We start from the raw sequence: 56,953 nt of genomic DNA, 5'->3' as shown, positions 1-56,953 counted from the left end.
GCGCCAGCCCACCGCGTACGCCCCGGTGTCGCTGACCACGGTCAGCAGCAGGAAGGTCAGGACCCGCCACGGGCCGTCGTCGGTGTCGAGCATCAGCGCCACGAAAGTGGCCAGGAATGGCACGTAGAAGGCGGCGAAGACGCCCGCGGTGACATCCCTGAGGTAGTTGTCGGGCGGCTCGGTCATCCGCCACACCAGCACCGCGAGCGCCGTAAGGGCGACGGCGACCACCGCGCCCTGGGCGCCGCGCACATAGCCGGCGACGACCATGGCGACCCCGCCGACGGCGAGCGGTACCAGGGGGACCCGGATGTCCTTGCGCTCGGTCAGCCGCGAGGTCAGCTCCCAGAGCCCGACCACCACCGCGACCGCCACCACGCCGACGAACACCGGCTTGTAGATGAAGAGCGAGGCCAAGATGATCACACCGAGGCCGATGCCCACCCCTATCGCGGCGCGCAGATTCCGGCCCGCGCTCTTCTTCCCCTGCCCGGCACCGGCGCCGGACGCGCCGTCGTCGGCGGAGGCCGGGTCGGGCGCGGGGTCGGAGGGCGTCGGACGGCGCCCTGCGGGCTGCCGGGGTCCGGGCTGCGGCTCCCGCTCGTCGCGGAAGAGGGGGCCGCTCAGCCGAGCGGCCCCCCGGTCACGGTCGGCGGCCTCGCCGAAGTCGCCGCCTGCTTGGGGCACGGTGGGCATGGGGCGAGTCTGCGCCGCCTCACCCACCTCGTGCGCGGGACCCGCCGAAGAAGTGGGCACCTCCCAGCCATAGCCGGGGGAGGTGCCCTGACCGCCCGGTCCCCGGAGTCCGGTGCTTGGTGGGGCCCCCCAGGAAGAGTCGTTCATCAGACCTCGAGCAGCTCGGCTTCCTTGTGCTTGAGCAGCTCATCCACCTGCGCGACATACTTCGCCGTGGTGTCGTCGAGCTCCTTCTCGGCGCGGCGCCCCTCGTCCTCGCCGACCTCGCCGTCCTTGATCAGCTTGTCGATGGACTCCTTGGCCTTGCGGCGGACGCTGCGGATCGAGATCTTCGCGTCCTCGCCCTTGCCCTTGGCGACCTTGATGAACTCCTTACGGCGCTGCTCGGTGAGCTCGGGGAACACCACACGGATGATGTTGCCGTCATTGCTCGGGTTGACGCCCAGGTCGGAGTCCCGGATCGCCTGCTCGATGTTGCGGAGCGCGGTCTTGTCGAACGGCGTGACCACTGCCATCCGCGGCTCCGGCACCGAGAACGACGCCAGCTGATTGATCGGCGTCAGCGCACCGTAGTAGTCCGCCACGATCTTGTTGAACATCGCCGGGTGCGCACGCCCGGTGCGGATCGCGGCGAAGTCCTCCTTGGCGACCACAACGGCTTTCTCCATCTTCTCCTCGGCCTCGAGGAGGATCTCTTCGATCACCACTTGCTCCTGGTGTTATCAGTAAGCAGAGCCTCGCCCCTGCGTGCGTCTTCCCCTGCACGGTGTCCGACCGGCAGGCCGTTGTCCATCCCCCGTTCGAGCCGTCAGGCCCGGGAGCCCTGGTCGCTCACCAGCGTGCCGATCTTCTCACCCTTCACCGCACGCGCGATATTTCCTTCGGCCAGGAGCTCGAAGACAAGGATGGGGAGCTTGTTGTCCCGGCAGAGGGTGATCGCGGTGGCATCCGCGACCTTGAGGTCCCGGGTGATCACCTCGCCGTACTCCAGGGCGTCGAACTTCACCGCGTCGGGGTTGCGGGCGGGGTCGGAGTCATAGACCCCGTCCACACCGTTCTTGCCCATGAGCAGGGCCTGCGCGTCGATCTCCAGCGCTCGCTGGGCCGCGGTGGTGTCCGTGGAGAAGTACGGCATACCCATACCCGCGCCGAAGATGACCACACGGCCCTTCTCCAGATGACGCACCGCACGCAGCGGAATATACGGCTCCGCGACCTGGCCCATGGTGATGGCGGTCTGGACGCGGGAGTCGATGCCCTCCTTTTCCAGGAAGTCCTGGAGGGCGAGACAGTTCATGACGGTTCCGAGCATGCCCATGTAGTCCGAGCGGGCCCGGTCCATGCCGCGCTGCTGCAGCTCCGCACCGCGGAAGAAGTTACCGCCGCCGATGACGATGGCGATTTCGGCACCGTCCCTGACCACGGCGGCGACCTCGCGGGCGATCGCGTGCACGACATCGGGGTCGACACCGAGTCCCCCGCCTCCGGCGAACGCCTCGCCGGACAGCTTCAGCAGGAAGCGGCCGTGTGGGGCCGCGCCGTGCGCCTTCTTGTCGTCGGCGGCCTGTTTGGCGTCCGCGCCGTGATTCATTGGAGATCTCCTCGTGCACATACGAAGAAGGCCACTGCCGGACGGGTCCTGTTACGACCTCTGCGGCAATGGCCTCCTCGTCATATCTGCGGCCGACCGGTCGACGGTTGGCTGCCTACGACCCTATCGGGGTCGCCGGTCATTCGCTGCTCGGCTCAGACTCCGACGCGGAAACGGGCGAAGCGCTTGAGCGAGACACCGGCCTCGTCCAGGACCTTCTGGACGGACTTCTTGTTGTCCTTGGCGAACGGCTGGTCCACCAGGACGTTCTCCTTGAAGAAGCCGGTGACGCGCCCCTCGATGATCTTCGGCAGGGCACCCTCGGGCTTGCCCTCCTCGCGGGCGGTGGCCTCGGCGAGCCGGCGCTCGTTCTCGACCGTCTCGGCCGGGACGTCGTCGCGGGTGAGGAACTTCGGGCCGAAGGCGGCGATGTGCTGCGCGACGTCCTTGGCCACCGCGGCGTCTTCCTTGTCCAGCTCGACCAGGACGCCGACCTGCGGCGGCAGGTCCGGGCTGGTGCGGTGCATGTACGTCGCGACGAAGGCGCCGGAGAACTGCGCGAAGCGGTCCAGGACGATCTTCTCGCCGAGGGTCGCGTTGGCCTCGTCGACGAACGCCTGAACGGTCTTGCCCGCCTCGATCTCGGAGGCCAGCAGGGTCTCCAGGTCGGCCGGGGAGGTCTTGGCGACGTGGGCGGCGATGGCGTCGGCGACGGCCACGAACTTGTCGCCCTTGGCAACGAAGTCGGTCTCGCACTTCAGCTCGAGCAGCACGCCGGAGGCCTTGTCGTCCGCGATGAGGGAGACGACAGCGCCGTTCTCGGCGTGGCGGCTCTCGCGCTTGGCCACGCCCTTCTGGCCCTTGACGCGCAGGATCTCGACGGCCTTGTCGACGTTCCCCTCGGCCTCGTCCAGCGCCTTCTTGCAGTCCATCATGCCGGCGCCGGTCAGCTCGCGGAGCTTCTTGACGTCGGCGGCGGTGAAGTTCGCCATGATCTGTGAATCTCTTCTCGAAAGTCGAAAGCTCTACGGGTGAACGGCGGGGGCGGCGCCACCACTGGCACCGTCCCCCGCCGTCATTACACCGTCTGAGTGACGTCTGAGTGGTCAGCCCTGCTCGGTGCCCGCGGCGGGGGCCTCGGCAGGCTTGACGTCCTCGGCGGGCTTAGCGTCCTCGGCGGGCTTGGCGGCCTCCTCGGCAGGCTTGGCGGCCTCCTCGGCGGGCTTGTCCGCGGCGGCCTCGGCCGGCTTGGCCTCGGCCTCGTCAGCCTTCTTCTCGCCCTCGAGAAGGTCGCGCTCCCACTCGGCGAGCGGCTCACCTGCGGCCTTGTCGGCCTTCTCGTCACCAGTGGCGACGCCGGAACGGGCGATAAGGCCCTCGGCGACGGCGTCGGCGATCACCCGGGTGAGCAGCGTGACGGAGCGGATCGCGTCGTCGTTGCCCGGGATCTTGTAGTCGACCTCGTCCGGGTCGCAGTTGGTGTCGAGGATCGCGACGACCGGGATCCGGAGCTTGCGCGCCTCACCGACGGCGATGTGCTCCTTCTTGGTGTCCACGATCCAGACGGCGCTCGGCACCTTCTGCATCTCGCGGATACCGCCGAGGGTCTTCTCCAGCTTGGCCTTCTCACGGGAGAGGACCAGGAGCTCCTTCTTGGTGAGGCCGGAGGCGGCCACATCCTCGAAGTCGATCTGCTCGAGCTCCTTGAGGCGCTGCAGGCGCTTGTAGACGGTCGAGAAGTTGGTGAGCATGCCGCCCAGCCAGCGCTGGTTGACGTACGGCATGCCGACGCGGGTCGCCTGCTCGGCGATGGCCTCCTGCGCCTGCTTCTTGGTGCCGACGAACATGATGGAGCCGCCGTGGGCGACGGTCTCCTTGACGAACTCGTAGGCGCGGTCGATGTACGACAGCGACTGGAGCAGGTCGATGATGTAGATGCCGTTGCGCTCGGTGAAGATGAAGCGCTTCATCTTCGGGTTCCAGCGGCGGGTCTGGTGCCCGAAGTGGACGCCGCTCTCCAGCAGCTCCCGCATCGTGACGACGGCCATGGCCGTACTCCTTGAGGTACTCGGTTCCACGGCGGCCGGGCGGCCACCGCTCCTGACGTCCCGGCGCGCCTGCCACGGACGGGGCCCTTGGGGGGTCGTCCGAGGACCGAGGGGCGCGGCCACCGAGCTGACCGATGCGCGATCGGAGCACCGGTGGCGGGGCGTGCGAAGTCGATCCGGTGACCCGGATCGCCATAAGAAGTGTACGGGACCGGTACGGTGCCGGGTGACGGCGTTATCCACAACCCGTGAGTAGTCCCCAGATTCCATCCATGATCCACCCGTTTCGGGCCGCCCGGCCATCGTGGGGGCATGCGAAGGCTTGTGGTGGGGTGGGCTCTTGCCCCGGTGATTCTCGTGCTCTCGGCGCCGCTTGTGCTGTCGGTGCCGACGGCCTCTCTGCTGGTGTTCCCTCTTCCCGCGGCACGGGCCACGGCGCCGGACACGCGTGCGGCACCTACTCCGCGTGCCTTGTCTACTCCGCGTGCCTTGTCTGCTCCGCGTGTGGCGTCTGCTCCGCGTGCGGCGCCGGATCCGGAGCCGGGGACGAGGGCGGGCGGGGGACGGTCCTGGCCGAACGGGCAGCGGTCGAGGCCGAACGGGCAGCGGTCGAGGCCGAACGGGCAGCGGTCGAGGCCGGACGGGCAGCGATCGTGGCCGGTCGACGGTGCGCCGGGTGCGGTGCGGCCTGCCGTCCTGAGGGGCTGGCGGCCGCCTCCGACGCCCTGGGCGGCGGGGCATCGCGGGGTCGACCTCGCTGCGCGCCCGGGCGAGCGGGTCCGGGCGGCGGGCCCGGGGCGGGTGAGCTTCGTGGGCCCGGTCGCGGGCCGTGGTGTGCTGGTGATCGAGGTGTCCGGGACCGGCTCCCCTCCGCTGCGCACCACCTATGAACCGGTGCGCGCGACGGTGGCCAAGGGGGAGCGGGTGACCGCCGGGCAGGTGGTCGGCATGGTGGCGCCGGGCCCCTTCCACTGCCGGTCGGGCTGTCTGCACTGGGGGCTGCGCCGCGCGGACCGCTATCTCGATCCGCTGTCACTGTTGCCGCTGTCGATGCTGCGGGGCGGGCCCTCCCGGCTGCTTCCCGTGTTCGGGGTGCGCGACGCGCCCACGGTCTCCGGGCTCACCTCCCCCGCCGGGGACACCCGGCTGCCGACGGCCGCGGCGCTGGTGGCGGCATCCCTCTGGGCCCGGATCCGGCTGGGCCGCCCGGGCCGGTCCGGGCCGCCCGGGCCGCGCCCCGCAGCGCCCGAGTCGCGACCCGGGCGCAGCCGCTGGGGCAGTGGAAGGGCCGGGCGGTCAGCCCCGGACGCCGCGCAAGGCCATGGTGACTGCTGCCTCGGTGATCCGCCCGGGATCCTCGGCCGCGCCGAGCTCGATGCGCCGTACCGCGGCGTCCACGACGCCCTGGAGCAGCACGGCCGAGAGCCGGGGCTGCTCATGCCCGAGGGCCGCAAGGGCCTCGACCACCATGGCGATCAGCCCGCCGTGGGCGGCCCGGATCTTCTCCCGCGCGCCCGCGTCCAGCTCACCGGCGGAGATCGCCACCACCGCGCGGTGCCGACGGTCGCCGACGAGCGCGAGCTGTCGGCGGACATACGACTCGATCTTGGCTTCGGGCCCGTCGGCCCGCTCCATGGCGGCCTCGACCTCGGCGGCCCAGACCGGGAAGTCCACGGCGCACAGCTCCTCGACCACGGCGGCGCGGGAGCGGAAGTACTCATAGACGGAGGATCGTGCGAGTCCCGTGCGCTCGGCGAGGGCGGGGAAGGTCAGCGCCTCCGTACCACCCTCGGACAGCAGGGTGCGGGCGGCCTCCAGCAGGGCCGCGCGCTGCATCGTCCGGTGCTCGGCCACTGAGGCCGCTCGAATCCTGGGCACCCGACCACTCTACGGAAGAGGGCGCCCGGAGGGCGATGCCGGAGGGACGATTCAGCGCCCGACGTCAGCGAGTTTCGCCCGCAGCTGGAGCACCGACTTGGTGTGGATCTGGCTGACCCGGCTCTCGGTGACGCCGAGCACCTGGCCGATCTCGGCGAGCGTAAGCCCCTCGTAGTAGTAGAGCGTGACCACGGTCTTCTCCCGCTCCGGGAGGGTGTTGATCGCCCGGGCGAGCAGCCGTCGCAGCTCCCGGTCCTCGGCCACCTCGACCGGGTTGTCCGCCGCGGTGTCCTCGAGGGTGTCCATGAGGCTGAGCCGGTCGCCGCCCTCGCCGCCCACGTGCAGCAGCTCCTCCAGGGCGACCACATTGGCGAGCGACAACTGGCTGAAGACGCCGTGCAGTTCCTCGAGGCTGATGCTCATCTCATGGGCCACCTCGGCCTCCGAGGGGGTGCGGCGCAGCTGGGCCTCCAGCGTCGCGTACGCCCGCTCCACGGCCCGGGCCTTCTGGCGCACCGACCGCGGAATCCAGTCCAGGGCCCGCAGCTCGTCGATCATCGCGCCGCGGATCCGGGTGATCGCGTAGGTCTCGAACTTGATGGCGCGCTCGGGGTCGAACTTCTCGATGGCGTCGATGAGTCCGAAGACCCCGGACGAGACGAAGTCCGCCTGCTCGACATTGGAGGGCAGTCCGACGCTGACCCGACCGGCCACATATTTCACCAGCGGCGAGTAGTGAAGGATCAGCTGCTCCCGCAGCCGGCCGTCGCCCGTGGTCTTGTACGACCTCCACAGCTCGTCGAGCGATGAGGGCGCGGCAGGGTGCACCGCGCCGCGGGCCGCGGGCGGCGCCGTGCTGTCAGACCCGGAGATGTGCTGGGGCATTCGTCGCCTTGAGCCGTTCTGCCATGACATGGGTGAGGACGTACGCTTCCGCCGGAAACCTTGTGAGCGTAGCGTGACTGAGGCGTCGCGGTATGCGAAGGACGTCGGCTCGGCGGTGTGCGGATACGGTCATCGCCTCAACCCTTTCACCCAATTGCCCTGATTCGGGGCATCGCCTCGCCGTGCGCCGTCGCTCCTGCGCAGGGGCGGGACCAACTCCCATCGATCGCCATGACGTTCGACAAAGCCCAGGGCGAGCAGTTCATGGAGCCGGCCCAGGGCCTCGTCGCAGCCGGTCCCGGAATCCCGGGCCACATCGCGCAGATGGTTGCCGCCCCGTGCCGACAACGCTTCCAGCACCCGTGCCGTCACGGGATCGAGGAGGTCACGCTCGACCAGCGGCCCCCGCCGCTCCGGGGCGAGGTCTCCGATACCACCGATGAGCTCGGCCACTTCGGCGGCGTCGGTGACCAGGACTGCCTCGCCGCGCAGCAGTTCATGCACCCCGGCCGAGAGCCCGCTGGTCACCGGCCCGGGCACCCCCATGGTGGACCGCCCGAGCTGTTGTGCCCGGCGCGCGGTGACCAGCGATCCGCTGCGGTACTGGGCCTCGACCACGACCGTGCCGCGGGTGAGGGCGGCGATGACCCGGTTGCGGAGCACGAATCTGGGGCGCGTCGGATGCGCTCCGGGCGGCAACTCGGCCAGAATCAGGCCCTGTTCCGCGATGCGCTCGATCAACTCGGCGTGCGCTCGCGGATAGGGGACGTCCACACCGGAGGCGAGCACCGCGACGGTGGCCCCGCCCGCGGCGAGTGCCCCTCGGTGAGCCGCGCCGTCCACGCCGTGGGCCGCCCCGGAGACCACCACCCAGCCCCGCTCGGCGAGCCCGGCGCCGAGGGACGCCGCGACATGCGCGCCGTAGTCGCTGCAGGCCCGCGCGCCCACCACGGCGACCGAGCGCAGCGCCCACATCCGCACGTCGGACCGGCCGCGCACCCATAACCCGACCGGGCGAGCGTCACCGAGATCGTCGAGCTGACCCGGCCAGTCCAGATCGCCGGGGCAGATGAACCGTCCTCCGCACCGGGCGATCAGCGCGAGGTCGGCGACCGGGTCCACCCCGGCCGCCCGCAGTGCGCATCCGGCCAGCCGCTCTCCGGTGGCCCCGGGCGGGGGCTTGTCCTTCCCCGTGAGCGCCCGCCACAGCGCCACCGGCCCCATACGGCGCAGCCAGCGCCCCACGGTCTCGTCTCCGGGTTCCACGAGCCGGGTGAGCGCCGCCCGGGCCAGCCGCTCCTCGTCCGGAAGGCCCCGCCGCTCGGGAAGCTCCTGCCCTTCGTCCGGGGCGGGCCGCCGCTCCGGGACCTCCTGCCCCTCGTCCAGGGTGGCCCGCTGCTCGCTTAACCCCTGTCCTTCGCGCCGGCCGCCTCGCCCCTCCTGAGGCTCCTGGCCCTCCTCCGGGGCACCCCTCTCGTCCAGGCCGCGCCCCTCCGGAAGCCCCGGCCCCTCCTCCCAGCGGCCCTGTCCCTGCCCGGGCTCGGGGAACAGCGCGGGAACGGCACCGCGGCCGCCCGCCCAACGACCGGGCATCAGCACTCCCCCGCCGGGACCGGCACCCCGCGGCTGAGCCCGGTGCGCAGCTGCAGCGCCTGGGCGATGTCCGGTGCCATGGGCCGGTCGTGCCCGGCCAGGTCGGCGACGGTCCAGGCGACCCTCAGCACCCGGTCGAGCCCCCGGGCGGTGAGCAGTCCGCGCTCCATGTCGCGCTCGGCCTCGCGCAGCGCACCGGGGAACGGCTGCCAGCGGGTGCGCAGCTCATGGCCCGGCACCTCGCTGTTCAGCCGCCAAGGGGTGCCATGGAGGCGGGCGGCGGACCGCTCCCGGGCCTCCCGGACCCGGGCCGCGACGGACGCGCTGCTCTCCGACTCGCCGCGCGCCCCGGTGAGCTCGGTCCGAGTCACCGCCTCGACCCGGATCCGCAGATCCACCCGGTCCAGCAGTGGTCCGGACAGCCGTGCCTGATAGCGGCGGACCGTGGAGGGTGAGCACTCGCAGACGTCTCCCATCAGACCGTGGCGCCCGCAGGGGCAGGGGTTGGCCGCGAGCATCAGCAGGAAGCGCGCGGGCATCCGCATCATCCCGGCGGACCGGGCCACCACCACATGCCCGGACTCCAGGGGCTGCCGCAAGGCGTCCAGCGCCTTACCGCTGAACTCGGGGGCCTCGTCCAGGAACAGCACGCCACGGTGGGCGAGCGAGACCGCGCCGGGTCTCGGCAGGCCATTGCCCCCGCCGACGAGCGCGGCCATGGTCGCCGAGTGATGCGGGGCGCAGTACGGCGGGGTCTCCACCAGGGGCTGCCCCGGCGGGAGGACCCCGGCGACCGAGTGGACCGCGGTGACCTCCAGGGCCTCCTGCTGGGTGAGCGGGGGCAGCAGCCCCGGCAGCCGCTCGGCCAGCATGGTCTTCCCGGCACCCGGAGGCCCGTTCAGAAAGAGGTGGTGACCGCCAGCCGCCGCGACCTCCAGGGCGGTGCGCGCGGCCCGCTGCCCGGCGACCTCGGCCAGATCGGGACGCCCCGCCCCGGCCCCGGGCACCGCGGTGACACCGGTGCCCATACCGGCGCCGGGCACGGTGAGCCCCGCCAGCATCGGATCGGGGCGGCCCAGCTCCTGGGGCTCCTCCTCCTCGGGCACCGGCTCGTCCGTCAGCACCGCGATCAGCTGGCGCAGGCTCCGGACGCCCAGCACCGAGACGCCGGGCACCAGGGCGGCCTCCGCCGCCGTCTGCTCGGGGACCACCACCTGGCGATAGCCCGCCTCGGAGGCGGCGAGCACGGCGGGCAGCACACCACGGACCGGCCGCACCCGGCCGTCAAGGCCCAGCTCGCCGATCATCATCAGATCGGCGATCTCCCGTGGGTCCACGCGCTCGGCCGCGCCGAGCACCGCACAGGCCACGGCCAGGTCGAAGCCGCTGCCGCCCTTGGGGACGGATGCCGGGCTGAGCCCGACCGTGAGCTTCCTCTGCGGCCATTCACCGCCGGAATTGACCACGGCCGCACGGACCCGGTCCCGGCTCTCCACCAGGCTCTTGTCCGGCAGCCCGACGAGGGTGAAGGCGGCCACTCCCGGCTCCAGGTCGGCCTGGACCTCCACCACCACGCCCTCGACCCCGACCAGCGCCACCGAGCAGGTACGGGCGAACCCCATCAGGCCACCCCTCGCACATGCTCGACCACGGGCGCACCCCGGCGGGGTAACACCACCCCCACCACATCGATCCGCACCCCGCCCGGCGGCGGCCCGCCGTGCCGCTCGAGCCAGCGCCGCGCCAGCCACCGCAGCCGCTCGGTCTTATCCGGTCCGACGGCCGCCATCGGATGCTCATAACCACCCTCGCGGCGCGTCTTGACCTCGCACACCACCAGCGCTCCGGCGTCGAGCGCGACGATGTCGATCTCGCCGTCCCGGCATCGCCAATTGCGCTCCAGGACGGTCATCCCGGCCTCCGCCAATGTGCGGACCGCCACATCCTCGCCGTAGCGGCCCAGCGCTCCTCGGGCGTTCATTCGGCACCACCTCCGGCACCGACTGTGACGCCCCCGCGCCCCGCTCAGGGATCTTGGAGGATTTCTGTGGACAGCCGTCCGGCTGTGGAAAACTCAGCCACCCGGAAGACTGAGTCAGCCGCCCGGAAACGCCCGGAAGCGCCCGGAAGTGAGCCGCCCCGAAGGTGGAGTCAGCCGCGCCGACGTCAGCCGCCCCGGTGGCCGAGTCAGCCGCTCGGAAGATCGAGGTCGCTCTTGTTCAGCTCCTCGATATTCACGTCCTTGAACGTGAGAACCCGTACCTGCTTCACGAAGCGGGCCGGGCGGTACATGTCCCAGACCCAGGCGTCGGCCATCGACACCTCGAAGAAAACCTCACCCTGGACCGAGTGCACCTGCATCTCGTAGTCGTTGGTGAGATAGAAGCGGCGCTCGGTCTCGATCACGTATTTGAACAGACCGACGACATCGCGGTACTCCCGGTAGAGCTTCAGCTCCATCTCGGTCTCGTACTTCTCGAGGTCCTCGGCGCTCATGGCATGTTCCCCTTCAGCCGTGCGTCCCCCCATTGTGCGTCAGACGCGCTCAGTCTCCAGGATCACCGGTGCACTCGGGGGTCCCTCGACGAGCAGCGTACGCAACAGCTCCGGCAGCTGCGTCGGGTACACCGTCTCGGTGACCGTGGCCAGCTCATCCACCGTCCACCAGCGCAGACCGGCCACGCTCCGCCGCTCCAGCTCCGTCAGCCCGTCGCCGGTGCGCGCCGTGGTCTGTTGGGTACGGCACAGGTAGTACCACTCCTCCTGGTCCCAGCGCCGCCCGGCGAACGGGAAGGAGCAGATCCGCCGCCACAGCAGCGGGCCGAGCCGCACATCGGTGATCCCGGTCTCCTCCGCGAGTTCGCGGAGCGCGGCCTCCTCGTGGGTCTCATCGCCCTCAAGGCCGCCTCCCGGGGTGAACCACCAGGTGGACGAGGGATCGTCCGGCTCCAGGCCGTGCAGCAGCAGAATCCGGTCCTGCGGGTCCAGCAGCACCACCCGGGCGACCTTGCGCAGCTCCCGCTCGTCCGTGCTGTCCTGCTCGGCTCCGCCCAGTTCCTCAGCCATTCGCGGCCACCTTCCCCTTCGTCGTCTGGTCCCGTCGTGCGCCGCCGCCCGCCCTGCGCCGGGCGATCGGCCCGTAGGCCGCGCCCGCCAGGATCAGCACCGCGCCCACGATGACCGCGATCATGATCGGCCCCAGCGGCCCCGGCTGCGAAATCCCGCCCGGCAGCTCCTTGAAGGCGGCGGGCCGGCCCACCGTCCCCCAGGAACCCAGCGGCCAGGCGGTGGCGTCCACCCGGGCGTCCACCGCGCCGCGCTCCACGGCGCCGCCCGCCTCGTCGGTGAGGTGCACCCGCGAGTCCAGGGAGTCGCTGCGATGGTCGCCCAGCAGGAACAGCCGGTTCTTGGGCACGGTGGTGGAGAAGGCTGACGCGGACGCCTGCTCCCCCGAGCGCAGATACGGTTCTTCGAGGTCCTTGCCGTTCACCCGCAGCCGACCCTGCTTGTCACAGCACTCGACCCGGTCGCCGCCGACCCCGATGACCCGCTTCACCATGGGCAGGTCGCCCCACACCTGATCGCGGAAGACCACCACATCGCCACGGCGCACATCGCCGCCGTCGACCCGCTCCGCCAGTACCCGGGCGCCCTTGCCGATCGTCGGATCCATGGAGTCGGTGGGGACCGTGTACGGCTTGTAGAGCACCGCGCCCCAGACGAAGCCGCCCAGGAACAGCACACAGCCGACGGCCACCGCCAGCCCGGACAGCACGCTGCCGGGCGTGCGCCGCGGCTTGCCGCCCCCCGCCCCTTGGGCTCCGCTCATTCCAGTGCTCCCGCCGTACGCAACAGACGTAGAAGATCAGGTTCCGTGCGCCCAGGGGCACACGGAACCGCACCTTACCCGGCGGTACGGGCCCCGTCAGCAGTCGGCGGTCAACCGCTGCGGACGGCTCGTGGCCTCCGTACGAACCTTGGCGATCAGCCGCCGGCGGCGCCACAGCACGATCGGCAGCGCGCCCGCGAACCCCAGGGCCGAGGGGGCCATCGCGGCGGCGGCGCCCAGACCCGGCTGGTCGAAGGTGCTCGGCACCGGCAGGGTGCTCCAGCGGCCGATGGGCCAGGCGATGACGATCGCGCGCCCGACGACATCGTCCACCGAGACCGTGCCGTCGTTCAGGTTCTGGTGGTAGCGGGAGTCAAGCGAGTCCTGACGGTGGTCGCCCATCACCCAGATCCGGCCCTCGGGCACCTTGATCGGGCCGAACGGCTTCTCGTCACAGGGAGTGTTCCCGGGGAAGATGTACGGCTCGTCCAGCGGCTTGCCGTTGACCATGACCTTGCCGCCACGCTTGCAGGAAACGGTGTCCCCGCCGACCGCGATGACCCGCTTGATCAGGTCCTTCTCCTCCGCCGACGGCATCAGCCCGATGAAGCTGAGAGCCTTCTGGATGCCCTCGGCGACCGGGCCCGAGCTACTGGTCTGCGACTCGCCGAGCCAGCCGCCCGGGTCGTGGAAGACGACCACCTCGCCGCGCTCCGGCTCGGAGCCGAACCACGGGGTGAGCTTGTCCACCAGCACCCGGTCGCCCCGCTGCAGGGTGTCCTGCATCGAGTCGGACGGGATCGAGAACGCCTGCACCAGGAAGGTCTTGATCAGCAACGCCAGAGCCAGCGCGATGACGACCAGGATCGGCAGCTCCTTCCAGAAGGAGCGCACCTTCTTGGGCTTGCCGAGCTTCCCGGGCCCGCCGGGCTCCCCGGGGCCCGGCTTCGACGCCTCGTCCCCGGGCCCGGACGGATCAGCCGCGCCGGGTCCGTCCTGGGCATCGGAGGGCTCCGGCCCGCCATCGGCTCCGTGTGGGTCCGACGCCCTGGGCGCGGCAGCCGCCCCGTTCGTGGGTGCACCGGCTTCGGGCGCGTCGTCCGCCCCGTCCGAGGGGTGCTCCGCGTCCGTGGGGCGCTCCGCCCCCGTCCCGGGCTGCCTCTCGGGCTCTTCGTGACCGGATCGTGCGCCGACCGCCAAATCCCCCACATCCACTCCTCACGCCTGACTGCCGCCTGCCCCACGAACGGCGCAGGACCACCACTCCCATAACGAGCGGGAGTTCCGCAGGGGTCGGGAGCTGGACCATTCCTTGCTGATCCATGGAGGACAGCCTATGTGCCGAGCCCTCGGCCTGGGTCGCCCCACTCGGCGCGTCCTTCACGGAGGCATAGGTGCCCGGCTCCTCGAGCCGCTGCATGTGCCCGAACGGCCACGCGATCACCACGGCGCGGCCGACCACCATGTTGTCCGGCACCGTGCCCTGGTACGGCTCGTCCAAATGGACCCGGGAGTCCGCCGAGTTGGACCGGTGATCGCCCATGACGAACATCCGCCCCTGAGGGACCGTCACCTTGAACTGCTTCTGCGACGGCGGGTTGCCCGGATGCAGATACGGTTCGTTCAGCGCAGTCCCGTTGACGGTGACCTTACCGTTCGTATCGCAGCACTCCACCGTGTCGCCGCCGACCGCGACCACCCGCTTGATCAGGTCCTGCTCGTCGGAGGACGGCAGCAGCCCGATGAAGGTCAGGAACTCCTTGCCCTGCTTGATGACCGGCGGGTCGTCCTTGGGCGGCTTCCGCTCGTCGTCCAGCCATCCGCCGGGGTCCTTGAACACCACCACATCGCCGCGCTCCGGCTTGGAGCCGAACCACGGGGTGAACTTGTCCACCAGCACCCGGTCGCCGATCCGGATGGTCTGCTCCATCGAGCCGGACGGGATGACGAACGCCTGCACCAGGAAGGTCTTCAGGACGAGCGCGATCACCAGCGCCACGCCCACCAGGATCGGTATCTCCTTGACGGCCGAACGGCGCCGCCTGCGCTTGATGCGGCGCTGGATCCTGCGCCGCTCCGCGCGCCCGCCCACCCGGCGCTCGCCCGGCGGACGGGGAGCGCCCCCATCGGCGCCGGGAGGCGGAGCGGGCTGGCGCCCCCTGGTACGAGGACGCCCGCGCTTACCCATGGGCACCACCGGGGGCGGCGGACGGTATCCGGCCGGGCGCCGCGGGCACGCTCGTGAAGGCGTCCGTCCGGGGTACGCCGGACCAGCGGCCGAACGGCCAGCCGATCCATTCGGCGCGGCCGATCACCTTGCCGACGGGGACCGTACCCCCGCCCGGGGCGCCCAGGTAGTCGCGCGAGTCCCGGGAGGCGTCGCGGTGGTCGCCCATCACCCACAGCCGCCCTTCGGGCACGACGATGTCGAAGCGCACCCGCGAGGGGCTGTCCCCGGGGTGCAGATAGCGCTCGTCCACCGGTTGACCGTTCACCTCGATCCTCCCCCGCTCGTCGCAGCAGGTGACCCGGTCACCACCAATGCCCACCACACGCTTGACGTAGTCGGATTCGGCAGGTTCGGCCAGCCCGACCGCCGCGGCCGCCTTGCGCAGCAGACCCGTCACCGGATTCCCGGACGGCTCCTCCTCGCCGAAGGAACCGGCTCCGTCGAACACGACAACGTCGCCGCGGCGCGGATCGTCCCCGAAACGGTAGGCGAGCTTGTTCACAAGCACCCGGTCCCCGGGGCGAAGGGTGCTCTCCATCGAACCGCTGGGGATCAGGAACGGCTGCAGCACAAAGCCGCTCACCAGCAGCACGATCGCGGCACACCCGGTCGCCAGCAGCGCCGCCCGCCGCCAGCGCCCGCCGCCGGTCAGCCAGCCCCAGACCAGCCCGTGCGGCGGTCTCCGCGCGGGCCGGGGCTCGCCGGTCCGCGCGGGGGCATACGAAGAGCGCGATCGCTCCTCGTGCTCCTTCTCGGAGCCCGGAGAGCGGTCGCGCTCCGCGAGCTGTCCTTCGGTGTTCATCGGGCCAGAGCCTATCCGGCCCGGCCGGACGATCCGGCGGTAGCTCAGTAGTCGCGCAAAATCGCCGCGATCCGTCCGCGAGCTCAGCTCTCGCGCTTCTCCTTGATCTTGGCGGCCTTGCCGCGGAGGTTGCGCAGGTAGTACAGCTTCGCCCGGCGCACATCGCCGCGGGTGACGACCTCGATCTTCTCGACGATCGGGGTGTGCACCGGGAAGGTGCGCTCCACGCCGACGCTGAAGCTCACCTTGCGGACGGTGAAGGTCTCGCGGACACCGGAGCCCTGGCGGCGGATGACGACGCCCTTGAACTGCTGGACACGGGAGCGGTTGCCCTCGATGACGCGGACGTGGACGTTGACCGTGTCGCCGGGGCGGAAGGTCGGGATGTCGCTGCGCAGCGACGCGGAGTCGACGGTGTCGAGCAGGTGAGACATGATCGTCTGCTTTCCTCGCCGATGCCACAGGTCATCAGCGGTATATCGGATGATGATTCGGAGTGCCGCCCTCATCGGGTGGGCGTCGGTCCCCCTGTGGCAGGGGCGCACACCCGGACGTACGGCAGCGGCCTATTCTTCCACGGCGCGGTCCTGCCGCCCAAATCGGGCCCCGTCAGCCGCCCCGCCAGACGTCCCGCCGGTTCCGGGCAGCTCCTCCCAGCCCAGCTCGGCCAGGAGCGCGCGGTCGTGCTTGTCGAGTGTCGCCGGGTCGCAGCGCTCGATCAGATCGGGGCGGTTCTCGCTGGTGCGGCGGAACGCCTCGTCACGGCGCCAGCGGGCGACCTTGCCGTGGTGGCCGCTGATCAGTACCTCAGGGATGGGGCGGCCGCGCCATTCGGGGGGCTTGGTGTAGACGGGCCCTTCCAGGAGGTCGGCCATCGTGCCGGGGGCGAAGGAGTCGTCGCGGTGCGACTCGGCGTTGCCCAGTACGCCCGGCAGCAGCCGGGCCACCGCCTCGGTGATCACCAGCACCGCGGCCTCGCCGCCGGCCAGGACGTAGTCGCCGATGGAGACCTCGTGGACCTCCAGCCGCTCGCCGTACTCCTCGATCACCCGGCGGTCGATGCCCTCGTAGCGGGCGGGCGCGAAGACCAGCCAGGGGCGCTCGGCGAGCTCGACGGCGAGGGCCTGGGTGAACGGACGGCCGCTCGGGGTCGGCACGATCAGCGTGGGTTTGACCAGCCCCTCCGCCTCGCCCGACGCCATGATCGAGTCAAGCGCCTCGCCCCAGGGCTCGGGCTTCATCACCATGCCGGGGCCGCCGCCGTACGGGGTGTCGTCGACCGTGTTGTGCCGGTCGTGCGTCCAGCCGCGCAGATCGTGGACGCGTACGTCGAGTTGGCCCCGGGCGCGGGCCTTGCCGACCAGCGAGACGTTCAGCGGCTCCAGGTACTCGGGGAAGATCGTGACAACGTCGAGCCTCATGACGAGTCATCCTCACGGCCGCCCGCGGTGTCGCCCTTACGGTCGTCACCACCGGCGCTGTCGCCCTTACGGCCGCCCTCGGCCTCGGCCTTACGGCTGCCCGCGATCTCCGCCTCGGCCTCGTCGAGCAGGCCCGGCGGCGGGTCGATCACGGCGCGCTGCGCCTCCAGATCGATCTCCGGCACAAACTCGGAGACGAACGGGATCATCACCTCACCCCCGTCGGGGCGCTTCACGACCAGCAGATCCTGGTACGGCAGATGGGAGATCTCAAAGATCCGCCCGATCTCCGTGCCGTCCACGGTGACCACATCGAGGTCCATCAGCTGATGGTCGTAGAACTCCTCGGGGTCCTCGGGTAGTTCCTCCGGGTCGACCTCCGCGATCAGCAGGGTGTTGCGCAGCGCCTCCGCCGCGTTGCGGTCGCGCACCCCCTCGAAGCGCAGCAGCAGCCGACCGCTGTGCACCCGGCCGGACTCGATGGTCAGCGGCCCGGCCGAGGCGGGCTCGGTGGCCAGCACGGCGCCCGGGCCGAGCCGCAGCTCCGGCTCGTCCGTCCGCACCTCGACGGTGACCTCGCCCTTGATGCCATGGGCACGGCCGATCCGCGCGACAACCAACTGCACGATGCGATGTCCCTTCACACACACGGGCCGGGGACGGCCCAAGGCCCTCCCCGGCCCGTGCCGGTGCTCTTCTTGATCGCCTCAGTGGACCTGATCGACGTCGACGAGGTCGACGCGGATCCCACGGCCGCCGATGGCGCCCACGACGGTGCGCAGGGCGCGTGCGGTGCGGCCGTTGCGGCCGATCACCTTGCCGAGGTCATCGGGGTGCACCCGGACCTCGAGCACCCGCCCGCGCCGCAGGTTGCGCGAGGCCACCTGCACCTCGTCGGGGTTGTCGACGATGCCCTTCACCAGGTGCTCGAGGGCCTCCTCGAGCATCCTCAGGCCTCGGTCGACGCGGTGGACTCAGCGGACTCGGCCGCCTCGTCCGACTTCTTGTCGGCCTTCTTCGCCTTCGGGGTGATCGCCTCACCCTTCGGCTCGTCACCGGCGTCCTTGGCGGCTGCCTCGAACAGCGCGCGCTTGTCGGCCTTCGGCTCGGCGACCTTCATCGGAGCCGGCGCGGGCAGACCCTTGAACTTCTGCCAGTCGCCGGTGACCTTCAGGATGGCCAGCACCGGCTCGGTCGGCTGCGCGCCGACCTTCAGCCAGTGCTGCGCGCGCTCCGAGTCCACCTCGATGCGCGACGGGTTCTGCACCGGGTGGTACAGACCGATCTCCTCGATCGCCCGGCCGTCACGGCGGGTGCGGGAGTCGGCGACGACGATGCGGTAGTGAGGCGAACGGATCTTGCCCAGACGCTTCAGCTTGATCTTGACTGCCACGGGAGTGGTGTCTCCTGGTCTTGACGTGGTTGAGCACTGCGACGTGCCGCGTGGGGTTGCGGTACTCGAGTGCCCGATGGACGCGTCAGCCGGAGGAGAGAGGGGTCCTGGTCGACTGCCGAGTACAGCGGACCATTGTGCCACACCGTAACCGGTCAGCCGACCGCGGCCACCGGCTCCGGAATGCGGAACGGCTTCCCGCATCCACCGCATACGATCGGCGCCTGGGCCAGCACCGATGGGACGACGCGGACATTGCGCCCGCAGTCGCACACCGCCTTCACCCTGACCCCGCCGCCGGACGAGCCGTGGCGGGCGGCGGGCCCGCGGAAGGTGCGGGAGGTCTCGGCGGTGGTCGCCATGGAGTGCGCCTTGAGCGCGCGCTGGAGGCGGTCGATCGTCGTGCGGTACCGCTTTCTCGCCTCGGGGCTGAGGGTGACCAGCGAGAAGCCGCTGCTGGGGTGCGGCTCCTCGGGGTGGTCAAGCCCCAGCTCCTCGGCGATCGCCAGGAACCGGCGGTTGTGGTAGCGGCCGGCGCGTGAGGTGTCACGGACTCCGCGGGCAGCGGCGATCCCATGCACTGCCTCATGCAGCAGCCGTTCGAAGGAGAGCTCGGCGCCACATGCGGACGACGATTCTCCGATCAGCGATTCGGGCGCGGCGAGATCCGGCAGCTCGGGGTGGTGCCGTTGAATATCGGCCCACGCCTGTGCCAGCTCTGCGGCGAGAACAGGTGGTGTCGTGCTCACGTCGTGCTAACGAGCGGGGCCGGTCCGGTGTTCCGATTCCGGGGCATCCCAAATAATTTGCACGTACCAGTCAGTTCACGGTGATGTACGACGACGAGGGGCGGGTGCGTAAATGTATGGATGAGCCACGCACCGCGCACCAAGCCGGTACGTACCGGTTCAGCGGCCCTGGCGACATCGGCTCTGGCGACGTCAGTAGGCTCTCGCGACGAACGCGACGTTACCTGGAGCGTCGTCGGCGTCCGGCACCGCCCCGTCCTCGGTGACCAGACACCGGACGGACACGGACCGCTCGGCGAGCGCCGCCTCGCCCTCCGGCCCCAGGTCAGCCCACCGGATGCGGGCCCACCCGCCCGCGGCCGCCGCCTCGGCGGCCTCCTCCAGAGTCGTCACATCCGTGGTGCGCGCCTTACGGCGCTCACGGGCCTGCCGCAGCAGCAGCGCCTGGTCCTCCTCCAGGACCTTCGGCAACAGCTCCGGCAGCAGCTCGGCGCGCACCGGCTCCTTGCCGCCGGGGATCCGCCTGGCCACCATCGCGGTGCCGCCCTCCAGATCACGCGGACCGATCTCGACCCGGACCGGGACACCCTTGAGCTCCCAGTCGACCGCCCGCCGGCCGAAGGGGGTGTCCGTACGGTCGTCGACGTGGACCCGCACGCCCGCCGCGGTGAGCAGATCACCGATCTCGCGGACCTTGGCGAGCACCGCGTCATCGCCCTTGATCCCGAGCACCACGACCTGGACCGGGGCCAGCCTCGGCGGGATCCGCAGGCCGTTGTCGTCGCCGTGCATCATCACCAGCGCGCCGACCATCCGTGTCGTACTGCCCCAGGAGGTCTGCCAGACCAGCTCCTGCTCGCCGTCCTTGGACAGATAGCTGGTGTGGAAGGCCCGGGCGAAGTTCTGGCCCAGCTCATGGCTGGTGCCCAGCTGGAGCGCCTTGCCGTCGCCCATCATCCCTTCGAGGGTGAGGGTGTTGAGGGCGCCGGCGAACCGCTCCCGGGCGGTCTTGCGGCCCAGGACCACGTCCATCGCCAGGACGTCCTCCATGAAACGGGCGTAGACCTCGCGGTGGATCCGGGCGGCGAAGGCCCTGGCGTCCTCGTACGACGCGTGCGCGGTGTGGCCCTCCTGCCACAGGAACTCCGTCGTCCGCAGGAACAGCCGCGGCCGCAGCTCCCAACGCACCACATTGGCCCACTGGTTGATCAGCAGCGGCAGATCGCGGTAGCTCTGCACCCACTTGGAGAAGTACTCGTTGACGATCGTCTCGGAGGTGGGCCGCACGACGACCGGCTCCTCGAGCTCCTTACCGCCGCCATGGGTGACGACCGCGAGCTCCGGCGCGAATCCCTCGACGTGATCGGCCTCCTTGGCCAGATACGACTGCGGGATGAAGAGCGGGAAGTACGCGTTCTGGACGCCGACCGCCTTGATGCGGGCGTCCATGTCCTGCTGCATCCGCTCCCACAGCCCGTACCCGTACGGTCGGATCACCATGGTGCCGCGCACCGGGCCGTTGTCGGCCAGTTCGGCCTTGTTGATTACGTCCTGGTACCAGCGGGGGAAGTCCTCCGCCCGGGGGGTGAGCACGGGAGCCTTAGCCATGGCGCCGATCGTACGGCCCGGGGGTACCGAACCGTGAATCGGACCAGGGCGAGGCGATCAGCGCCGGCCACCGCCCGCGTCACACCCATGGCCGCCCGCGCCACGCCCATGGCCACCCAGGAGCCGTCCAGGAGCCCGGCGGAGGTCAGGGGGCGGTCCGGGGAGCGAGGCGTAGCCACGGGTGCGCGGGGGCGCACACAGGGGGCACGCAAGCACGGCCGTGAAACCTCTGGACGCGGGGACGGATGCGGAGTTCCCTGGCATTTGGGGGTGGGACGTCATAACGCACAACGGGGGATGTGACACCGAATCTGACGACGGCACAGATCTTCGCTGATTGGGGCCCTTTCGATGACATCTACGCTCGTACGGCGGCACCGCCCGTGCCATGCCCCGTCGTGGACGGTGGACGCGCACGCCCGCACCCGCGACTGGGCGGAGATCCAGGAGCGGATGCTGGTCCCGCTGTACGAGGCCGTGTACGAACGGCTGGACGTCGGCGCCGGAACGCGCCTGCTGGGCCTGGGCTGCGGCTCCGGGCTCGCCCTCCTCATCGCGGCCGCGCGCGGCGCCGCGGTGTGCGGAGTGGACACGGACGAGCGGCGCCTGGAGCTCGCGCGCGAACGGCTGACCGCCGCGGGTGCGCCGAGCGACCCGGCACGGCCCCCGCGGCTGGGCCTCGGCGGCCCGGAGAGCCCGTGCGCGCGGGAGGCGGCGGCGGACGCGGCCTTCACGGTGGTGACCGCCTTCGAGCCGCTGTCCGCCCTGGGCGCGGGGAGCCCCGGTGCGACGGTGCCCGCCGCCGCGTCCGCGCTCACGGCCGCCGTGGCCCACACCGAGCGCGGCGGGGCCGTGGTGCTCGCCGGATGGGGTCCGCCGGAGCGCTGCGCCACCTCCGGGGTGCTGCGGGTGGGCGCCCGGCTCGCCGATCCCATGTGCTCCCCCGCGCGCTGGCGGCCGTGCGGCCGGGACGACCTGGAGGAGCTGGCCGCGCGGGCGGGCCTGCGACCCGACGGCTCGGGCCGGGTGGCCTGCCCGTTCGGGTACGCCGACATGGACAGCGCGGTGCGCGGGCTGCTGTCGACCGGACTGTTCGACGCGGCGGAGCAGGTCACGGATCCGATCCAGGTCCGTAAGGAGATCACCGAGGCGCTGCATCCGCATCAGCGGGTGGACGGCACGGTGTGGATGCCGAACGTCTTCCGCTATCTGATCTGCCGCGTCTGAACGGGGCCGTCGGGTAAGGCCCCTGACGGCGTGCGCAGGGGCCTTACGGTTCGTTCGTACGGGCACGGCGGCGGTTCGTCCGTACGGGACGGCTGGCTCGTACGGGACGGCTGGCTCGTACGGGACGGCTGGCTCGTACGGGGGGCGGCTCTGGACCCGGGAGGCTCAGCTCAGCCCATGAACTTCTTGAACTCGTCGGGGAGTTCGAAGTCCTGACCGCCCTGGTCACCGTTGGGCAGCCCGAACGCGCCGCCCTGCTCGCGGCGTGCCGCGGCGGCCTGCTCGTCGGCCTTGCGCTTCATGGGGTTGCCCGAGCGCTGCTTCCCCTTGGCCTTCTTCTGCTGCTTGCCCTTGCGCTTGGCGCTGCCGCCCACGCCCGGCATGCCCGGCATCCCGGGCATCCCCGGCATGCCGCCGCCCTGGGCCATCTTCGACATCATCTTGCGTGCGTCGAAGAACCGCTCCACCAGGTTCTTGACCGCGCTCACCTCGACGCCGGAACCGCGGGCGATACGGGCGCGGCGCGAACCGTTGATGATCATGGGGTCCTGGCGCTCGCCTGGGGTCATCGACTTGATGATGGCCGCAGTACGGTCCACATCCCGCTCGTCCAGGTTGTTGATCTGGTCCTTCATCTGGCCCATGCCCGGCAGCATGCCGAGCAGCTTGGAGATGGAGCCCATCTTGCGGACCTGCTCCATCTGCGCCAGGAAGTCGTCGAGCGTGAACTCCTTGGGGCCCTTCGCCAGCTTGGCCGCCATCTTCTCGGCCTCTTGCTGGCTGAAGGTCTGCTCGGCCTTCTCGATCAGGCTGAGCATGTCGCCCATGCCGAGGATGCGGGACGCCATGCGGTCCGGGTGGAACGCGTCGAAGTCGTCCAGCTTCTCGCCGTTGGAGGCGAACATGATCTGGCGGCCCGTGACATGCGCGATGGACAGCGCGGCACCGCCGCGCGCGTCGCCGTCCAGCTTGGAGAGCACCACACCGTCGAAGCCGACGCCGTCGCGGAACGCCTCCGCGGTGTTCACCGCGTCCTGGCCGATCATCGCGTCGACGACGAAGAGGACCTCGTCGGGGCGGACCGCGTCGCGGATGTCGGCGGCCTGCCGCATCAGCTCCTCGTCGATGCCGAGGCGGCCCGCGGTGTCGACGATCACGACGTCGTGCTGCTTGGTGCGGGCGAACTCGATCGAGTCCTGCGCCACCTTCACCGGGTCGCCGACACCGTTGCCCGGCTCGGGGGCGAAGACGGCGACACCGGCCCGCTCCGCGACCACCGAGAGCTGGTTGACGGCGTTGGGACGCTGGAGGTCACAGGCGACGAGCAGCGGGGTGTGGCCCTGGCCGTTCAACCAGCGGCCGAGCTTTCCGGCGAGCGTGGTCTTACCGGCGCCCTGCAGACCCGCGAGCATGATCACGGTCGGTGGCTGCTTGGCGAAGCGGAGGCGCCGGGCGTCGCCGCCGAGGATGCCGATGAGCTCCTCGTTGACGATCTTGATGACCTGCTGGGCGGGGTTGAGCGCCTGGGAGACCTCCGCGCCGAGGCTGCGCTCCTTGACCTGCTTGATGAACGCCCGGACGACGGGCAGCGCCACGTCGGCTTCGAGCAGGGCGATCCGGATCTCGCGTGCCGTGGCGTCGATGTCCGCCTCGCTGAGGCGTCCCTTGCCCCGGAGGTTCTTGAAAGTCGCTGCGAGGCGATCGGAGAGGGTATCGAACACGGTGGTCGCGAATCCTTCGGTCGGATGTCGGGTCGGTGGTCGGCCTCCAAGGGTATCCGCCCGTCGTGCGAACGGTCTGCCCCCGGGTTTGCGACGCGACTGTTGTTCCGGGGGCTCCGCCCCCGTGCCCCCGCCGAGGCTCCGACCCGGACCCCGCTCCTCAAAGGCCGGAGGGGGCCGGGATGCGACCCGCCCCTCAGGCCACGGGCGGGCTGGTCAGTGCTCGTTCGACTTCCTGGGCCACCTCGGCCGCGTGCATGGGTTTCAGGGGGGCGCCGGAGTCGTCTGTGACATAGAACGCGTCCACCGCGTTGGCGCCGAGGGTGGAGACATGGGCGCTGCGGACCGCGACGCCGGTGTTTTCCAGGGCGCGGCCGATGCGGTGCAGCAGGCCGGGGGCGTCCTGGGCGCGGACCTCGATCACGGTGGCGAGCTGGGAGCTGCCGGGGGCGACCGTGACCCGGGGTGGTGGGGCGTGCACCCCGCGGCGGCGCGGGTACTTGCGGTAGGCGGCCTCGCGCTCGGCGAGGCGGGCGACGATGTCGAGCGAGCCGTCCAGGGCGCGGAGCAGGTCGTTCCGGAGGCGGGCGGCCTGTGGCAGGGAGCCGTACTCGGCCGCCACCCGCCAGCTCAGGAGCAGTACCCCGCCCACGGTGTCCGCCGCGTCCAGGTCCGACGGCAGTTCGACGGCGCGCAGGTCCGCCGCGCGCACCGTAAGGCGGTGCAGGGCCAGGACACCGGCCGCGGTGGCGAGGACTCCGAGCTGGTCGGGGACGGCGATGAGGAGTTCCACGCCGATCGGCTCCTGACCGCTGGGCCCCTCCTCGGGTGGCCCTTCGGTGACTTCCGTAAGGAGGCCGGTTTCGCCGGGCGGCAGTGCCTCGGAGCGTGCGTGCAGGGCCAGCACCGGGCCGCCGGTGCGCCATGCCTCGACCGCGAGGCGTTCCTGCTCGGCCGTGGTCTGCTGCGGGGTGGACCAGTCGTCCGCGGGTTCACCCGCGAGCACCGCCGAGACCCGTTTGACCAGGTCGGCGACGAGCGAGCCGCGCCAGGCGCTCCAGGCCGCCGGGCCGGTGGCGAGGGCGTCGGCCTCGGTGAGGGCGTGCAGCAGCTCCAGGGTGGTGGCGCCACCGACGGCCTCGGCGACCGAGCGCACCGTGGCCGGGTCGTCCAGGTCGCGGCGGGTGGCGGTCTCGACAAGCAGCAGATGGTGGCGTACGAGGGTGGCGAGGACCGCGACGTCCGCGCGGTCGAAGCCGATACGGGCGGCGACATCGCGGGCGATGGTCTCCCCGGCCACCGAGTGGTCACCTGGCCAGCCCTTGCCGATGTCATGCAGCAGCGCGGCGACCAGCAGCAGATCGGGGCGGCCGACCCGGCGGCTGAGGGCGCTGGCCCGGACCGCGGTCTCGACCAGATGCCGGTCCACGGTCCAGCGGTGGACGGGGTTGCGCTGCGGACGGCAGCGCACCCGCTCCCAGTCCGGCAGCAGCCGGGTGATCAGCCCCTCGGCCTCCAGCGCCTCCCACACGCCGACGGTGGACTCGCCCGCGCCCAGCAGCGTGATCAGCTGCTCCCTGGCCTCGGGCGGCCACGGCACGGGCAGCGGCCGGGCGGCGGCGGTCAGCCGCCTTACGGCGTACGGCGACAGCGGGAGTCCGGCCTGGGCGGCGGCCGCGGCGGCCCGCAGGGGGAGCACGGGGTCGCGGTCGGGGCGTGCGGCGCGGGCCAGCACCACCTCGCCGTCCTGCTCCACCACGCCCTCGGCGAGCGGGCTGCGCTCCCCCGTGTCCGCGCCGCTTCCGGGGCCCCCGCGCCCGCCGCGCCCGCCGAGGAGGGCGCGCAGCCGGGGCCGGGCGGCCGAACGGGCGCGCAGCACCCGTTCGACCTCGCGCCAGGTGACATCGGACGCGTAGGAGATGATCCGGGCGGATTCGTAGATCTGGCGCAGCAGGGCGTCGGCGTCGAGCAGCCCCAGGGCGCCCGCGACCTGGTCCTGCTCCTGGAGGGCGAGGCGGTCGGTGGCGCGGCCGGTGGACAGATGGAGCGCGTCACGGGCGTCCAGCAGCCGCCGCCGCGCGTCGTCAAGCCCCTCGCGGGGGGCGTCGGCGAGCCAGGAGGCGGCGATGGCGCGCAGCGCGGTGGCGTCGCGGAGCCCGCCGCGGGCCTCCTTCAGATCGGGTTCGAGCAGGAACTGCAGCTCCCCGTGGCGTTCGGCGCGCTCCTGGCACAGCGCGTGGAGCTCGGGCAGCCGCCGCGGGGCCTGGGCGCGCCAGTCGGCGAGGACGGTGGTGCGCAGATCGGCGGTGAGATCGGCGTCGCCCGCGATGTGGCGGGCGTCGAGCAGGCCGAGCTGGACCTTCAGGTCCTCGGCGGCCGTTCCGCGGGCCTCGTCGGGGGTGCGTACGGAGTGGTCGAGGGCGAGGCCCATGTCCCACACCGGGTACCAGATGTGGTCGGCGAGCGCGGCGAGGGCCGAACGGTCGGCGGAGCCGTCGTGCAGCAACAGCACATCGAGGTCGCTGCGCGGGGAGAGTTCGCCGCGTCCGTAGCCGCCGACGGCCACCAGGGAGACGCCCCGGTCGATCCCGGCGGTCTCGGCGCCGCCGTTGAGCAGGGCGGCCAGCCACTGGTCGGTGAGACCGGCCAGCGCGGTGCGGCGCGGCGGCCCGGACCGCGACTCCTCCTGGAGGAGTCGCAGCCGCGCCGCCGCGTAGCCGCCGGGCCCCGAGTCGGTGCTGTGGTTCGTGGTCTCGAGGCTTTCCGTCAACTCGGCTCCCTGTCCGCATGCCACTGGTGGTCCGTAGGCGTCAGAGGGCGTCCGGGCCGCGCTCCCCGGTGCGGACGCGGACCGCGGTCTCGACGGGGACGCTCCAGACCTTGCCGTCCCCGATCTTTCCGGTGCGGGACGCCTTGACCACGACGTCGATGAGGTCATCGGCGTCCTCGTCCTCGACCAGCACCTCTATGCGCACCTTGGGCACCAGGTCGACGGTGTACTCCGCACCCCGGTAGATCTCGGTGTGGCCGCGCTGGCGGCCGTAGCCGCTGGCCTCGGTGACGGTCAGCCCCTGGACGCCGAACGCCTGCAGCGCTTCCTTGATCTCGTCGAGCCGGTGCGGCTTCACTACCGCGGTGATGAGCTTCACGCGTCCACCTTCTTGTTGTGCGGCTTCTGCGGCGCGGACGCGCCTGCCTGGTCCGCGCCGGGCACCGTACTACGGGGGGATCCGCCGACCGCGCTGAAGTCGTAGGCGGTCTCGGCGTGGAACGCCTGGTCGACGCCGCCCAGCTCGTCGTCCTCACTGGCCCGGAAGCCGATGGTGACGTCGATCAGCTTGGCCAGGACCCAGGAGACGGCGAAGGAGTAGATCAGCACCGTGAAGGCGCCGAGGGCCTGCTTGCCCAGCTGGCTCACGCCGCCGACGCCGTCGGTGGCGAGGACGCCGACCAGGAGGGTGCCGATGAGGCCGCCGACCAGGTGCACTCCGACCACGTCGAGCGAGTCGTCGTAGCCGAGCTTGTACTTGAAGCTGACGGCCCAGGAGCAGACGACCCCGGCCACCAGGCCGATCACGATGGCGCCCCAGGCGTTGACCGCCGCGCCGGAGGGGGTGATGGCGACCAGGCCCGCGACCGCGCCGGAGGCGGCGCCCAGGGTGGTGAACGCGCCGTGCCGGATGCGCTCGTAGGCGAGCCAGCCGAGCATCGCGACGCCGGTGGCGATCTGGGTGTTGAAGGCCATGTTGGCCGCGGTCTCGTCGGCGGCGAGGGCGGAGCCGGCGTTGAAGCCGAACCAGCCGAACCACAGCAGACCGGAGCCGAGCATCACCAGCGGCAGGTTGTGGGGGCGCATCGGATCCTTCTTGAAGCCGATGCGCTTGCCGACCACCAGGGCCACGGCGAGGCCCGCGGCGCCCGCGTTGATGTGCACCGCCGTGCCGCCCGCGAAGTCGATGACCTCCTGCTTGAACAGCCAGCCGTCGGCCTGCCAGACCCAGTGGGCGACCGGGAAGTAGACGACCGTGGCCCACAGGGTGATGAAGAGCGCCCAGGCGCCGAATTTGACGCGGTCGGCGACGGCTCCGCTGATCAGCGCGGGGGTGATCACCGCGAACATCAGCTGGAAGAGCGCGAAGGCCAGGACCGGGATCGCGTCCGGCTTCTCGCCCCACAGCGAGGCGGGCTCGATGCCCTTGAAGCCGATGTGGTCGAAATTGCCCAGCAACCCGCCGCCGATGTCATCACCGAAGGCGAGCGAGAAGCCGAACAGCACCCACAGCAGCGAGATGACGCCGAGCGAGATGAAGGACATCATCAGCATGTTCAGGGCGCTCTTCACCCGCACCATGCCGCCGTAGAAGAAGGCCAGGCCGGGGGTCATCAGCATCACGAGCGCGGCGCTGATCAAGACGAACGCTGTATTTGCGCCATTCAATGTGGACGTCTCCTCGAAGCGACGGCCCGTGCGGGCAGGACATCGGTGGGCCGGTATTCGCCTCGAGGTTGGCGCAGCGCCGTTTCAGCCAATGCCGCCCGATGTTTCGCCGCAGTGACGAAGGACGCGGGAGTGTTACGCGGCGGTGAACCGCGGTGGGCGGTCCGGGGCCCTCCGTTACGGTGCCGCGATCATCGCCGGGGCCGCTCAGACGGCCTGGCCGGGACCCGTCGTCTCGGGGTTGTCGGGCATCAGGGTGGCCAGCCGCTCACTGAGATCGGTGATCTCCGGTACGTCGCCGAACTGGCGCACCGCCGTGTCCACGGTCTTGCGCAGCCGGTTGTTGACCCGCTCCGAGCGCACCCGCTTGGCGAGCGGCAGCGCCTCATGGGCCACCGCGGCGGCCTGCTCGGGCTGGGCCTGGAGGAGGTGGACGGTGGCCATGCCGATCAGGTTGAGCGCATACGAACGCTGGGGACCGGACTCGTTCTCGGCCTCCTTGCCGAAGAGCCGCACGGCCCTGCGCATCACCGGGTCGGCCATCTTGGCGTAGGTGGGGCTGCGGCCGGCCACATAGGCGAGATCGCGGTACGAATGGGCGTTCTCCGCGTTGAGCTCGGCCTCGGAGAAGAAGCGGATCCAGTCCGGGTCGCCGTCGGCCCCGGCGCATTCGGCGAAGGTGTCCTCGGCCATCTTCACCGCTCGGTGGCACTTGCTGGGCTGGCCCATATTGGCGTAGGCGCGGGCCTCCATCGCATACAGCATGGCCTGGGTGCGCGGCGTGGCGTTCTCCCGGCTGCCGTACTGCGCGAGGTGGATCAGCTCCAGGGCGTCGTCCGGCCGCCCGACGTGGATCATCTGGCGGCTCATGCTGGAGAGGACGTACGAACCGAGGGGGCGGTCGCCGGACTCCTTGGCGGCGTGGAGGGCGAGCACGAAGTACTTCTGGGCGGTGGGCTGGAGCCCGATGTCGTAACTCATCCACCCGGCCAACTGGGCGAGCTCGCCCGCGACCTTGAACAGCCGCCGGGAGACCGCGTCCGGATGCGGCTCCTGGAGCAGGTCGGTGACCTCGTGCAGCTGGCCGACCACCGCCTTGCGGCGCAGCCCGCCCCCGCACTGGGCGTCCCAGGCGCGGAACATCATGATGGTGGACTCCAGCAGCTCCAGCTCGGGCTCGGAGAGCCGGGAGACCCGGCGCGCGCGCCCGCCGTCGGCCGCCCGGGCGCCGCCGGGCTGTCCGCCCGTCGAGGGCACCAGCCAGCGCTGCATGGGCTCGATGAGGGCGGGGCCCGCGGACAGCGAGAGCGAGGTGCCGAGGAAGCCGCGGCGGGCGAGCATCAGATCGCTGCGGGAGAACTCGCCGATCAGCGCGACGGTTTCGGGCCCGGCCCAGGGAAGGTCCACCCCGGACACGGACAGTGACCGGTGGGCGGCGCGCAGCCCTAGGTCCTCGATGCCGACCACACAGCCGAAGCGCTCGGAGAACAGCTCGGAGAGGATCTGCGGAATCGGCTCACGGGGCTGCTCGCCATCCAGCCAGCGGCGCACCCGCGAGGTGTCCGTGCTGATGTGGTGGGCGCCTAACTGCCGCGCTCTGCGGTTGACTTGGCGCGCCAGCTCCCCCTTCGACCAGCCGCTGCGCACGAACCACGACCCCAGTTGCGCATTGGGGCGCTTCCCAGCACCGCCACCGACGTCGCCCACCCGGAACGCCCCCATCCCACGAATCTTCCCGGACCGCCACCAGAATGCCTTCTGTCACGGTCAGTTGTCCCCGGGATACAGCGCATCAACCGTCCGGACGGGAACCGCCTCATGCCAGTGGCATGTACCGATCCGTACTCCGCCCGTCGTCAGCTCACATTCGAGTGAGCGCGCCTTTCCAGGGACTGTGCACTGAAAGTAATCCTACGATCACGCCTCCGGCGAGGCGCTTCCCGAAAACGCCACCATTCGCCACCCCTTCGAATGAACCCGGTTGCCGTTTCCCACGATTCACTTGACACCGAGGCGACGGGAAAAGGTGAAGGGGTGCATGTGGGGGCGCGCGGGTCGCGCCTCACCACTTCCGTCACATCGGAGCGCACACCGCCGCACCTCATCGGCGACGGAGCGTCATCACCGCGCTCCCGCTCGTAACCATCGAGAGCGGTACCCGTTGGAGGGGGCATGGGCTTCACGATCGGCGGCATCCGGGATATGCGGTCCGGCTCACGGCGCCGCGGCCGTACGTCCGAGTCCACGACGGTGGCGGAGTACACCGGTCTGTGGGGCTGGGACGTGGTGCCGGGCGCGCGGGCGGCTCGGGGCTCGGGGAGCGGCAGAAACGAATGTTCATGCGGTGACCGGGACTGCCCCTCCCCCGGGGCGCATCCGCTCGCCTTCGCCTCCGGCGTCCCGGCGGGCGCCACGCTGGACGCCGCCGCGGCCGCGTGGGAGCAGGTCCCGGGGGCGGCCGTACTGCTGCCCGCGGGCCGCTCGTTCGACGTCCTGGAGGTCTCGGAGTACGCGGGCGGACACGCGCTGGTCCGGCTGGAGCGGATGGGGCTGCCCCTCGGCCCGGTGGCCGCCACCCCGCACGGGCGCGCCCAGTTCTTCGTCGCCCCCGGCGCCGCCGCCGAACTCCCCGAGCTGCTGTACCGCATGGGCTGGGACGACGCCGACCTCGATCTGCGCTGCCTGGGCCCGGGCGACCACATCACCGCCCCGCCCTCGGACCTCGGCGGCCTCGGACCGGTCCGCTGGCTGCGCCCGCCGACCCTCGACACCGCGGGCCGCCCGCCGCACGCCCGGCTGGTCCTGGGGACTCTGGCCTATGTGAGCCATCGGGCCGGGAGCTGAGCCCGCGGCCGGAACGCCGTTACGCGAAACGCCGGACGGGCCGGGAGTTCGACCCCGGCCCGTCCGGCGCGATACGGGTGATCCCCCACCAACGGCCTCAGCCGTCGATCAGCGCGTCGACGAACGCCTCCGGCTCGAACGGCGCGAGATCGTCCGCTCCCTCCCCCAGACCCACCAGCTTGACCGGGACGTTCAGCTCACGCTGGACCGCCACCACGATGCCGCCCTTGGCGGTGCCGTCCAGCTTGGTCAGCACGATGCCGGTGATGTCCACCACCTCGGCGAACACCCGCGCCTGCACCAGGCCGTTCTGCCCGGTCGTGGCGTCCAGGACCAGCAGCACCTCGTCCACCGCGCCGTGCTTCTCCACGACCCGCTTGACCTTGCCCAGCTCGTCCATCAGACCGGTCTTGGTGTGCAGCCGCCCCGCGGTATCGATAAGGACGACATCCGCGCTCTCGGCGATGCCCTCCTTCACCGCGTCGAAGGCCACCGACGCCGGATCGCCGGCCTCCGGCCCCCGGACCGTACGGGCACCGACCCGCTGGCCCCAGGTCTGCAGCTGATCCGCGGCGGCCGCGCGGAAGGTGTCGGCCGCGCCGAGCACCACCGACTTGCCGTCGGCCACGAGCACCCGGGCCAGCTTGCCGGTCGTGGTCGTCTTACCGGTGCCATTCACGCCGACGACCATGACGACACCCGGCTTCTCCTCACCATTCGCGCCCACACCGCTCTCGGTGTGCACCGAACGGTCGGCCTCGGTGCCGATCAGGTGCAGCAACTCCTCGCGCAGCAGCCCGCGCAGCTCATCGGGCGTACGGGTGCCGAGCACCTTCACCCGCTCCCGCAGCCGCTCGACCAGCTCCTGCGTCGGCGCCACCCCGACGTCCGCGGTCAGCAGCGTGTCCTCGACCTCCTCCCAGGTCCCGTCGTCAAGGTGCTCCCGGGACAGCAGCGTCAGCAGCCCCTTGCCCAGAGTGGTCTGGGACCGGGACAGCCGGGCGCGCAGCCGGACCAGCCGGCCGGCCGAGGGCTCCGGGACCTCGATCGGCGGGACCTCGGGCGCGGCGGGAGCGGGCGCCTCCGCGGCCGGGGCCCCGGCACCCGGAAGATCCACCTCCTCGATGGTTCTGCGTGGCTCCTCACGCGGGGTTTCGGCCTCCTCACCGACGTGCGGTTCGGCGGGCGGCGCGGTGACGGTGGGGCTGCTCGGCGGGGGCTGGGGCAGCCGCTTCTTCTTGCGGCCGCTGATCACGAGCCCGCTGATCGCGGCGACCGCGACCACAGCGATGACTACGGCAAGGATGAGGTATTCCATAACGCCCCCAGTATCAGCCACGAGGGGGAGCGCGTCATTCGCCTCCCAAACCTGCCTGCCGGGCGCGCACGATCGCCTGGGCACGGTCGCGCACCTGGAGCTTGGCGAAGATCGACCCGACGTGATTGCGCACCGTCTTGTCCGTCACCACCAGCCGCTGGGCGATCTGGCGATAGCCGAGCCCGGCCGCGAGCAGATCCAGCACCTCAAGCTCCCGGGCGGTCAGCGTCGGGAACGCCTCCTTCGCGGACGCCGAACCCGACGCGCCGACCAGCGCCCCCAGCCGCTCGGCCATCCGCGGGCTGAAGACCGCGCCACCGCGCGCCACGGTGTGCAGCGCCCGCAGGATCTCGTCCCGGCCCGCGCCCTTGAGGAGATAGCCACGGGCCCCGGCGCGCAGGGCGGCCAGCAGACTGTCGTCGTCCTCCGACATCGTCATGACCAGCACCCGGATCTCGGGGTGATCGCACAGGATCCGCCGGGTCGCCTCCAGCCCGGACCGGCCCGGCAGCGCGAGATCCATCATCACCAGATCCGGACCGGTGCGCACGGCCTCGGCCACCGCGCCGTCCGCGCACGCCGCCTGGCCGACGACGGTGAACGCGACATCGAGATTGACGGCGGCGGCCAAGCCCTCCCGAAAGAGGGGATGATCGTCCACCAGCAGAACCCTCCACTGCACACTGCGTTCCTTCTTTTTTGAGGCTCGGTTCGCCTCCGGGGCGCAAAAGTCACTGTCGACGGTCCCAGGGGCCGGAAGCTCTACGGTGTCCGGGCGCTTGACCAGGCGGCCTGGGGAGGCGGGGCGCGGCCGGAGGAGCCCAGGGCCTGGGCCCGGCAGGCCTCGTGGGCCGGGGGCTTCCTGTGCTCCTCCGGGTTGCCGTGTTCGCCCGGTCCCGCGAGGGGCAGCACCGCGTGGACCACCGTGCCGGTCGCCGATCCGGTCACCGAGCAGGAGCCGCCGATCTCCTCGGCCCGTTCGGTGACCGAGGCGAGGCCGACACCGGGCACCGCGGTCTCGCGCAGGCCGCTGCCGTCGTCGGCGACCTTGACCTCGAGGGTGTCCGGGCCCGCGGTCAGCTCGACGCTCACCTGGCGCGCCCGGGCGTGCCGTACCGCGTTGGTCAGCGACTCCGCCGCGATCCGGTACGCGGCCGTCTCCACGCCGGGCGACAGCGGCGGCAGTGCGGCGGGGCGGCTGGCCACGCCGACCCGCAGGCCGTCGACGCCCAGCCGGTGCGCCAGGTCGCGGACCGCACCGGCCAGTCCGCGCTCGGCCAGCGCCGCGGGTGCCAGGCCCGCGGTGATCCTGCGCACCTCGACCAGGGCCTCGGCAAGCGTCTCGGCGGCCTCGCACAGCTGCGGGGTGGCGGGGTGGCCGGGCGGACAGGAGGTCTGCGCGATGTCCAGCCGCAGCCTTACGGCGGCCAGTTGGGGGCCGAGTCCGTCGTGGATCTCCCGGCGCAGCCGACGGCGCTCCTGTTCGCGGGCGAGCACCAGGCGCTCGCGGGCGGCCTGGGCCTCCTCGGCCAGGCGCAGTGCGGCGAGTGCGGGGGCGGCCTGGTCGGCGAGGAGGGAGAGCAGTCCGCTGTCGCGTTCGGCCGGGGTGCCGGAGCCGTCGCGTGAGACCTCCAACCGGCCGACCGTACGGCCGTGGTGGCGCAGCAGGAACGTCTGGACCGGGCCGGTCAGCGGCGCTCCCGCGGAAGCCAGGCGGCGGGGCCCGGCGCGGGTGTCGACGCTGACGGCGGCGCCCGAGACGCCCAGGTCCTCCACGGCGCTGCGGCAGATCTGCTGGGGCACCTCGCCGGGGTGCGGGGCCTGTTGCAGCCGTACGGCGAGGGCGCTCACGGCTTCGTGCGGACGGGCCCGGGGACCGTAGAAGACGCGCTCGACGCAGAGGGTGAGCTTGCGGGCGCTGGGCCGCAGCCCCCAGCCCAGTACCAGGGCGCATCCGGCGGTGATCGTGGTGGCTCCGCTGCGCACGGAGGGGAGTCCGGCCTGGACGGCGACGACCGCGCAGACCACCACGGCGGCCAGCGAGGTGAGCACGAAGGCGCGGGCGAGGCGGTGGCTGGTGGAGCGGTCAAGGCGCCATATGCCGGTGCGGGCGACGCCGAGGCAGATCGCGGCGGCCCATACGGCGCTGCCGACCGTACGGGCCACGATCGTGGGCACGCCCTCGCCCCACTGGGACAACAGGAGCGAGACGCAGGCGGGGTAGGCGGTGGCCAGCAGTGCCCAGTCGCGCCGCTCGGCGCCGCGAGAGACGGCGGCGCGGCAGCACAGGGCGGCGGTCACGGCCGCGGCGACGCTGTGCAGCACCCAGGGTTCGGCCTCGGCGTAGGCGTCGAGGTGGTCGAAGGCCCACTGGCCGCCCGCGGTGGAGAACGCCGGGTTGGCCACGGAGCCCACCCGCGGCTCGCTGATCAGCCACAGCCCCGCGTACCCCAGCCAGTAGCCGGACGCGCCCAGGCTGATCACCCACCACTGCCACCGTCGGCGCCGGCCCCGGGGGAACAGCCACAGCGGCAGCAGCAGTACGGTCAGCGGGCGGCAGGCCATCTTGGCGGCGGCGAGCAGCAGGGACAGCATGGCGCCCGTGGTGCCCAGGTCGGCCAGGCCCAGCAGCCCGGCGGCGGCCGAGGGCAGCAGCCACAGGCCGCCGGCCACCAGCAGGACGCCGCCGTAGCGCCGGGCCGAGCGCTCGGCGAGCAGCAGCACGCCCACGCCCAGCACCGGGACGCCCACGGCGACCCTGGTCAGCACCGTGGCGCCCCGGGGGTGGGGATAGGCGAGCGCGAGCCAGTCGTCGTTGACCCGCAACAGCCCGGCCACCCATCCGGCCAGGACCACCACGATCAGTGCCGATACCCCGCCCGCGGCGCGCACGGCGCGGTCCTTCGGCAGTGCGGCCCGGCGCATCTCAACCGGCGGCCGGCCCGGAGGTCAGGGCGCGCGCAGCGCCGGAGCCTCTGACCCACAGCGTGACGTAGTTGTCGTTACGGCCGGGGCGGCACTTGTACTCGGCCCACTTGTGCCGCTCCACACCGGACCTGCCCGTGCGCTGACAGGCCGCGGTGGTGTCGTAGTGCCCCGCCTCCCGCCAGTCGGTGCCCGCGGGAGAGGCGGCTGTGGCGGGGGAGGCGGCCGCGGTCCACAGGACGGCCCCGGCGCTCAGGCCGAGGGCGATCGCCGTGCGGATTCGGGTAGGGCGCATGGTCGTTCTCCTTGGGTCTCGCCCGTGCACTACCCGCCAACGCGGCCGTGAAGTGCGCGGACGCCCCGGCCCACCCGAACCGGTGACCACCTAGCACCCCCGTTTCCATCGGCGGCCTGACCGGGTGCTCACCCCACGAGCAGCAGGACGGCCACCGCGATCGTCTCGGCCTCTCCGTAAGGCAGTCCGAAGCGCATCAGGGCGAGCATGACGGGCTGCGCCGCCCAGACCTCCAGCGTGTCCAGGAAGTTCGCGAGCCGGTGGGCGTAGCGGCGCACCAGGGCGGTCTCGCGGGGGGTGAGCCGGCTGAGCAGCTTGGCCAGCAGCGCGCCCCCGTGGCGGAGGGCGGTGACCAGCAGCCGCTGCCGGATGAGCCGCGCGGCCTCGGGGTCGGGGCCGGGGCTGGTGCCGTGGCCGTCGCCGTCGCCGCCTCCGGAGAAGAGCGTGGCTTTGGCGGATTCCAGGGGTCCGGAGTCACCGGCGGTCTGCCGGACCCGGGTGATGAGATCGTCGATGTCGGCCGCGGTGATGAGCGATTCCCCCGTGCTGATCGTCACGCGCCCCTCCTTGAGTTGGCGTATGCGGGCTACGGCCCATGGTGCGGGCCGGCCCTCACCCTCGGCCGCCCCGCGTCCCAGGCACATGAGTCATCCGCCCCGGCCGTGCCCGTGCGATGGGCCGAACGGGCCATGATGGTGGAGATTTGACGATCCGTCAGCTACCGTCCGGCTGCCGCGTCCCATGACGAAGGAGGACATCCGCCATGCCCGTCACGGTCGTACGCCTCAACCTCGTCGATCCCGACGCGACCCCGCGCGGCCTGTCCGAGCGGTACCGCGCCGCCCTGGAGATGGCGGCCTTCGCCGATGAGCGGGGCGTCTCCACCCTCCAGACCGAGGAGCACCACGGGTCCCCCGACAACTGGCTGCCCGCCCCGCTGGCCTTCGCGGGCACGCTGCTGGGCGCCACCCGCCGGATCACCGTCACCGTCTCGGCGCTGATCGCGCCGCTGTACGACCCGCTGCGGCTCGCCGAGGACCTCGCCGTGCTGGACCTGGCCAGTGGCGGGCGGCTGATCACGGTGGCGGGGATCGGCTACCGGCCGGAGGAGTACGCGGCCCTGGGCGCGGACTGGAAGCGGCGCGGCGCGCTCCAGGACGAGGCGCTGGAGACGCTGCTCGCGGCCTGGACGGGCGAGCCCTTCGAGTACCGGGGCCGCACCGTCCGGATCACCCCGCGCCCGTACACCCGGCCGCATCCGCCGCTGCTGATCGGCGGCAGTTCCCGGGCGGCGGCGCGCCGCGCGGCGCGCCTGGGCCTGCCGTTCTTCCCGAGCGCGCATCTGCCGGAGCTGGAGGCCTACTACCACGCACGGCGGGAGGAGTACGGCACCGAGGGCTGGTGCCTGATGCCCCCGGCGGCCACCCCGCTGCTGCATCTGTCGGAGGACCCGGAACGGGCCTGGGCGGAGTACGGCGGCCATCTGCTGTACGAGGCGCGCCGATACGCGTCCTGGCAGCAGGGCACGGTGCGCTCGGCGGTGCGGTCACGGGCCGGGGACGTGGCGGCGCTGCGCCGTGAGGGCGTCTACCGCGTCGTCACCCCGGAGGAGTGCGTGGCGCTGGCGGAGGAGGGCGGCGAGATGGCGAGTCTGGTGCTCCATCCGCTGTGCGGGGGAATGCCGGTCGAGGAGGGCTGGCGGTCCCTGCGGCTGTTCGCGGAACGAGTGCTGCCCCGCCTCAAGGACTGAGGCGGGGCAGTTCTCCTGTGCGAGGAGCGGGCGGCGGGGGGATTAGCCCATCTCCTCCAACGCCTTGCCCTTGGTCTCCGGCACCCACTTGAGGATGAACGGGATCGAGAGCAGGGCGAAGGCCGTGTACATGATGTACGTACCCGACAGGTTCCAGTCCGACAGGCTCGGGAAGCTGGCGGTGATGGCCCAGTTGGCGATCCACTGGGCGGAGGCGGCGACGCCGAGGGCGGCGGCGCGGATCTTGTTCGGGAACATCTCGCCGAGCAGGACCCAGACCACCACGCCCCATGAGAGGGCGAAGAAGAGCACGAAGGCGTGGGCGGCGATCAGCGCCAGGACACCCTCGGTGTGCGGCAGCTTGCCGTCCACCAGGTCCGCCGAGAAGGCCCAGGCCACCAGCCCCAGGGAGATGGCCATGCCCACGGAGCCGATGAGCGCGAGCGGCCTGCGGCCGATCCGGTCGACGAAGATCATCGCGATCACGGTGCCGAGGATGTTGATGATCGACGTGGTGAAGGAGTAGAAGAACGAGCTGCTGGGGTCGACGCCGACGGACTGCCACAGCGTCGAGGAGTAGTAGAACGCCACGTTGATGCCGACGAGCTGCTGGAAGACGGAGAGCCCGATGCCGATCCAGACGATGGGCAGCAGACCGAACCGGCCGCCGAGGAGGTCCTTGAAGGTCGACTTCTCCTCGCTGCGCATGGCCTGGTCGATCTCGGCGACCCGCACATCGAGGTCCACGGTCTTGCCCTCGACCTCCTCCAGGACCTCCTTGGCCTGGGCGGTGCGGCCGACGGAGATCAGGAAACGGGGCGACTCGGGGATGGCGAAGGACAGCAGCCCGTAGAGGACGGCGGGGATGATCATGACGCCGAGCATCCACTGCCATGCCTCGAGCCCGGCGATCCGCCCGCGCTGGTCGCCGTCGGCGAGGTTGAGGATCCCCCAGTTGACGAGCTGGGAGATGGCGATGCCGACGACGATCGCGGCCTGCTGGAAGGAGGCGAGCCGGCCTCGGTAGACGGGCGGGGCGACCTCGGCGATATAGGCCGGGCCGATCACCGAGGCCATGCCGATGCCGACGCCGCCGAGCACCCGCCAGAAGGCCAGGTCCCACAGCGAGAAGGGCAGCGCCGAGCCGACCGCGCTGATCGTGAAGAGGGCGGCGGCGATCTGCATGACGCGGATCCGGCCGATCCGGTCGGCTATCCGGCCCGCGGTGGCGGCGCCGATGGCCGAGCCGATCAGGGCGATGGCCACGACCTGGGCGAGGGCCGCGGAGCCGATGTCGTACTTGCCGCGGATGGCCTCGACCGCTCCGTTGATCACCGAGCTGTCGTAGCCGAAGAGAAAGCCGCCCATGGCGGCGGCTGCGGTGATGAAGATGACATGGCCGAGGTGGTCCGGCTGGGCCTTGCGGCCCTCGGCTCCCTGTGCCTGCACGGTGGTGGACAACGTGAACTCCTGACGCCCGCCCGGCAACGGCGCCGGACGTGGGGGATGGCGGGCCCTTCCAGCGGAGGCCACTGAGGCATCGACCACCACTTGAAGGTAAAAGCAACGTTGCAGAGACTATTCCTTCAAGTTTCGAAGTCAATAGGGTGTGACGAAGAAATCGTTCCAGCACACCGACACACGGGAGCAAGTCTTGACTTCAAGTATTGAAACGGTCACCGCAGGCGCTGGCTGATCACCTTCGAGACGCCATCCCCCTGCATGGAGACGCCGTACAGCGCGTCGGCGACCTCCATCGTCCGCTTCTGGTGGGTGATCACGATCAGCTGGGAAGCCTCCTGGAGCTCCTGCATGATCCGGATCAGCCGCTGCAGATTGGTGTCGTCGAGCGCCGCCTCGACCTCGTCCATCACATAGAACGGGCTCGGCCGCGCCTTGAAGATCGACACCAGCAGGGCCACGGCGGTCAGCGAGCGCTCGCCGCCCGACAGCAGCGACAGCCGCTTCACCTTCTTGCCCGGCGGCCTGGCCTCCACATCCACGCCCGTGGTCAGCATGTTCTCGGGGTCGGTCAGCACCAGCCGCCCCTCCCCGCCCGGGAACAGCCGCGAGAAGACGCCCTCGAACTCGCGCGCGGTGTCCCGGTACGCCTCCGTGAAGACCTGCTCGACCCGCTCGTCGACCTCCTTGACCACCTGGAGCAGATCGGCCCGGGTCTTCTTGAGGTCCTCCAACTGCTCGCTCAGGAACTGGTGCCGCTCCTCCAGCGCCGCGAACTCCTCGAGCGCCAGCGGATTGACCTTGCCGAGCTGCTGGTACGCGCGCTCCGCGGCCCTCAGCCGCTTCTCCTGCTGCGCCCTTACGTACCGCACCGGCTGGTTGCGCGGATCCTCCGGATCCTCCGGCAGCACCTCGCCCTCGGCCGGCGGGGACGGCGGGACGAGCTGGTCGGGGCCGTATTCGGCGATCAGCCCGGCCGGTTCGACGCCCAGCTCCTCCAGCGCCCTGGTCTCCAGCTGCTCGATCCGCATCCGCTTCTCGGCGCCCAGCACCTCGCCGCGGTGCACGGAGTCGGTCAGCTTGTCCAGCTCGCCCTTGAGATCGCGCCCCTGGCCGCGGGCGGCGTCCAGCTCCCGCTCCCGCTCGGACTTGGCGCGCTCCGCGGCGTCCCGCTCCTGCTCGGCCCGCACCAGGGACACCTCGACATGGGCCAGCAGCTGGCGGGCGCCGGAGGCCACGGCCGAGGCGACCTCGGCCTCATGGCGCAGCCGGGCACGCCGCTGCTCGGCGCGCGCCCGGGCCTCGCGCTCGGCGCGCGCGCCCCGGTCAAGCGCCTCGGCCCGCCCCGCGAGCCCCTTGACGCGCTCCTCATGCGTACGGGCCTGGAGCCGCGCCTCCATCTCGGTCTGCCGCGCGTTGGCGCCGTCGGCCGCCAGCCGGTCCCGTACGGAGGTGTCGGGCTCCTCCGCACCTCCCTCGCCTGCGGCGGTCTCCTCCGCCACGGCCAGCCGCTCGGCCAGCTCCTCCGCCTCTTCCGTCGCCCGCTCCAGCGCCTCCTCTGCCCTGGCGACGGCCGCGGCACTGCGCTCGGCCTCCCCGGCGGCCCCGCGCGCCTGCCCGGCCAGTCGGCCCAGCGACTGCGCGACCCGCGACTTCTCCCGGTCCGCCGCGCTCCGGCGGCCCGCAAGCTCCTCCACGAGCGCCAGGCACTCGGCCCGCCGCTCCTGCGCCGCGCGCTGCGCCCCGGCCAGCTCCTCGCACCGTACGGCAAGCCCCTCGAGCTCGGCAGCGGCCTCGTCGACGGACGCCTGCACCTCCAGCAGCGTGGGCGCACCGGCGGAGCCGCCCTGCGCGAAGTGCGCCCCGAGCAGATCGCCGTCGGCGGTCAGGGCCGTCAACTCCGGCCGCCGCGCGAGCAGTTCCTCGGCCTCCTCCAGGGTCTCGACCACCACCATGCCGTCGAGCAACCGCCTTACGGCGGGCAGCAGCGCGGCCGGCCCCGCCACCAGATCCGCCACCCGCGGCAACGCTTCGACGGCCGCTGCCTTACCGCCCGGCTCGCCCCCGAACCCCGCCCCCTCTCCCCCGGCGGGCTGCGGCACCCGCGCGGAAACGGCCGCCGGCGCCCGCGTACCCGGTACGGCGGCGGCGCCCTCAGCCCTCCCGGCGGAGCCCTCCGGTGCGGCAGCCGGTGAACCGGCCCCGGCCGCGGGGGGTTCGGCGTCCGTGCTCGGCGGCGCGTCTGGCTCGAACGGGCGGCCGACAGCGGCAGGCGCCGCCGGGGTGGCCGCCGATCGTGGCGCGGGCCCCTGGCCCGGCTCGCTCCGCGCCGCGCCCTCGGCGCGTGTGCCCGGCACGAGGGCGCCACCTGGCGCGGGCCCGCCGGAGCCACCTGACGCGGGCCCGCCGGAGCCGCCCGGCTCGGGCGCGGCGGACGGGGGCCCCGCGAGGTCGGCACACGAGGACTTCTCCCCCTCGGCGTCCGGCGTCGTCAGCAGCAGGGCGGCGCGGCCCGCGTCGTCGGCCCGCAGGAGGCGGATCGCCTCGGCCGCCGCGCGGGGGCCGCTGACGGCGATCGCGTCGGCGGCGGCGCCCAGGGCCGTGGCGACGGGGACCTCGAAGCCCGGGGCCACGGTGAGGAGTTCGGCGGCGGGGCCAAGGAGTCCGCCGAGACGGTCAGTGGCGGCCATAAGGGCGCCCGTGCCGTCCTTACGGCGCAAGCCGAGCGCGAGGGCGTCATGCCGGGCGGAGGTCGCGGCGCGCTCGCGTTCGGCGGCCGTCGCCGCCTCGCGGGCCGCGCTCAGCGCGGCCTCCGCCTCGGCCAGCTCGCGCTTCGCGGCCTCATGGCGCTCCGCCAATTCCGCGTCGTCCGCGTCGAGTCCGTCGACCTCCGCCTTAAGCTGCTCGTACTCCTCCTGTGCGGCGACCGCCCGGCCCTGTGCCTCGTCGCGGGACGCGGCCAGCCGCTCGATCTCGGCGCGGGCCGAACCGGCCCGGCCGCGGGCGGCGTTCACCTGGCCCTGGAGCCGGGCGAGCCCTTCGCGGCGGTCGGCGATGGCGCGGGCCACGTCCTTGAGCCGGCGCTCCTCCTCGGCCAGGCTCCGCTCGAGCTCGGCCCGGTGCGCCACGGTGTCGTCCAACGCCCGGCTCGCCGCCTCCAGGGCGGCCTCCAGCTCGGCCTCCTGCTCCCGGATGCGGGCCGCCTCGCGCTCCATGTCCTCGGGGTCGCGGCCGCGCCGCTCCTCCCCGGGGGCGGAGGTGGCGCTCTTGACCCGGGCGTCCGCCAGGCTGATCGTGCCGCGGACCCGCTCGGCGAGCTGCGAGAGCTCGTACCAGCTCTGCTGGGCGTCCCGGAGCCGGGGCGCGAGCCGCCGCACCTGCTCCTCCAGCGCCGCCTCGCGCTGCTGCGCGGTGCGCAGCTCGGCCTCGGCGGCCTCCTTGCGCCGCTTGAGCTCGGCCTCGTCGGCGACCTCGGCGCGCAGCGCCTCGCGCAGGGTCACCAGGTCGTCGGCGAGCAGCCGCAGCCGGGCGTCGCGCAGATCGGCCTGGATGACGGCGGCCCGCCGGGCCACCGCGGCCTGCCGGCCGAGCGGCTTGAGCTGGCGGCGCAGTTCGTCGGTGAGGTCCTGGACGCGGGCGAGGTTGGCCTGCATCGCGTCGAGCTTCCGCAGCGCCTTCTCCTTGCGCTTGCGGTGCTTGAGGACGCCCGCGGCCTCCTCGATGAAGGCGCGGCGGCCGGTCGGATCGGCGTGCAGCACCCCGTCGAGCTGGCCCTGCCCGACGATGACGTGCATCTCACGGCCGATACCGGAGTCGGAAAGCAGCTCCTGGATGTCCAGCAGCCGACAAGTGTCCCCATTCAGCTGATATTCGCTGCCGCCGTTGCGGAACATGATCCGGGTGATGGTGACTTCGGCGTAGTCGATGGGGAGCGCGCCATCGGCGTTGTCGATGGTGAGCGAGACCTCGGCGCGGCCGAGCGGGGGACGGCCGGTGGTCCCGGCGAAGATGACGTCCTCCATCTTGCCGCCGCGCAGAGACTTGGCGCCCTGTTCGCCCATGACCCAGGAAAGGGCGTCCACGACATTGGACTTGCCCGAGCCATTGGGGCCGACGACGCAGGTGATGCCCGGCTCGAACCGGAGCGTCGTGGCGGAGGCGAAGGATTTGAACCCTCGCAGGGTCAGGCTCTTGAGATGCACGCCTTTGGACTCTACCCGCCGCCCTTCCTCCGGCACCGCCCCACGACAGTGGCGCGGCGCAGCCGCCCGGCTTTTTCTCCGTTTCAGCAATGATCGGCAATGATCGGTTTCACTGCTGGGAGAGAGGGGCACATCAGTCGGTAAGGGTGGCGCAGAGGCACACTGGGGATACGACGAAGGGACGCCGAAGCGTCCCTTGAAGATTCTCAAGCGGCTGACGATGCAACCCGACCGGCCCTAGGGCTGGGTCAGGCGAGCGCAGGCTCCGCCTGGGATACGTCGATGCTTTCGAGCAGCGAGTCGCCGTGACGAGCGGCGGCGGACAGCGCGTCGTTCTCGGCCTGAATCCGTACGATCTCGGATTCAAGATCCTGAACGCGCTGCTGAAGCCGTCGCATCTCGGCGAGGACTCGGGGGTCGGAACCGCCGACGTAACCGAGAAGCGCCTTTGCCATGATGGATGGTCCTCCACAATGAGTGACCGACCGAAGCGGTGTGGGTCGTGAGGGATTTGCACCCGCGATGCCTGCCGAATTACTACCGTGCTGCGCGGCAAACAGTTAAGGTGCGCGGGGCTTCCAGCGTCTCACCAATTGGTTTGAGGGTCAACACGATCACACGCCGACGGGCCCGCAAGGGACGAGAGCACACGGTCGGCGGACGGTGCCAAACCCTCTCCAGATGACCCCTCGCGGCCGGGGATCTTTCGTGACTCCGCAGCCTTCCACGGAGCGGCCCCGTTGGCAACCATCAGCCGATTTCTGCTAACGGTGCGCAGGGAAGGCGTGGTCAGAGGGGGCCATGGGGGGTACCTCCGGTGAGTTGATCAACGGATCTCGAAGGCGTCGTAGCCGCCGCGCGGTGTGTCCCAGATCTCGGTGATTCCCTCGACTTTCCCGGGCGTGTCGCCGTCCCGGAGCCATTCGAGCAGTTGTTCGCACCCCGTACGCGGGCCCTCCGCGACCACCTGCACCCGCCCGTCGGCGAGGTTGGTGGCAAAGCCGACGAGGTCTCCGATGCGCAGCGCGTTGGCCCGGGTGTACCAGCGGAAGCCGACACCCTGCACACGGCCGCGCACCCACACGGTGAGGCGGACTCTTTCGTTCATATGCGCACGCTAACCCCCTCTCCGAGCAGCCGCTAAACCACTGAATTACCCAGTGGGCAGGCGCATTGGGGCCCGAATGGCGTACAGTCCCGGCTCAACAGGACTCACCCACACGAGTGACACATGGCTCGCTCACACGAATGACACATTTCGAGCGACTTTTGACGCCGAGCACACAAGGAAGGCAGGAGATGGGCCGCCATCGACGATCTGCCCCCGGTACCCCGGAGCAGGTGGCCGCCGCAGGCCGCCACCGGGGACCGCACCGGAGCCCCCTCGCTCCGGTCCGGACCGGACTGTTGGGCGTATCCGCCGCTGTCGCGGTCGGCGCCGTGGCGATGGCCTCCGGACTCGGTCCGAACGGCTACAAACTCGGCGGGGGCAATGACTCCGCAGGGCAGGTCCAGGCGGGCGGTCCCTCGGACTCCGGCCTGGAGACGCAGGGCTCGCAGTCCGCGGCCCCCACCGATCGCGCCACGGTGCCGCCCAGCCGTGGTGACGACCGCCCTCACGCACCCTCCACAACTCCCTCCAGGACCCCGTCCAAGCCCTCCGAACCGCCCTCCACCACCCCGCCGGAGCGGCCGGAGCCTTCCCAGCCTTCCGGGAACGACCGGCCGGGCGGAAACGGCAAGGGGAGCGACAACGGCAAGGGCGGCGGGCACGGCAAGCCGTCACGGACTCCCTCGACCGAGCCGACCGCGCCCGAGCCCCCGGCGGGGTCGGCCGGCCCCGAGACCGCCTCGGAGGCCGAAGTCCTCACCCTCGTCAACAAGGAGCGCGAGAAGGTCGGCTGCGGCCCCGTGACGGCCGACCCCAAACTCGCCCAGCTGGCCGAGGACTTCAGCGAGGACATGTCCCTGCGCCAGTTCTTCGACCACATCAACCCCGACGGCGAAAGCCCCTGGGAGCGCGCCGAGGGCGCGGGCATCCTGGACCTGGGCGGCGAGAACATAGCCCGCGGCCAGTCGGACGCGCAGTCCGTGATGGACTCCTGGATGCACAGCTCCGGCCACCGAGCCAACATCCTCAACTGCTCGTTCAAGCGACTGGGCGTCGGCGCGCACTTCGGCGACGGCGGTCCCTGGTGGACCCAGGACTTCGGCTACTGAGCCGCCGGAAGCCACCGAGCGGAAGCCCCGAGCGGGCCTCCGCATCCGGCCATGTGTGAAGGCCCGGGGCGCACGGAAGCGCCCCGGGCCTTCATATGCCCTGACGAGCAGCACACTCACCAACCGAAAGCGCCACCCTGGAGTCAGCGCTGAGTGAGCGTATGGTGTGGGTATGGACACTGAACCCACTGGCGGGGCGTCCACCACGGTGGACGCGGAGGACCTGCCCTTCGACGTGTTCGCCCGCGCCTGCCCCTCACGCGGCACGCTGGAGCATGTCACCGGCAAATGGGGCGGCCTCATCCTGGGCGCGCTCCACGACGGCACCTTCCGCTTCAACGAGCTGCGGCGGCGGGTCGACGGCGTCAGCGAGAAGATGCTGTCCCAGACGCTGCACGCGCTGGAGCGCGACGGTCTGGTGCACCGCGAGGCGCAGCCGACCAACCCGCCCCGGGTGGACTACCGGCTGACCCCGCTGGGCAGCGCGGTCGCCGAGCGGCTGCTGGCCCTCATCCATCTGGTCGAGGACCGGATGCCCGAGGTGCTGACGGCCCAGGAGCGCTACGACACCACGCGCGCCGGGAGCGGCGGGACGGCGGCGGCGCCGGACGCCGGACGGGCCGTGGTGGCCGGGCGCGGCGGGCGCTGACAGCGCGGGCAGAAGTAGCTGGAGCGGTTCATCCACGGGCGGCGGCGCATCGCGGTGCCGCAGCGGCGGCAGGGCTCGTTCTCCCGGCCGTAGGCGTCCAGCGAGCGCTCGAAGTACCCCGACTCGCCGTTCACGTTCACATAGAGGCTGTCGAAGCTGGTCCCGCCGACGGCCAGCGCGGCGCTCATCACCTCGCGCACATGGTCCAGGAGTTCGGCGGCGCGCGGACGGGTGAGGGTGGCCGTGGGCCGGTCGTAGTGCAGCCGGGCGCGCCACAGCGCCTCGTCGGCGTAGATGTTGCCGACCCCGCTGATCAGCGACTGGTCAAGCAGCGCGCGCTTGATCGTGGTGCGGCGGCGGCGCAGCGCGATGTGGAAGGCGGCCTCGTCGAAGGCGGGGTCCAGCGGGTCGCGGGCGATGTGCGCGATGGCGTCCGGCAGCCCCTCCAGGTCGCCGGGGACGGTGTCGTGCAGCGAGAGCCCGCCGAAGGTGCGCTGGTCGACGAAGCGCAGCTCGGTGCCCGCGGCGTCGGCGAAGCGGACCCGGATGCGCAAGTGCTTCTCGTCGGGCGCCTCGGCCGGCTGGACCAGCAGCTGCCCGCTCATCCCGAGATGGGCCAGCACGGACTCGGCGGGGGCGCCGTCGTCGAACGGCAGCCACAGGTACTTGCCGCGGCGGCGGACGGTCCCGGCGCGGCGGCCCCTGAGGCGGGCCGCGAAGTCCTCCGCGCCGCCGAGGTGGCGGCGGACCGCGCGCGGGTGCAGCACCTGGACCTCGGCGACCGTACGGCCGCTGACCCAGCGCTCCAGTCCGCGGCGCACCACCTCGACCTCGGGCAGCTCGGGCAACGGGGGCCTCCTCGGCCTGGGAGCCCTCACCGCCCCCGGGCGGAGCGGCCCGGGCGGGCCGTCCGCCGCGGGGGCGGTGGGGGTGTTACGGACGTGATGGACGGTGTGGGTCGGTGGAAGACCGGTCAGCGTGCCGGGGAGGCCGTGTCGGCCGCGGCTCCGCCGCCCGCCGCCGCGTCGGCGCCGGCCGCCTCGGCCTTCGCCTGGGCCTCGTCGGCAGCCGCGCGGATGGCGCGCCAGGCGGCCTCGGCCGCCTGCTGCTCGGCCTCCTTCTTGCTGCGGCCGGTGCCGGTGCCGTACGCGACACCACCGACGCGGGCGGCAGCCGTGAAGGTCTTCTCGTGGTCGGGACCGGTCTCGGAGACCAGGTACTCGGGGACTCCTAGCCCCTCGGTGGCGGTCAGCTCCTGGAGGCTGGTCTTCCAGTCCAGGCCGGCGCCGAGGTTCGAGGACTTCTCGATCAGCGGGTCGAAGAGCCGGTGGACCAGCTCCGCGGCGGCGTCGAGCCCCCGGTCGAGATAGACCGCGCCGATCACCGCTTCAAGGGTGTCGGCGAGGATGGAAGCCTTGTCCCTGCCGCCGGTGCCCTCTTCGCCCCGGCCGAGCCGGATGAAGGCGCCGAGGTCCAGGCCGCGGCCCACCTCCGCGAGCGCGCGCGAGTTGACCACCGCGGCCCGCAACTTGGCCAGCTGGCCTTCGGGCAGGTCGGGGTGGATGCGGTACAGCGTGTCCGTGACCACCAGGCCGAGCACGGAATCCCCGAGGAATTCCAGCCGCTCGTTGGTGGGCAGGCCGCCGTTCTCGTACGCGAAGGAGCGGTGGGTCAGCGCACGCACCAGAAGGGCGGACTCGAGCTGGTACCCGAGCCGCCCTTCCAGGATCGTGTGAGACGAGGCCGTGTCCGCCTGGGCCGCTTCACCGCGCTTGCGCGGGGGCGTGGTGGCGTCTGACATAGAGCCTGTCACCCGCCGATCAGACCTCGAGGACCTGGCGGCGGTTGTAGGTGCCGCAGCTCGGGCACGCGATGTGCTGCTGCTTCGGCTCGTGGCAGCGCTCGCACGCCACCAGGTTGGGGACCGCAGCCTTCCACTGCGACCGGCGGTGGCGCGTGTTGCTGCGCGACATCTTCCGCTTCGGAACAGCCACGGCTACTTCTCCTGTGAGTCATCCCCGCGCTCGCGGGGTGCGTTGTCCTTCTCGCCGTCCCTCATGGCCTCGGCGAGTTCCTGCAGTGCCGCCCAACGGATGTCGGCGGACTCGTGGTGGTGGTCCGGGTCGTCCGCGAGCCGGGCGCCGCAGTCGGCGCACAGCCCCGGGCAGTCCTCCCGGCACACCGGCTGCAGCGGCAGTGCGAGCACCACCGCGTCGCGCAGCACGGGCTCGAGGTCGAACAGGTCGGCCTCGAGGAAGAGCATGTCCTCCTCCTCGGCGTCGTCGCCGGTGTCCGCTTCGCGGCTCCGGTCGTCGGCGTCGGGGTAGGAGTACATCTCCTGGAAGTCCACTTCGAGCTCTCGCTCCAGCGGCTCCAGACACCTTACGCACTCCCCCGTGAGCGGCACACGGGCGGTGCCCGTGACGAGCACCCCTTCCATGACCGACTCCAGGCGGAGGTCCAGCTCGATCGTCACGCCCTCCCGCACCCCGATGACCTCGATGCCGAGGTCCTTGGGCGCCACCACGGAACGGGAGAGCCTTTTGAGCGCACCGGGACGACGGCCCAGCTCGCGCGTGTCGAACACGAGAGGGGCGCGGTGGTCGAGGCGGGCGTTCAGGGTTTCCTGCTTTCTACGCTGTGGCGGGCCACCCGAACATCACGCTACGAAACGGGCAGCCGAGATCGCGGACGTACGCGCGACCGAAGAGCCAGGATACTGGACGGGCCGCCATAGACCCAATCCGCACGGTGGGGAAGGGGTTCTCACCCCGAAGGAGCCGCGTCCCGCGGAGCTCTCAGCGGCCCTGCTCGTACTGGCGGAGCTGATCGAGGTCGATCATGCTCGTGTCGAACAGGCTGGTCTCGTCGAGCGCGCCGCCCGGCTGCTGCTGATAGTGCTGGGGCAGCTGCTGGGGCTGCTGGGGCACATAGGCCGCGTTCGGGTGGTAGCCCTGGGCGCCGTTCGGGTCGTAGCCCTGGGCCTGCTGCTGCCAGCCGTAGACGTCCTGCTGATAGCCGCCCTGCGCGGCGTACGGATCCTGCTGTACGTACGCCTGCTGGTAGCCGTACGCGTCCTGCTGCTGGTAGCCCGCGGTGGCGGCGTAGTACGCGGCGTCGGCGGCCGCCTGGTCGGGCGGGGCGACGGGCTGGGCCGCGGGCTGGGCGACGTCCGCCTGGGCCTGGGACTGGGCCAGGTCCGCCAGGTAGTCGTCATCGGTGGTCCGCAGCGCCATGCCGGCGTCGTCCTGGGCCGCCATATGGGCGCCGAGCTCATCGGTCGGCCGGGCCCCGAGCAGCTTCTGGCGGCCCCGGCCGACCGCCTCCAGGGTCTTGCCGAGGACCGCCGAGACGGCCCCGAGCTTGGTGTCCACGTACTCGTCCGCGCGGTGCCGCAGGGTGGCCGGGTCGGCGCTGCGCTCCGGGCCCTCATCGGGCTGCCCGAGGTCGTCCCCGGCGCCGGGGGCGCGGCCGAGCAGCTTCTCCCGGCCGCGGTCGACCGAGCCGATGGTCTTGGTGAGCACGACCTCGAAGTTGGCCAGCTTGCTGTCCACGTAGTCGTCGGCCTCGACGCGGATCTCCTCGGCCTCCCGGCGGGCCTCGGTGAGGATCCGGTCGGCCTCCTCCTGGGACTTGCGCATCAGCTCGGTGTCAGAGATCAGCGAGGCGCGCTGGGCGTGCGCGGACTCGATGATCCGCCCGGCCTCCCGGTGGGCCTCCTCGACCATCTGGTCCCGGCCGCCGATCAGCTCCTGGGCGTGCGCCAGGGAGTCCGGCAGCGCCGCGCGCACCTCTTCGAGCATGGCGAGCAGCTCGGCACGGTTGACCACGCACGAGGCCGACATGGGCATGGACCGGGCGCCGCCGACGGTATCGACGATCTCGTCGAGCTTCTTCTGCACGTCCACTGTGGGTGCTCGCAGACTGTCTGGATGCGGATGGGTACGGGACACGAACGGGACGACTGTACGGCCAGCGGGGGCCTCCCGGACAGCCGCTGACGCCCCGTCAGCCGCTACTTGCGGCCGAGCCGCTCGGCAAGCGCCTCCAGGACCAGCGGGGGCACCAGGTGGGAGACGTCGCCGCCCCAGGCCGCGACCTCCTTGACCAGGCTGGAGGAGAGGAAGCTGTATGTGGGGTTGGTGGGCACGAACAGCGTCTCCACACCGGAGAGGCCGTTGTTCATCTGGGCCATCTGCAGCTCGTAGTCGAAGTCGCTGACGGCCCGCAGCCCCTTGACGATCGCGGGGATGTCGCGCTGCTTGCAGAAGTCCACCAGGAGGCCGTGGAACGCCTCCACCCGGACGTTTCCATACTCCTCCGTGGTCTTGCGGAGGAGATCCATCCGCTCGTCCACCGTGAACAGGCCCTGCTTCGACTTGTTGATCATCACGGCGACGTACACGACGTCATAGAGCTTGGAGGCACGGGCGATGATGTCGAGGTGTCCATTGGTGACGGGGTCGAACGACCCCGGACAGACTGCGCGGCGCAATGGGAGTTCCTCGCTCTCGGGTCCGGTCATGACGCGTTCTCGCACGTCGAGGCGGCGTGACCGTACCAAAGCGTGCCCTCGCCGTAGCGACGGGCCCTAAGCCCCTCGAATCCGGCAGGCCACACGAACTCCCCACCTCGTGTGCTCCGCTCAACGGTGGCCAGCGCGCGGGGCGCGAGCCAGCCCTTCCCCAGGAGTGTGAGGAGTATCTCGCGGAGTTGGTCGTCGCTGACCGCGTAGGGCGGATCCAGGAAAACGACGTCGTACGGGCCGGTGTCGGGGGCCGGTCCGGTGATGGTCTGTTCGGCCTTGCCCGTGCGCAGCTCCGCACCGGGCAGCCCGAGGGTGCGGACGTTCTGACGGATCGTGCGGGCCGCCCGCGGGTCGGACTCCACCAGCAGCGTGTGGGCGGCGCCCCGGGACAGCGCCTCCAGGCCGACCGCGCCGGAGCCGCCGTACAGATCCAGGACGCGGGCCCCGTCCAGCGAGCCGAGCAGCGACTCCCAGGTGGAGAACAGGCCCTCGCGCGCCCGGTCCGAGGTGGGTCGGGTGCCGTTTCCCGGCGGCACGGCCAGGCGGCGGCCGCCGGCCGCTCCGGCGATCACGCGGGTCATGGGTGGGGGCCGTCCTTCACGGTGGTCGGGGCAGCGGCGCCCCGGGCCCGTCCGGGCGGGGCCGCCGCATCTCCACGATATGGCGTACGGGGGCGGCGGGGGCGGCCGGGCGCGGGCCTTTCGCGCGGCTCAGCCCTCGCCGAGCCGCCGGGCTCAGCCCTTGTCGAGGAATTCCGCGCGCTCCTTGTCCAGCAGGGCGTCAAGCGCGGTGCGCAGCTGCGGGTATCCGGCCAGCTCCGGGTCGGCGGCCACGATGGCGGTGGCCTCCTCCCGGGCCGCCGCGATGACCTCCTCGTCGTCGATGACGGCGAGCACCCGCAGCGAGGAGCGGACCCCGGACTGGGCCTGGCCGAGCACATCGCCCTCCCGGCGCTGCTCCAGGTCGATCCGGGACAGCTCGAAGCCGTCGAGCGTGGCCGCGACCGCGCCCAGCCGCCCCCGGGCGGGGCTGCCCTCGGGCGCGTCGGTCACCAGCAGACAGAGCCCGGCGGCCGAGCCCCGGCCGACCCGGCCGCGCAGCTGGTGCAGTTGGGAGACGCCGAAGCGGTCGGCATCCATGATCACCATGGCGGTGGCGTTGGGGACGTTCACACCGACCTCGATGACGGTCGTGGCGACCAGGACGTCCACCTCGCCCGCGGCGAAGCGGCGCATCACCTCGTCCTTGGCCTCCGGCTGCATCCGCCCGTGCAGCACCTCCACCCGCAGATCGCTCAGCGGGCCCTTCACAAGCTGCTCCGCGACGTCGACGACGGCCAGCGGCGGGCGCTTCTCGGCCTCGCCCTCGGCGGACTTCTCCTTCGCGGCCCCGGACTCGTCCTCCTCGTCCCCGATCCGCGGGCACACCACATAGCCCTGGTGACCCGCGGCCACCTCCTCGCGCACCCGCTCCCAGGCGCGGGCCAGGAAGTGCGGCTTGTCCTTGGCGGGCACCACGTGGGAGGCGATCGGGGAGCGGCCCGAGGGCAGCTGGTCCAGGACGGAGGTCTCCAGGTCGCCGAAGACGGTCATGGCGACGGTGCGCGGGATCGGTGTGGCCGTCATCACCAGCAGATGCGGGGGCTGCTTGCCCTTGGAGCGCAGGGCGTCGCGCTGCTCCACCCCGAACCGGTGCTGCTCGTCCACGACCACCAGGCCCAGATCGTGGAACTGGACCTTGTCCTCGATCAGGGCATGGGTGCCGATCACGATCCCGGCCTCGCCGGTGACCAGGTCCAGCAGCGCCTGACGGCGGGCCGCGGCACCCATGGAGCCGGTGAGCAGCACCACCTTGGTGCCCTGCTCGGCGCCGCCGAGCATCCCGCCCTCGGCCAGCTCGCCCATCATCTCGGTGATCGACCGGTGGTGCTGCTGGGCGAGCACTTCGGTGGGCGCGAGCATCGCCGCCTGTCCCCCGGCGTCCACGACGCCGAGCATCGCGCGCAGCGCGACCATGGTCTTGCCCGAGCCGACCTCGCCCTGGAGCAGCCGGTGCATCGGGTGGTCGGTGGCGAGGTCGGCGAAGATCTCCTGGCTGACCCTGCGCTGGCCCTCGGTGAGGGTGAACGGCAGCCGGGCGTCGAAGGCGGTCAGCAGCCCGTCCGGGACTGGCTTGCGGGGCGCCGCGGGCAGCTGGGCGTCGGCCTGCCGCCGCCGGGCGAGCGCCACCTGCAGCACGAACGCCTCGTCCCACTTCAGCCGGTCCCGGGCCGTCGCGATGTCGCCCTTGGTGCCCGGTCGGTGGATCTTGCGCAGCGCCTCGGGGAGCGTGGCCAGCCCCCGGCCCTCGCGCAGGCTCTCGGGCAGCGGGTCGATCAGCCCGGCCAGCGCGGACTCCTCGTGCCCCGCCGGGCCGAGCACGGTGTCCACGGCCTGCTGGATCTGCCAGGACTCCATCTGCTTACACGCCGGGTACAGCGGCAGCAGCTGATTGGCGAACGCCTCCACGGCGTCCGCGCCGCTCCCCGCGCCCAGCGTCTTGAACTCCGGGTGGGCCAGCTGCCGCTTGCGGTTGAAGACCGAGACCTTCCCGGCGAACATCGCGCGGGTGCCGGGCTGGAGCTCGGTGCGCGGCTTGTGGACGCCCTTGCCGAAGAAGACCAGCTGGAGACGGCCGCTGCCGTCGGTGATGGTGACCTCCAGCCGTCGGCCCCGGCCGCCGTTGAAGGTGTGCACCCGGGCGTCGGCGACCTGCGCCACCACGGTCACGTGCTCGTCCAGGGGCAGGTCGGACAGCCGGGTCAGCTCACCGCGCTCCGCGTACCGCCGCGGGTAGTGGTGCAGCAGGTCGCCGACGGTGTGCAGGTCGAGATGGTCGGCCATCACCTTCGCGGTGTTGCCGCCCAGGACCTTCTTCAGGGGTTCATCCAGCACGGGCACCCGTCCATTGCACACCACGGGGGTGACAATCGGGGCTGACGAGCGGGGTGATTCAGCGGGGGGCGCACCGAGCGGCCGGGCTCAGCTCTGCGCGGCCGGGCTCATTCGATGCCTATGATCAGCGGCGCGGTGGGCTGACCACCGTGGTAGACGACCGTGTCGACGGCGAAGTGCCCCTCCCGCACATGCCGCTCCAGCCGTTCGGCGACCTCGTCCGGGAGGCCCGCGCCCAGCACCAGCGTGACCATCTCGCCGCCCGACGCCAGCATCCGGTCCAGCACCGTCTCCGCGGTCGCGGCCAGTTCCGAACCGATCACCGCCACATCGCCGTCGATCATGCCCAGGACGTCCCCGGCCTGGCACACCCCGGCCATGGTCCAGGACTGGCGCTCGGCGACGGCCAGTTCCGCGTAGCGGGTGGCGCCCGCGGCCGAGGTCATGGCGACCACGTCCTCGTCGAAGCTGCGGCCGGGCTCGTGGACGGCGAGCGCGGCGATGCCCTGGACGGCGGAACGGGTGGGGATCACCGCGACCCGTACGCCCTCGGTGCGGGACTGGGCCGCCGCCGCGGCCGCCGTGTGGTGCAGCGCGGTGTCGTTCGGCAGCAGCACGACCTCCCGGGCATGGGCCCGGCGGACCGCTTCCACCAGCTCACCGCTGGCGGGCGGCTCCCCGGGGCGGGTGGCGACCGCGGTCGCGCCCGCCTCGGCGCACAGCGCGGCCAGCCCGTCACCGGGGACGACGGCCACCACGGCACGGGGCACGCGCTCGGCGCGCGGGCCGCCCGCGGGGCCCTGGGCGCCGGACTGGTCCGGCAGGACGATGGCCGGGCCCGTGCGGTCCGGGCCGCCCGGATCCGCCTTACGGATGGCGGCGCCGTCGAAGTGGGTGATCCGGATGCGGTACGGGCGCCCGGCCTGGATGCCCGCCTCCACGGCCGCCCCCGCGTCGTCCACATGGACGTGGACGTTCCACAGGCCGTCGCCGCCGACGACCACCAGGGAGTCTCCGAGGGCGTCCAGCCGCTCCCTCAGGGCGGCCACGGCGGTGTCGTCGGTCTCCAGGAGGTAGATCACCTCGAAGGCGGGCCCGCCGTCCGGGGCGTCATCGGCGGAGCAGCCCGCCAGGTCCTGCCCGCCCGTCCCCGTGGGCACCAGGGCGTCACGGCCGGGGCGGGCCGGGGCGAGCGCCGCGGGGGCCTCGCCCGACAGGGCCTGGGCGAGCCCGCCGAGGACGGTCACCAGGCCGTAGCCGCCCGCGTCGACCACCCCCGCGCGGGCGAGGACGTCGAGCTGGCCGGGGGTGGCCTGGAGCGCCGTACGGGCGCCCTCGTACGCGGCGCGGGCCACCGCGGCGACGTCGGCCGTGGCGTCGCCCGTGGCCTGTTCCGCTTCCGCGCTCTCCGCGGCGGCCACGGCGACCGTAAGGACGGTGCCTTCGACGGGGTGCGCGACGGCCAGGTAGGCGAGGTCGACCGCGCGGCGCAGCGCCCGCCGCAGCCCGTCCGCCTCGCCCGCACCCGGGTCCGCCTCCGGTGGGCCGTCGGCCAGGACGTCCGCCATACCGCGCAGCAGCTGCGCCAGGATCGTGCCGGAGTTGCCCCGCGCGCCGATCAGCGCGCCGTGGGCCATGGCGCGCACCACATCGGCGAGGGTGGGGCGGGACGCGGCGGCCGAGGTCGCGTGGCCGTCGAAGGCGGCGTCGACGGCCCGGGCGGCGGACTCGACGGTCAGATACAGATTGGTGCCGGTGTCCCCGTCAGCGACCGGATAGACGTTGATCGCGTCGATGTCCGCCCGGGCCCGGCCCAGTGCATCGAGGGCGAGCCCGCACCAGGTCCGTACCGCATCGGCGTCGAGCGTGTGCGGCACGAAAGGTCCTCCTCGGAGGCTGCGGGGGCGGGGGCGGGCATCGCGTCATCGCAGGGTAGCCGCCGCCCTCGGCGGGTGCCGGGGCAGCCATGATAGTTTCGTTGTACGGGAGTGGCCGTTGTATGCTGCTCCGGTTGCCCGATGCGAATCGGGCCATTCCCCCCAGGCGCCGCCGAATCTCCGCGATCCAGGCAACGTCCGGGGGCATCCGTTCAGTGTCCTGTCTCCTCGCGGGAAGCGAGGGCGACCCGTCTTTGGAGTAACCCGTGGCTGCCAACTGCGACGTCTGCGGCAAGGGGCCGGGCTTCGGCAACAACATCTCGCACTCGCACCGCCGCACCCGCCGTCGTTGGAACCCCAACATCCAGACGGTGCGCGCTGTGGTCGGTCGTACCCCGAAGCGGCTCAACGTCTGCACTTCGTGCATCAAGGCCGGCAAGGTTTCGCGCTAAGCGGGATCCGGTACGCCCAGGCCGGTCCACCACCGAAGTGGACCGGCCTTTCGCGTGCCCTCAGCCGGTCCGCTCCGACAGCCATCCGTGGTCGACCGGGCCGATGCCCGTGCCCAGGGGGAAGCCCGCCGCGATGGCGCCCGTGACGTAGTCCTTGGCCGCCGTGACGGCCTCAGGGACCTCGTAGCCGCCCGCCAGATACGTGGCGATGGCGGCGGCGAGGGTGCATCCCGTGCCGTGCGTATGGCGGTTGTCCTGGCGCGGCGCCCGCAGCCAGTGCTCCTCGGTGCCGTCGGTGAGCAGGTCCACCGCGTCGCCGCCGGGCAGATGGCCGCCCTTGATCAGCGCCCAGCGCGGGCCGTGGCCCAGTACCGCCCCGGCCGCCCGGCGCTGGCCCTCCTCCGACTCCACGCGGACGCCGGTGAGCTGGGCCACCTCGTCCAGGTTGGGCGTGGCGACGGCCGCGATCGGCAGCAGCTTCGTACGGACCGCGTCGAGCGCCTCGGCGGCCAGCAGCGGGTCACCGTGCTTGGAGACGCCGACCGGATCGACGACCACGGGCGCGGTGAGGTCCGCGAGCAGCGCGGCGACGGTCTCGACCAGTTCGGCGGTCGCCAGCATGCCGGTCTTGACCGCCTGGACGCCGATGTCGTCGGCCACGCTGTGGAACTGGGCCCGTACGGCCTCGGCGGGCAGCTCCCAGGCACCCTGGACGCCCAGGGAGTTCTGCGCCGTCACCGCGGTGATCACGCTCATGCCGTGGGCGCCCAGGGCCAGCATGGCCTTCAGGTCGGCCTGGATGCCCGCACCGCCACCGGAGTCCGATCCGGCGACGGTGAGGACGCGCACGGGCGCCGAGCCGTCATGGGCGGGGCGGGGGACGCGGGGAGGTACAGCCATGGCACCGAATCTACTCGGCGCCCCCGGCGCCCCCGAACGTCCCCCACGCCCTTACGGATCGCTCGGCGCCCTTACCGCCACACCGCACCGTCGCCCGGCACCGCCACCCGGCACCGTCAGTCGGCGCTCTTGCCGTCTCCGAAGTGGTCCCAGCCCCCGTGTGACCACGGGGCGCCGTCCACCGTCACCTGCGGCAGCGCCGAGGGGTTGAGCACCTCGCCGATCACCTTCCAGCGGGCCGGAAGCTTGGCGTCGGGCGGGAAGGTGGCCACGATCGCGTGGTCCTCTCCCCCGCTGAGCACCCACTGGAGCGGATCGACGCCCACCGCCTGCCCGATGTCCGACATCTGCGCGGGGACGTCGATGTCCGCCGAGCGCAGATCGATGCGGACCTTGCTGGCCTCAGCGATGTGCCCGAGGTCGGCCACCAGCCCGTCGCTCACATCGGTCATCGCGGTCGCGCCGAGCCCGGCGGCGGCGGGACCGGCGT

At 72.0% G+C, this 56,953-nt stretch carries 53 protein-coding genes and 2 pseudogenes (2 of these 55 only partly in view); 7 read left to right on the top strand and 48 right to left on the bottom strand.

The features are described 5' to 3' along the window. From VT50_RS30990 to rpsB, 5 genes are all read right to left on the bottom strand, one after another. A protein-coding gene (locus VT50_RS30990; protein WP_046087398.1) for a phosphatidate cytidylyltransferase crosses the window boundary here: on the bottom strand, nt 1-843 show its 5' portion. The gene continues 336 nt to the left of window position 1, outside the view; the window shows 843 of its 1,179 coding nt (coding positions 1-843); its start codon is at nt 841-843; its stop codon lies beyond the left edge, outside the window. Then, nucleotides 843-1,400: a ribosome recycling factor gene (gene frr / locus VT50_RS30985; RefSeq protein ID WP_030834259.1), complete on the bottom strand. Its 558-nt coding sequence runs from the start codon at nt 1,398-1,400 to the stop codon at nt 843-845. Before frr ends, VT50_RS30990 begins: the two co-directional genes overlap by 1 nt. 104 nt (nt 1,401-1,504) lie before the next feature. After that, nucleotides 1,505-2,287: a UMP kinase gene (pyrH, locus tag VT50_RS30980; RefSeq protein ID WP_020868133.1), complete on the bottom strand. Its 783-nt coding sequence runs from the start codon at nt 2,285-2,287 to the stop codon at nt 1,505-1,507. Between the two features lie 155 nt (nt 2,288-2,442). Then, entirely contained in the window at nt 2,443-3,279 is an 837-nt protein-coding gene (gene tsf / locus VT50_RS30975; protein ID WP_046087399.1) for a translation elongation factor Ts, read from the bottom strand. 114 nt (nt 3,280-3,393) lie between these two features. Beyond that, nucleotides 3,394-4,335, bottom strand: coding sequence for a 30S ribosomal protein S2 (gene rpsB, locus VT50_RS30970; protein WP_046087400.1), 942 nt, complete (start codon nt 4,333-4,335; stop codon nt 3,394-3,396). A 312-nt stretch (nt 4,336-4,647) separates the two neighbouring features. Between rpsB and VT50_RS41465 the strand changes: the two are divergent. After that, nucleotides 4,648-5,304 (top strand): annotated as a pseudogene (locus VT50_RS41465) (peptidoglycan DD-metalloendopeptidase family protein); the annotation flags it as partial. A gap of 327 nt (nt 5,305-5,631) precedes the next feature. On the opposite strand, the gene VT50_RS30960 reads toward VT50_RS41465, so the two are convergent. The 18 genes from VT50_RS30960 to proS all read right to left on the bottom strand — a co-directional run bounded on the left by VT50_RS30960 (nt 5,632) and on the right by proS (nt 20,723). Continuing rightward, a complete protein-coding gene (locus VT50_RS30960; RefSeq protein WP_075200401.1) occupies nt 5,632-6,189 on the bottom strand; it encodes a TetR/AcrR family transcriptional regulator in 558 nt (185 codons plus the stop codon). A gap of 75 nt (nt 6,190-6,264) precedes the next feature. Further along, a complete protein-coding gene (gene whiG / locus VT50_RS30955; protein WP_046087401.1) occupies nt 6,265-7,098 on the bottom strand; it encodes an RNA polymerase sigma factor WhiG in 834 nt (277 codons plus the stop codon). A gap of 129 nt (nt 7,099-7,227) precedes the next feature. Further along, nucleotides 7,228-8,691, bottom strand: coding sequence for a DNA-processing protein DprA (gene dprA, locus VT50_RS30950; protein ID WP_240529377.1), 1,464 nt, complete (start codon nt 8,689-8,691; stop codon nt 7,228-7,230). Next, on the bottom strand, nt 8,691-10,313 hold the full coding sequence (locus tag VT50_RS30945; protein ID WP_046087402.1) for a YifB family Mg chelatase-like AAA ATPase: 1,623 nt from the start codon (nt 10,311-10,313) through the stop codon (nt 8,691-8,693). Before VT50_RS30945 ends, dprA begins: the two co-directional genes overlap by 1 nt. After that, entirely contained in the window at nt 10,313-10,672 is a 360-nt protein-coding gene (locus VT50_RS30940; protein ID WP_046087403.1) for a YraN family protein, read from the bottom strand. Before VT50_RS30940 ends, VT50_RS30945 begins: the two co-directional genes overlap by 1 nt. Before the next feature lie 206 nt (nt 10,673-10,878). Further along, a complete protein-coding gene (locus VT50_RS30935) occupies nt 10,879-11,187 on the bottom strand; it encodes a DUF2469 domain-containing protein (RefSeq protein WP_004944840.1) in 309 nt (102 codons plus the stop codon). Between the two features lie 39 nt (nt 11,188-11,226). Beyond that, nucleotides 11,227-11,757: an NUDIX hydrolase gene (locus tag VT50_RS30930; RefSeq protein WP_046087404.1), complete on the bottom strand. Its 531-nt coding sequence runs from the start codon at nt 11,755-11,757 to the stop codon at nt 11,227-11,229. Further along, entirely contained in the window at nt 11,750-12,520 is a 771-nt protein-coding gene (gene lepB / locus VT50_RS30925) for a signal peptidase I (protein ID WP_046087405.1), read from the bottom strand. Before lepB (VT50_RS30925) ends, VT50_RS30930 begins: the two co-directional genes overlap by 8 nt. Before the next feature lie 96 nt (nt 12,521-12,616). Next, nucleotides 12,617-13,414 carry a signal peptidase I gene (gene lepB / locus VT50_RS30920; RefSeq protein ID WP_046087406.1) on the bottom strand — a complete coding sequence of 266 codons (798 nt, stop codon included), beginning with the start codon at nt 13,412-13,414 and terminating at the stop codon, nt 12,617-12,619. Between the two features lie 82 nt (nt 13,415-13,496). Next, the gene (lepB, locus tag VT50_RS30915; protein WP_046087407.1) at nt 13,497-14,708 is read right to left on the bottom strand and encodes a signal peptidase I; all 1,212 of its coding nucleotides are present in this window, start codon (nt 14,706-14,708) and stop codon (nt 13,497-13,499) included. Further along, a complete protein-coding gene (lepB, locus tag VT50_RS30910; protein WP_046087408.1) occupies nt 14,701-15,552 on the bottom strand; it encodes a signal peptidase I in 852 nt (283 codons plus the stop codon). The genes lepB (VT50_RS30915) and lepB (VT50_RS30910) overlap by 8 nt, the downstream gene beginning before the upstream one ends. A gap of 83 nt (nt 15,553-15,635) precedes the next feature. Further along, nucleotides 15,636-15,986, bottom strand: coding sequence for a 50S ribosomal protein L19 (gene rplS, locus VT50_RS30905; RefSeq protein WP_046087409.1), 351 nt, complete (start codon nt 15,984-15,986; stop codon nt 15,636-15,638). A gap of 132 nt (nt 15,987-16,118) precedes the next feature. After that, nucleotides 16,119-16,973: a tRNA (guanosine(37)-N1)-methyltransferase TrmD gene (gene trmD / locus VT50_RS30900; protein ID WP_046087410.1), complete on the bottom strand. Its 855-nt coding sequence runs from the start codon at nt 16,971-16,973 to the stop codon at nt 16,119-16,121. Further along, a complete protein-coding gene (gene rimM / locus VT50_RS30895) occupies nt 16,970-17,599 on the bottom strand; it encodes a ribosome maturation factor RimM (protein WP_046087470.1) in 630 nt (209 codons plus the stop codon). The genes trmD and rimM overlap by 4 nt, the downstream gene beginning before the upstream one ends. An 81-nt stretch (nt 17,600-17,680) precedes the next feature. Continuing rightward, a complete protein-coding gene (locus VT50_RS30890) occupies nt 17,681-17,920 on the bottom strand; it encodes an RNA-binding protein (RefSeq protein ID WP_046087411.1) in 240 nt (79 codons plus the stop codon). 2 nt (nt 17,921-17,922) lie between these two features. Next, complete coding sequence (rpsP, locus tag VT50_RS30885) at nt 17,923-18,366, bottom strand: 30S ribosomal protein S16 (RefSeq protein WP_046087412.1); 444 nt, start codon at nt 18,364-18,366, stop codon at nt 17,923-17,925. 155 nt (nt 18,367-18,521) lie between these two features. Continuing rightward, a complete protein-coding gene (locus tag VT50_RS30880; protein WP_046087413.1) occupies nt 18,522-19,115 on the bottom strand; it encodes a hypothetical protein in 594 nt (197 codons plus the stop codon). 192 nt (nt 19,116-19,307) lie between these two features. Then, the gene (gene proS, locus VT50_RS30875) at nt 19,308-20,723 is read right to left on the bottom strand and encodes a proline--tRNA ligase (protein WP_046087414.1); all 1,416 of its coding nucleotides are present in this window, start codon (nt 20,721-20,723) and stop codon (nt 19,308-19,310) included. 351 nt (nt 20,724-21,074) lie between these two features. Between proS and VT50_RS30870 the strand changes: the two genes are divergently transcribed. After that, nucleotides 21,075-21,950, top strand: a complete 876-nt coding sequence (locus VT50_RS30870; RefSeq protein WP_046087415.1) for a methyltransferase domain-containing protein — start codon at nt 21,075-21,077, stop codon at nt 21,948-21,950. Nucleotides 21,951-22,120: 170 nt separating this feature from the next. Here VT50_RS30870 and ffh read toward each other — a convergent pair whose 3' ends face one another. The 5 genes from ffh to nsdA form a co-directional block, all read right to left on the bottom strand. Further along, on the bottom strand, nt 22,121-23,671 hold the full coding sequence (ffh, locus tag VT50_RS30865; protein WP_046087416.1) for a signal recognition particle protein: 1,551 nt from the start codon (nt 23,669-23,671) through the stop codon (nt 22,121-22,123). Between the two features lie 196 nt (nt 23,672-23,867). After that, entirely contained in the window at nt 23,868-26,441 is a 2,574-nt protein-coding gene (locus VT50_RS30860) for a [protein-PII] uridylyltransferase (protein ID WP_046087417.1), read from the bottom strand. Between the two features lie 40 nt (nt 26,442-26,481). Beyond that, a complete protein-coding gene (locus VT50_RS30855; RefSeq protein ID WP_046087418.1) occupies nt 26,482-26,820 on the bottom strand; it encodes a P-II family nitrogen regulator in 339 nt (112 codons plus the stop codon). Further along, a complete protein-coding gene (locus VT50_RS30850) occupies nt 26,817-28,109 on the bottom strand; it encodes an ammonium transporter (protein ID WP_046087419.1) in 1,293 nt (430 codons plus the stop codon). The genes VT50_RS30855 and VT50_RS30850 overlap by 4 nt, the downstream gene beginning before the upstream one ends. A gap of 207 nt (nt 28,110-28,316) precedes the next feature. After that, nucleotides 28,317-29,831 (bottom strand): transcriptional repressor NsdA, encoded by a 1,515-nt coding sequence (nsdA, locus tag VT50_RS30845; RefSeq protein WP_046087420.1) that lies wholly within the window; start codon nt 29,829-29,831, stop codon nt 28,317-28,319. Between the two features lie 450 nt (nt 29,832-30,281). Between nsdA and VT50_RS30840 the strand changes: the two genes are divergently transcribed. Next, nucleotides 30,282-30,953 carry a bifunctional DNA primase/polymerase gene (locus VT50_RS30840; protein ID WP_046087421.1) on the top strand — a complete coding sequence of 224 codons (672 nt, stop codon included), beginning with the start codon at nt 30,282-30,284 and terminating at the stop codon, nt 30,951-30,953. Nucleotides 30,954-31,050: 97 nt separating this feature from the next. On the opposite strand, the gene ftsY is transcribed toward VT50_RS30840, so the two are convergent. From ftsY to VT50_RS30815, 5 genes are all read right to left on the bottom strand, one after another. Next, on the bottom strand, nt 31,051-32,271 hold the full coding sequence (ftsY, locus tag VT50_RS30835; RefSeq protein WP_046087422.1) for a signal recognition particle-docking protein FtsY: 1,221 nt from the start codon (nt 32,269-32,271) through the stop codon (nt 31,051-31,053). Nucleotides 32,272-32,305: 34 nt separating this feature from the next. Continuing rightward, the gene (locus VT50_RS30830; RefSeq protein ID WP_046087423.1) at nt 32,306-32,953 is read right to left on the bottom strand and encodes a response regulator; all 648 of its coding nucleotides are present in this window, start codon (nt 32,951-32,953) and stop codon (nt 32,306-32,308) included. 80 nt (nt 32,954-33,033) lie between these two features. Continuing rightward, the gene (locus VT50_RS30825; RefSeq protein WP_240529376.1) at nt 33,034-35,196 is read right to left on the bottom strand and encodes a sensor histidine kinase; all 2,163 of its coding nucleotides are present in this window, start codon (nt 35,194-35,196) and stop codon (nt 33,034-33,036) included. A gap of 1 nt (nt 35,197) precedes the next feature. After that, a complete protein-coding gene (locus VT50_RS30820) occupies nt 35,198-35,491 on the bottom strand; it encodes a hypothetical protein (protein ID WP_046087424.1) in 294 nt (97 codons plus the stop codon). 128 nt (nt 35,492-35,619) lie between these two features. Further along, nucleotides 35,620-36,048, bottom strand: a complete 429-nt coding sequence (locus VT50_RS30815) for a hypothetical protein (RefSeq protein ID WP_046087425.1) — start codon at nt 36,046-36,048, stop codon at nt 35,620-35,622. 206 nt (nt 36,049-36,254) lie between these two features. Between VT50_RS30815 and VT50_RS30810 the strand changes: the two genes are divergently transcribed. Beyond that, nucleotides 36,255-37,241 carry an LLM class flavin-dependent oxidoreductase gene (locus VT50_RS30810; protein WP_046087426.1) on the top strand — a complete coding sequence of 329 codons (987 nt, stop codon included), beginning with the start codon at nt 36,255-36,257 and terminating at the stop codon, nt 37,239-37,241. Between the two features lie 42 nt (nt 37,242-37,283). On the opposite strand, the gene VT50_RS30805 is transcribed toward VT50_RS30810, so the two are convergent. The 4 genes from VT50_RS30805 to VT50_RS30790 form a co-directional block, all read right to left on the bottom strand. Further along, a complete protein-coding gene (locus VT50_RS30805; RefSeq protein WP_046087427.1) occupies nt 37,284-38,702 on the bottom strand; it encodes a sugar porter family MFS transporter in 1,419 nt (472 codons plus the stop codon). A 215-nt stretch (nt 38,703-38,917) separates the two neighbouring features. After that, complete coding sequence (locus tag VT50_RS30800) at nt 38,918-42,904, bottom strand: AAA family ATPase (RefSeq protein WP_078840792.1); 3,987 nt, start codon at nt 42,902-42,904, stop codon at nt 38,918-38,920. Between the two features lie 248 nt (nt 42,905-43,152). Then, nucleotides 43,153-43,359 carry a hypothetical protein gene (locus VT50_RS30795; RefSeq protein WP_037948583.1) on the bottom strand — a complete coding sequence of 69 codons (207 nt, stop codon included), beginning with the start codon at nt 43,357-43,359 and terminating at the stop codon, nt 43,153-43,155. Nucleotides 43,360-43,730: 371 nt separating this feature from the next. Beyond that, nucleotides 43,731-44,012, bottom strand: a complete 282-nt coding sequence (locus tag VT50_RS30790) for an acylphosphatase (protein ID WP_046087429.1) — start codon at nt 44,010-44,012, stop codon at nt 43,731-43,733. 191 nt (nt 44,013-44,203) lie between these two features. On the opposite strand from VT50_RS30790, the gene VT50_RS30785 reads away from it, so the two are divergent. Both VT50_RS30785 and VT50_RS30780 read left to right on the top strand, forming a co-directional pair. Continuing rightward, entirely contained in the window at nt 44,204-45,124 is a 921-nt protein-coding gene (locus VT50_RS30785) for a CAP domain-containing protein (RefSeq protein ID WP_046087430.1), read from the top strand. Nucleotides 45,125-45,296: 172 nt separating this feature from the next. Next, complete coding sequence (locus VT50_RS30780) at nt 45,297-45,773, top strand: winged helix-turn-helix transcriptional regulator (protein WP_046087431.1); 477 nt, start codon at nt 45,297-45,299, stop codon at nt 45,771-45,773. Here the strand turns inward: VT50_RS30780 and mutM are convergent. The 9 genes from mutM to VT50_RS30735 all read right to left on the bottom strand — a co-directional run bounded on the left by mutM (nt 45,686) and on the right by VT50_RS30735 (nt 55,111). Beyond that, on the bottom strand, nt 45,686-46,621 hold the full coding sequence (gene mutM, locus VT50_RS30775) for a bifunctional DNA-formamidopyrimidine glycosylase/DNA-(apurinic or apyrimidinic site) lyase (RefSeq protein ID WP_046087432.1): 936 nt from the start codon (nt 46,619-46,621) through the stop codon (nt 45,686-45,688). The two genes, VT50_RS30780 and mutM, sit on opposite strands and share 88 nt — an antisense overlap. Before the next feature lie 125 nt (nt 46,622-46,746). Continuing rightward, entirely contained in the window at nt 46,747-47,574 is an 828-nt protein-coding gene (gene rnc, locus VT50_RS30770; RefSeq protein WP_046087433.1) for a ribonuclease III, read from the bottom strand. Nucleotides 47,575-47,593: 19 nt separating this feature from the next. Continuing rightward, the gene (gene rpmF / locus VT50_RS30765; RefSeq protein ID WP_037948573.1) at nt 47,594-47,767 is read right to left on the bottom strand and encodes a 50S ribosomal protein L32; all 174 of its coding nucleotides are present in this window, start codon (nt 47,765-47,767) and stop codon (nt 47,594-47,596) included. Between the two features lie 2 nt (nt 47,768-47,769). Beyond that, entirely contained in the window at nt 47,770-48,360 is a 591-nt protein-coding gene (locus VT50_RS30760) for a YceD family protein (protein WP_046087434.1), read from the bottom strand. Nucleotides 48,361-48,571: 211 nt separating this feature from the next. Next, nucleotides 48,572-49,681: a cell division initiation protein gene (locus VT50_RS30755; RefSeq protein ID WP_046087435.1), complete on the bottom strand. Its 1,110-nt coding sequence runs from the start codon at nt 49,679-49,681 to the stop codon at nt 48,572-48,574. A 107-nt stretch (nt 49,682-49,788) separates the two neighbouring features. Then, nucleotides 49,789-50,298, bottom strand: a complete 510-nt coding sequence (gene coaD / locus VT50_RS30750) for a pantetheine-phosphate adenylyltransferase (RefSeq protein ID WP_075200404.1) — start codon at nt 50,296-50,298, stop codon at nt 49,789-49,791. Then, entirely contained in the window at nt 50,295-50,882 is a 588-nt protein-coding gene (rsmD, locus tag VT50_RS30745; protein ID WP_046087437.1) for a 16S rRNA (guanine(966)-N(2))-methyltransferase RsmD, read from the bottom strand. Before rsmD ends, coaD begins: the two co-directional genes overlap by 4 nt. Before the next feature lie 153 nt (nt 50,883-51,035). After that, entirely contained in the window at nt 51,036-53,183 is a 2,148-nt protein-coding gene (gene recG / locus VT50_RS30740) for an ATP-dependent DNA helicase RecG (protein ID WP_046087472.1), read from the bottom strand. Nucleotides 53,184-53,341: 158 nt separating this feature from the next. Then, a complete protein-coding gene (locus tag VT50_RS30735; protein ID WP_046087438.1) occupies nt 53,342-55,111 on the bottom strand; it encodes a DAK2 domain-containing protein in 1,770 nt (589 codons plus the stop codon). A 266-nt stretch (nt 55,112-55,377) separates the two neighbouring features. On the opposite strand from VT50_RS30735, the pseudogene rpmB reads away from it, so the two are divergent. Further along, a pseudogene (gene rpmB / locus VT50_RS41565) lies at nt 55,378-55,488 on the top strand (50S ribosomal protein L28); the annotation flags it as partial. A 135-nt stretch (nt 55,489-55,623) separates the two neighbouring features. On the opposite strand, the gene thiD reads toward rpmB, so the two are convergent. Beyond that, on the bottom strand, nt 55,624-56,463 hold the full coding sequence (gene thiD / locus VT50_RS30725; protein WP_046087439.1) for a bifunctional hydroxymethylpyrimidine kinase/phosphomethylpyrimidine kinase: 840 nt from the start codon (nt 56,461-56,463) through the stop codon (nt 55,624-55,626). 116 nt (nt 56,464-56,579) lie between these two features. Beyond that, on the bottom strand, nt 56,580-56,953 hold the final stretch of the coding sequence (locus VT50_RS30720) for a thiamine-phosphate kinase (protein WP_046087440.1). The gene runs 595 nt beyond the window's last position; the window shows 374 of its 969 coding nt (coding positions 596-969); its start codon lies off the right edge, out of view — the gene reads right to left on this strand; its stop codon occupies nt 56,580-56,582.

The sequence above is a fragment of the Streptomyces antioxidans genome (genome assembly GCF_000968685.2).
Taxonomy (GTDB): domain Bacteria; phylum Actinomycetota; class Actinomycetes; order Streptomycetales; family Streptomycetaceae; genus Streptomyces; species Streptomyces antioxidans.
This window is presented reverse-complemented; position numbering and strand designations above follow the sequence as displayed.

Excerpts from the sequence above, each read along its gene's own strand:
- pyrH (WP_020868133.1), bottom strand. The coding sequence starts at position 2,287 with ATGAATCACGGCGCGGACGCCAAACAGGCCGCCGACGACAAGAAGGCG.
- VT50_RS30780 (WP_046087431.1), top strand. The coding sequence starts at position 45,297 with ATGGACACTGAACCCACTGGCGGGGCGTCCACCACGGTGGACGCGGAG.
- VT50_RS30945 (WP_046087402.1), bottom strand. The coding sequence starts at position 10,313 with ATGGGGTTCGCCCGTACCTGCTCGGTGGCGCTGGTCGGGGTCGAGGGC.
- VT50_RS30795 (WP_037948583.1), bottom strand. The coding sequence starts at position 43,359 with ATGGCAAAGGCGCTTCTCGGTTACGTCGGCGGTTCCGACCCCCGAGTC.
- whiG (WP_046087401.1), bottom strand. The coding sequence starts at position 7,098 with ATGCCCCAGCACATCTCCGGGTCTGACAGCACGGCGCCGCCCGCGGCC.
- coaD (WP_075200404.1), bottom strand. The coding sequence starts at position 50,298 with ATGACCGGACCCGAGAGCGAGGAACTCCCATTGCGCCGCGCAGTCTGT.
- VT50_RS30790 (WP_046087429.1), bottom strand. The coding sequence starts at position 44,012 with ATGAACGAAAGAGTCCGCCTCACCGTGTGGGTGCGCGGCCGTGTGCAG.
- VT50_RS30870 (WP_046087415.1), top strand. The coding sequence starts at position 21,075 with ATGACATCTACGCTCGTACGGCGGCACCGCCCGTGCCATGCCCCGTCG.
- proS (WP_046087414.1), bottom strand. The coding sequence starts at position 20,723 with ATGGCTAAGGCTCCCGTGCTCACCCCCCGGGCGGAGGACTTCCCCCGC.
- VT50_RS30840 (WP_046087421.1), top strand. The coding sequence starts at position 30,282 with ATGGGCTTCACGATCGGCGGCATCCGGGATATGCGGTCCGGCTCACGG.
- recG (WP_046087472.1), bottom strand. The coding sequence starts at position 53,183 with ATGGCCGACCATCTCGACCTGCACACCGTCGGCGACCTGCTGCACCAC.
- lepB (WP_046087407.1), bottom strand. The coding sequence starts at position 14,708 with ATGGGTAAGCGCGGGCGTCCTCGTACCAGGGGGCGCCAGCCCGCTCCG.
- VT50_RS30810 (WP_046087426.1), top strand. The coding sequence starts at position 36,255 with ATGCCCGTCACGGTCGTACGCCTCAACCTCGTCGATCCCGACGCGACC.
- rsmD (WP_046087437.1), bottom strand. The coding sequence starts at position 50,882 with ATGACCCGCGTGATCGCCGGAGCGGCCGGCGGCCGCCGCCTGGCCGTG.
- tsf (WP_046087399.1), bottom strand. The coding sequence starts at position 3,279 with ATGGCGAACTTCACCGCCGCCGACGTCAAGAAGCTCCGCGAGCTGACC.
- lepB (WP_046087405.1), bottom strand. The coding sequence starts at position 12,520 with ATGAGCGGAGCCCAAGGGGCGGGGGGCGGCAAGCCGCGGCGCACGCCC.
- VT50_RS30935 (WP_004944840.1), bottom strand. The coding sequence starts at position 11,187 with ATGAGCGCCGAGGACCTCGAGAAGTACGAGACCGAGATGGAGCTGAAG.
- VT50_RS30820 (WP_046087424.1), bottom strand. The coding sequence starts at position 35,491 with ATGCGCCCTACCCGAATCCGCACGGCGATCGCCCTCGGCCTGAGCGCC.
- rplS (WP_046087409.1), bottom strand. The coding sequence starts at position 15,986 with ATGTCTCACCTGCTCGACACCGTCGACTCCGCGTCGCTGCGCAGCGAC.
- VT50_RS30785 (WP_046087430.1), top strand. The coding sequence starts at position 44,204 with ATGGGCCGCCATCGACGATCTGCCCCCGGTACCCCGGAGCAGGTGGCC.
- VT50_RS30940 (WP_046087403.1), bottom strand. The coding sequence starts at position 10,672 with ATGAACGCCCGAGGAGCGCTGGGCCGCTACGGCGAGGATGTGGCGGTC.
- nsdA (WP_046087420.1), bottom strand. The coding sequence starts at position 29,831 with ATGGGGGCGTTCCGGGTGGGCGACGTCGGTGGCGGTGCTGGGAAGCGC.
- VT50_RS30930 (WP_046087404.1), bottom strand. The coding sequence starts at position 11,757 with ATGGCTGAGGAACTGGGCGGAGCCGAGCAGGACAGCACGGACGAGCGG.
- lepB (WP_046087408.1), bottom strand. The coding sequence starts at position 15,552 with ATGAACACCGAAGGACAGCTCGCGGAGCGCGACCGCTCTCCGGGCTCC.
- rpsB (WP_046087400.1), bottom strand. The coding sequence starts at position 4,335 with ATGGCCGTCGTCACGATGCGGGAGCTGCTGGAGAGCGGCGTCCACTTC.
- ftsY (WP_046087422.1), bottom strand. The coding sequence starts at position 32,271 with ATGGAATACCTCATCCTTGCCGTAGTCATCGCTGTGGTCGCGGTCGCC.
- VT50_RS30825 (WP_240529376.1), bottom strand. The coding sequence starts at position 35,196 with ATGCGCCGGGCCGCACTGCCGAAGGACCGCGCCGTGCGCGCCGCGGGC.
- VT50_RS30890 (WP_046087411.1), bottom strand. The coding sequence starts at position 17,920 with ATGCTCGAGGAGGCCCTCGAGCACCTGGTGAAGGGCATCGTCGACAAC.
- trmD (WP_046087410.1), bottom strand. The coding sequence starts at position 16,973 with ATGAGGCTCGACGTTGTCACGATCTTCCCCGAGTACCTGGAGCCGCTG.
- dprA (WP_240529377.1), bottom strand. The coding sequence starts at position 8,691 with ATGCCCGGTCGTTGGGCGGGCGGCCGCGGTGCCGTTCCCGCGCTGTTC.
- thiD (WP_046087439.1), bottom strand. The coding sequence starts at position 56,463 with ATGGCTGTACCTCCCCGCGTCCCCCGCCCCGCCCATGACGGCTCGGCG.
- rnc (WP_046087433.1), bottom strand. The coding sequence starts at position 47,574 with ATGTCAGACGCCACCACGCCCCCGCGCAAGCGCGGTGAAGCGGCCCAG.